Source organism: Sphaerimonospora mesophila (assembly GCF_001417795.1).
In the GTDB taxonomy this organism is placed as follows: Bacteria; Actinomycetota; Actinomycetes; order Streptosporangiales; family Streptosporangiaceae; genus Sphaerimonospora; species Sphaerimonospora mesophila.
This window is the reverse complement of the sequence record NZ_BCBX01000039.1, coordinates 171,063-228,733: the sequence shown is the minus strand read 5'-3', so window position 1 is coordinate 228,733 and position 57,671 is coordinate 171,063. Positions and strand designations below refer to the sequence as shown.

Annotated in this window: 44 protein-coding genes and 1 pseudogene (2 of these 45 cut by a window edge); 24 read left to right on the top strand and 21 right to left on the bottom strand. The window is 69.9% G+C overall.

What is annotated here, in order from left to right:
* Both AP234_RS21345 and AP234_RS21340 read right to left on the bottom strand, forming a co-directional pair.
* On the bottom strand, positions 1–347 hold the 5' portion of the coding sequence (locus AP234_RS21345) for a GNAT family N-acetyltransferase (RefSeq protein ID WP_055481445.1). It extends 217 nt beyond the left edge of the window; 347 of the gene's 564 nt are visible here — the first part of the coding sequence; it begins with the start codon at positions 345–347; the stop codon falls past the left edge of the window.
* 9 nt (positions 348–356) lie between these two features.
* Positions 357–935, bottom strand: a pseudogene (locus AP234_RS21340) (GlxA family transcriptional regulator); the annotation flags it as partial.
* Positions 936–945: 10 nt separating this feature from the next.
* On the opposite strand from AP234_RS21340, the gene AP234_RS38795 reads away from it, so the two are divergent.
* From AP234_RS38795 to AP234_RS21315, 5 genes are all read left to right on the top strand, one after another.
* Entirely contained in the window at positions 946–1,341 is a 396-nt protein-coding gene (locus AP234_RS38795; protein WP_235558297.1) for an MFS transporter, read from the top strand.
* Between the two features lie 279 nt (positions 1,342–1,620).
* Entirely contained in the window at positions 1,621–2,493 is an 873-nt protein-coding gene (locus tag AP234_RS21330) for a hypothetical protein (RefSeq protein WP_055481443.1), read from the top strand.
* A 31-nt stretch (positions 2,494–2,524) separates the two neighbouring features.
* Positions 2,525–3,112: a Maf family protein gene (locus AP234_RS21325; protein ID WP_083502297.1), complete on the top strand. Its 588-nt coding sequence runs from the start codon at positions 2,525–2,527 to the stop codon at positions 3,110–3,112.
* A 10-nt stretch (positions 3,113–3,122) separates the two neighbouring features.
* Complete coding sequence (locus AP234_RS21320; RefSeq protein ID WP_235558296.1) at positions 3,123–3,911, top strand: EI24 domain-containing protein; 789 nt, start codon at positions 3,123–3,125, stop codon at positions 3,909–3,911.
* Positions 3,912–4,070: 159 nt separating this feature from the next.
* Positions 4,071–5,135, top strand: coding sequence for a DUF4192 domain-containing protein (locus tag AP234_RS21315; RefSeq protein ID WP_055481442.1), 1,065 nt, complete (start codon positions 4,071–4,073; stop codon positions 5,133–5,135).
* An 11-nt stretch (positions 5,136–5,146) separates the two neighbouring features.
* Here AP234_RS21315 and AP234_RS21310 read toward each other — a convergent pair whose 3' ends face one another.
* Positions 5,147–5,497, bottom strand: a complete 351-nt coding sequence (locus tag AP234_RS21310; protein ID WP_055481441.1) for a hypothetical protein — start codon at positions 5,495–5,497, stop codon at positions 5,147–5,149.
* 165 nt (positions 5,498–5,662) lie between these two features.
* Between AP234_RS21310 and AP234_RS21305 the strand changes: the two genes are divergently transcribed.
* Positions 5,663–6,244, top strand: a complete 582-nt coding sequence (locus tag AP234_RS21305; RefSeq protein WP_055481440.1) for a DUF1707 and DUF4870 domain-containing protein — start codon at positions 5,663–5,665, stop codon at positions 6,242–6,244.
* A gap of 35 nt (positions 6,245–6,279) precedes the next feature.
* Here the strand turns inward: AP234_RS21305 and AP234_RS21300 are convergent, their stop codons facing one another.
* The 5 genes from AP234_RS21300 to AP234_RS21280 all read right to left on the bottom strand — a co-directional run bounded on the left by AP234_RS21300 (position 6,280) and on the right by AP234_RS21280 (position 11,973).
* Positions 6,280–7,806, bottom strand: coding sequence for an ATP-dependent DNA ligase (locus AP234_RS21300; protein WP_055481439.1), 1,527 nt, complete (start codon positions 7,804–7,806; stop codon positions 6,280–6,282).
* 49 nt (positions 7,807–7,855) lie between these two features.
* Positions 7,856–9,346, bottom strand: coding sequence for a glycosyltransferase family 39 protein (locus tag AP234_RS21295; RefSeq protein WP_055481438.1), 1,491 nt, complete (start codon positions 9,344–9,346; stop codon positions 7,856–7,858).
* A gap of 45 nt (positions 9,347–9,391) precedes the next feature.
* Complete coding sequence (locus AP234_RS21290) at positions 9,392–9,766, bottom strand: FKBP-type peptidyl-prolyl cis-trans isomerase (protein ID WP_055481437.1); 375 nt, start codon at positions 9,764–9,766, stop codon at positions 9,392–9,394.
* Positions 9,767–9,814: 48 nt separating this feature from the next.
* On the bottom strand, positions 9,815–10,447 hold the full coding sequence (locus AP234_RS21285) for a general stress protein (protein ID WP_063843021.1): 633 nt from the start codon (positions 10,445–10,447) through the stop codon (positions 9,815–9,817).
* 86 nt (positions 10,448–10,533) lie between these two features.
* Entirely contained in the window at positions 10,534–11,973 is a 1,440-nt protein-coding gene (locus tag AP234_RS21280) for a GuaB1 family IMP dehydrogenase-related protein (protein WP_055481436.1), read from the bottom strand.
* A 105-nt stretch (positions 11,974–12,078) separates the two neighbouring features.
* On the opposite strand from AP234_RS21280, the gene AP234_RS21275 reads away from it, so the two are divergent.
* Positions 12,079–12,552, top strand: a complete 474-nt coding sequence (locus tag AP234_RS21275) for an effector binding domain-containing protein (RefSeq protein WP_055481435.1) — start codon at positions 12,079–12,081, stop codon at positions 12,550–12,552.
* Here AP234_RS21275 and AP234_RS21270 read toward each other — a convergent pair whose 3' ends face one another.
* A complete protein-coding gene (locus AP234_RS21270) occupies positions 12,553–13,692 on the bottom strand; it encodes a CaiB/BaiF CoA transferase family protein (RefSeq protein WP_055481512.1) in 1,140 nt (379 codons plus the stop codon).
* A 381-nt stretch (positions 13,693–14,073) separates the two neighbouring features.
* Here AP234_RS21270 and AP234_RS21265 point away from each other — a divergent pair, with 381 nt between their 5' ends.
* Both AP234_RS21265 and AP234_RS21260 read left to right on the top strand, forming a co-directional pair.
* The gene (locus AP234_RS21265) at positions 14,074–15,444 is read left to right on the top strand and encodes an FAD-binding protein (RefSeq protein ID WP_055481434.1); all 1,371 of its coding nucleotides are present in this window, start codon (positions 14,074–14,076) and stop codon (positions 15,442–15,444) included.
* Positions 15,445–15,474: 30 nt separating this feature from the next.
* A complete protein-coding gene (locus tag AP234_RS21260) occupies positions 15,475–16,734 on the top strand; it encodes a class I SAM-dependent methyltransferase (RefSeq protein ID WP_055481433.1) in 1,260 nt (419 codons plus the stop codon).
* 62 nt (positions 16,735–16,796) lie between these two features.
* Here AP234_RS21260 and AP234_RS21255 read toward each other — a convergent pair whose 3' ends face one another.
* Positions 16,797–18,323: a long-chain-fatty-acid--CoA ligase gene (locus AP234_RS21255; RefSeq protein ID WP_055481432.1), complete on the bottom strand. Its 1,527-nt coding sequence runs from the start codon at positions 18,321–18,323 to the stop codon at positions 16,797–16,799.
* 246 nt (positions 18,324–18,569) lie between these two features.
* Positions 18,570–19,871: a hypothetical protein gene (locus AP234_RS35190; protein WP_083502296.1), complete on the bottom strand. Its 1,302-nt coding sequence runs from the start codon at positions 19,869–19,871 to the stop codon at positions 18,570–18,572.
* A gap of 418 nt (positions 19,872–20,289) precedes the next feature.
* On the opposite strand from AP234_RS35190, the gene leuS reads away from it, so the two are divergent.
* From leuS to AP234_RS38790, 3 genes are all read left to right on the top strand, one after another.
* A complete protein-coding gene (gene leuS, locus AP234_RS21245) occupies positions 20,290–22,752 on the top strand; it encodes a leucine--tRNA ligase (RefSeq protein ID WP_055481430.1) in 2,463 nt (820 codons plus the stop codon).
* Between the two features lie 192 nt (positions 22,753–22,944).
* Complete coding sequence (locus AP234_RS21240) at positions 22,945–26,061, top strand: S41 family peptidase (protein ID WP_235558293.1); 3,117 nt, start codon at positions 22,945–22,947, stop codon at positions 26,059–26,061.
* A gap of 255 nt (positions 26,062–26,316) precedes the next feature.
* Positions 26,317–28,005 carry a cellulase family glycosylhydrolase gene (locus tag AP234_RS38790; protein ID WP_055481428.1) on the top strand — a complete coding sequence of 563 codons (1,689 nt, stop codon included), beginning with the start codon at positions 26,317–26,319 and terminating at the stop codon, positions 28,003–28,005.
* 114 nt (positions 28,006–28,119) lie between these two features.
* Here the strand turns inward: AP234_RS38790 and AP234_RS21230 are convergent, their stop codons facing one another.
* Together AP234_RS21230 and lexA are read right to left on the bottom strand one after the other, a co-directional pair.
* Positions 28,120–29,223, bottom strand: a complete 1,104-nt coding sequence (locus tag AP234_RS21230; protein WP_235558292.1) for an aminotransferase class I/II-fold pyridoxal phosphate-dependent enzyme — start codon at positions 29,221–29,223, stop codon at positions 28,120–28,122.
* A 112-nt stretch (positions 29,224–29,335) separates the two neighbouring features.
* On the bottom strand, positions 29,336–30,049 hold the full coding sequence (gene lexA / locus AP234_RS21225; protein ID WP_055481510.1) for a transcriptional repressor LexA: 714 nt from the start codon (positions 30,047–30,049) through the stop codon (positions 29,336–29,338).
* Between the two features lie 787 nt (positions 30,050–30,836).
* Here lexA and nrdR point away from each other — a divergent pair.
* The gene (nrdR, locus tag AP234_RS21220; RefSeq protein WP_055481427.1) at positions 30,837–31,298 is read left to right on the top strand and encodes a transcriptional regulator NrdR; all 462 of its coding nucleotides are present in this window, start codon (positions 30,837–30,839) and stop codon (positions 31,296–31,298) included.
* A 151-nt stretch (positions 31,299–31,449) separates the two neighbouring features.
* A complete protein-coding gene (locus AP234_RS21215; RefSeq protein ID WP_055481426.1) occupies positions 31,450–34,302 on the top strand; it encodes a vitamin B12-dependent ribonucleotide reductase in 2,853 nt (950 codons plus the stop codon).
* A gap of 55 nt (positions 34,303–34,357) precedes the next feature.
* Here AP234_RS21215 and AP234_RS21210 read toward each other — a convergent pair whose 3' ends face one another.
* Complete coding sequence (locus AP234_RS21210; RefSeq protein WP_055481425.1) at positions 34,358–35,173, bottom strand: Fpg/Nei family DNA glycosylase; 816 nt, start codon at positions 35,171–35,173, stop codon at positions 34,358–34,360.
* Positions 35,174–35,366: 193 nt separating this feature from the next.
* Positions 35,367–35,801, bottom strand: coding sequence for a YbjN domain-containing protein (locus AP234_RS21205; RefSeq protein ID WP_160330479.1), 435 nt, complete (start codon positions 35,799–35,801; stop codon positions 35,367–35,369).
* Between the two features lie 1,001 nt (positions 35,802–36,802).
* On the opposite strand from AP234_RS21205, the gene AP234_RS21195 reads away from it, so the two are divergent.
* Positions 36,803–39,310 carry a DUF222 domain-containing protein gene (locus tag AP234_RS21195; protein ID WP_160330478.1) on the top strand — a complete coding sequence of 836 codons (2,508 nt, stop codon included), beginning with the start codon at positions 36,803–36,805 and terminating at the stop codon, positions 39,308–39,310.
* Positions 39,311–39,420: 110 nt separating this feature from the next.
* Here the strand turns inward: AP234_RS21195 and AP234_RS37690 are convergent, their stop codons facing one another.
* The 5 genes from AP234_RS37690 to AP234_RS21175 form a co-directional block, all read right to left on the bottom strand.
* Entirely contained in the window at positions 39,421–39,588 is a 168-nt protein-coding gene (locus tag AP234_RS37690; protein WP_162842212.1) for a hypothetical protein, read from the bottom strand.
* A 376-nt stretch (positions 39,589–39,964) separates the two neighbouring features.
* The gene (locus tag AP234_RS21190) at positions 39,965–40,414 is read right to left on the bottom strand and encodes a carboxymuconolactone decarboxylase family protein (protein ID WP_055481421.1); all 450 of its coding nucleotides are present in this window, start codon (positions 40,412–40,414) and stop codon (positions 39,965–39,967) included.
* A 14-nt stretch (positions 40,415–40,428) separates the two neighbouring features.
* The gene (gene sigJ / locus AP234_RS21185) at positions 40,429–41,520 is read right to left on the bottom strand and encodes an RNA polymerase sigma factor SigJ (RefSeq protein ID WP_235558291.1); all 1,092 of its coding nucleotides are present in this window, start codon (positions 41,518–41,520) and stop codon (positions 40,429–40,431) included.
* Positions 41,521–41,634: 114 nt separating this feature from the next.
* Complete coding sequence (locus AP234_RS21180; RefSeq protein WP_055481420.1) at positions 41,635–43,632, bottom strand: beta-galactosidase; 1,998 nt, start codon at positions 43,630–43,632, stop codon at positions 41,635–41,637.
* Between the two features lie 282 nt (positions 43,633–43,914).
* On the bottom strand, positions 43,915–44,133 hold the full coding sequence (locus tag AP234_RS21175) for a hypothetical protein (protein WP_055481419.1): 219 nt from the start codon (positions 44,131–44,133) through the stop codon (positions 43,915–43,917).
* Between the two features lie 208 nt (positions 44,134–44,341).
* Between AP234_RS21175 and AP234_RS21170 the strand changes: the two genes are divergently transcribed.
* From AP234_RS21170 to AP234_RS21135, 8 genes are all read left to right on the top strand, one after another.
* On the top strand, positions 44,342–46,624 hold the full coding sequence (locus tag AP234_RS21170) for a TIM-barrel domain-containing protein (RefSeq protein ID WP_055481418.1): 2,283 nt from the start codon (positions 44,342–44,344) through the stop codon (positions 46,622–46,624).
* 24 nt (positions 46,625–46,648) lie between these two features.
* Positions 46,649–47,968 carry an extracellular solute-binding protein gene (locus tag AP234_RS21165; RefSeq protein WP_235558290.1) on the top strand — a complete coding sequence of 440 codons (1,320 nt, stop codon included), beginning with the start codon at positions 46,649–46,651 and terminating at the stop codon, positions 47,966–47,968.
* A 2-nt stretch (positions 47,969–47,970) separates the two neighbouring features.
* Positions 47,971–48,843 (top strand): carbohydrate ABC transporter permease, encoded by an 873-nt coding sequence (locus AP234_RS21160; protein ID WP_055481417.1) that lies wholly within the window; start codon positions 47,971–47,973, stop codon positions 48,841–48,843.
* Positions 48,840–49,682, top strand: coding sequence for a carbohydrate ABC transporter permease (locus AP234_RS21155; RefSeq protein ID WP_235558289.1), 843 nt, complete (start codon positions 48,840–48,842; stop codon positions 49,680–49,682). The genes AP234_RS21160 and AP234_RS21155 overlap by 4 nt, the downstream gene beginning before the upstream one ends.
* A gap of 65 nt (positions 49,683–49,747) precedes the next feature.
* Positions 49,748–52,825 carry a glycoside hydrolase family 3 C-terminal domain-containing protein gene (locus AP234_RS21150; RefSeq protein WP_055481416.1) on the top strand — a complete coding sequence of 1,026 codons (3,078 nt, stop codon included), beginning with the start codon at positions 49,748–49,750 and terminating at the stop codon, positions 52,823–52,825.
* A 219-nt stretch (positions 52,826–53,044) separates the two neighbouring features.
* Positions 53,045–53,482, top strand: coding sequence for an ATP-binding protein (locus tag AP234_RS21145; protein ID WP_152990546.1), 438 nt, complete (start codon positions 53,045–53,047; stop codon positions 53,480–53,482).
* A 52-nt stretch (positions 53,483–53,534) separates the two neighbouring features.
* The gene (locus AP234_RS21140) at positions 53,535–55,073 is read left to right on the top strand and encodes a protein kinase domain-containing protein (RefSeq protein WP_055481414.1); all 1,539 of its coding nucleotides are present in this window, start codon (positions 53,535–53,537) and stop codon (positions 55,071–55,073) included.
* Positions 55,074–56,525, top strand: coding sequence for a serine/threonine-protein kinase (locus AP234_RS21135; protein WP_055481413.1), 1,452 nt, complete (start codon positions 55,074–55,076; stop codon positions 56,523–56,525).
* Between the two features lie 12 nt (positions 56,526–56,537).
* On the opposite strand, the gene AP234_RS21130 is transcribed toward AP234_RS21135, so the two are convergent.
* A complete protein-coding gene (locus tag AP234_RS21130) occupies positions 56,538–56,969 on the bottom strand; it encodes a hypothetical protein (RefSeq protein ID WP_055481412.1) in 432 nt (143 codons plus the stop codon).
* 159 nt (positions 56,970–57,128) lie between these two features.
* On the opposite strand from AP234_RS21130, the gene AP234_RS21125 reads away from it, so the two are divergent.
* Positions 57,129–57,671, top strand: partial view of a hypothetical protein gene (locus AP234_RS21125; RefSeq protein ID WP_055481411.1) — the 5' end (the start) only. Its footprint extends 783 nt past the window's final position; only the first 543 of its 1,326 coding nucleotides appear in the window; the start codon lies at positions 57,129–57,131; its stop codon lies off the right edge, out of view.

The following is a 57,671-nucleotide window of genomic DNA, read 5'->3' as shown; positions in this document are numbered from 1 at the left end:
GCCTCGCGGGCCAGGCCCTTGCCGTGGTAGTCGGGGTTGAAGACGAATCCCGTCTCGCCCTGGCGGTTCTCCTGGCTGAGCCACTCGAGGTTGACCTGGCCGACCACGGCCCCGGCCTCGGGCCAGTAGACCGCGAGCAGCAGGAGTTGCCCCTCCTCGGTCAGCGTGGTCTGCGTCGTCATCCTCTCCAGCGCCGTGCGGACCTGTTCCCGGTCGCGGGCCTCCCAGTAGAGATAGCGGGCCACCTCGGGCCGCGAATGGTAGGCGTACACGTCGTCGAAGTCGTCGTCGGTGAACGGGCGTAGTACGAGACGTTCGGTGATCAGGGGATAAACGGGACGCAACACGTCGTGATCCTAACCTCGCGGGCGCGCAGGTCGCCCATCGCCGCCGGGCGTGTGGAAGGTCCGGCGATAGGCCTGCGGAGAGACGCCGACGGCCGTGTGCAGGTGCTGGCGCAGTGACACCGTCGTGCCGAACCCGGATCTCCTCGCGATCTCGTCCACCGGCAGGTCCGTCGTCTCCAGCAGGTGACGGGCGTGCTCCACCCGCTGCCGGGTGAGCCACCTGGTCGGGCTCAGCCCGGTCTCCTCGCGGAACCTGCGGGTGAAGGTACGCACGCTCATGCGGGCGTGCCCGGCCAGGGCCGCGAGGTCCACCGGCTCGGCCAGGTTCTCCAGCATCCAGGCTCTCGTCCGCGTCGTGGTGGTGCCCGCCGGGTCAGGCAGCGGACGCTCGATGAACTGGGCCTGGCCGCCTTCCCGGAACGGCGGCGTGACGCAGCGCCGGGCCACCCGGTTGGCGACGTCGCTGCCGTGGTCGCGCCGGACGACATGGAGGCACAGGTCGATGCCCGCTGCGACTCCGGCGGAGGTCAGGATGTCGCCGGCGTCCACGAACAGCACGTTGGGATCGAGCCGTACGCGCGGGAACAGCGTTAGAGCGGTGCATCGGGCCTGGATCGTGGCGGCCGTCGCCTTCGTCGCCATCATCGGAGCCGCCGGCTTCCGCGCCACCCCGGGTGTTCTGATCAACCCGCTGCAGGACGAGTTCGGCTGGACCAAGGGGACGATCTCGCTCGCGGTCTCGGTGAACCTCATGCTCTACGGGTTGTGCGCTCCGTTCGCCGCGGCGCTGATGGACCGGTTCGGCATGCGCCGGGTGGTCTCGGCCGCGCTGCTGCTGGTCTCGACCGGCAGTGGCCTGACCGTGCCGATGACCGCGAGCCGGCAGCTCATCGCGCTCTGTGCCTGCTCGCGGCGCTCATGTCGGCCCGGATCGTCTCGAACGTACGGCAGGGCCGTCCGGCCGCCGTCCCGGTCCCGTGAAGCGGTCCGGTGAGCCCCGTCCCGTGAACCCGTCCGTGAACCCACGGCCCCGTGGAGCCGATCCGGTGATCCGTGCCGCTGCGGAGACGGGCGTTCCCGAAGTGTGACAGGGATCGTGCCCGGACATAGGGGCATATGCCGTACGCTCCCGAACGTGGCACCTGGGGACTATGGGAATAAGGCTGTTCCCACTTACATCGCGGCCGAGGCGGAGACGACACCTCTCCCGAAGATCACGGTCCCTGAGGCTCCACCGCCGTCGAGTTCCGGCAGGGGGCTCGGCGATCTGCCGATGCGCGTGGTCTATCGAGTGATCGCCGGTGCCGCCGCCGTCGTGGTGGTGGGCGCGGCCGCGGCCGTCGTGCTGCTCAGCGGGGACGAGCCCGCTCCCCGCGCCGAGGCGGCGGACGTCATGGACGTCCGGCGCACCCCGGCCCCGACCAGCGGGCAGACCGCGGATCCGACGGGGGAGCCGACCGTGGGGGCCCTGGCCGCGACGGCCGGCCCGGACGGCACCACCTCGCCCACGACCTCCGCTACGCCGAGCCCCACGCCCTCGGCGGCCCGGTCGCCGTCCGGGGGACGCAGCGCGATGGACGCCGCGTTATCGGACCCGAGGGTGCCGGCGCTGTCCGCGAGTACCCGTAAGCTGCGTCGGCTGCCGGGCCGCACCACCGCCACCCGAGGCCTGATCAAGGACCAGCGCTCCGGCGTGGCCTTCCCGCGGTTCGCCAAGGCGTGGAAGGCCGCCAGGGGCAAGCCGTTCGCCTCCCGCCAGATGCTGCCCGCGATCCGGGGATCGGAGTTCCGCGGGATGCTGGTCTCCTGCCCCGTCCCCATCCCCGTGCAGGAGAGCCTGCGCGACACCGCCTTCCTCGCGGCGCGCTGGACGCTCAACCATCAACCCTCCGGGGCGACGATCGCCTGGTCGGCCTCCCAGCCGCTCAAGGTCGGCAGGCGGGACGGCTGGCTGCTGGGATACCGCGTGAACTACACGATCAAGGGCAAGAAGCGGACGTCGATGGCGGCGGTCGCCCTGGTCGACATCCCCGGCAAGAAACCCGCCCTCGTGTTCGTCTCGATCCCCGACAGTCAGAAGAAGTACTGGAAGGACATCTACAAGGTGATGTCCTCCATCCACGTGCTGCAGAAGAAGAAGGACTAGCGGTCCACCCGTGGCCGGTAGGCTGCCCGGTGTGACCGAGCTCGTGCTTGCCTCCGCCTCACCCGCCCGGCTCGGCGTGCTGCGCGCCGCCGGGCTCGACCCCAAGGTGATCGTCAGCGGGGTGGACGAGGAGGCCGTCACCGCCGACACCCCGGGAGACCTCTGCCTCGCCCTGGCCGAGGCCAAGGCCGCCGCCGTGTCCCGGACCCTCGGCGACGGCCTCGTCATCGGCTGCGATTCCGTGCTCGAACTCGACGGCGTCGCGTACGGCAAGCCCGCCTCGCCGGAGGAGGCGGTGCGCCGCTGGCGGATGATGCGGGGGAGGACCGGCAGGCTGCTGACCGGGCACTGTGTCATCGATGTGGCGGGAGGCGGCATGGCCTCGGCCGTGGGCTCGACCGTCGTGCGGTTCGGCACGCCGAGTGACGACGAGATCGCCGCGTACGTCGCCAGCGGGGAGCCGCTGCGTGTCGCCGGGGCGTTCACCCTCGACGGCCTCGGTGGTTGGTTCGTCGACGGCATCGACGGCGACCACGGCAACGTGCTCGGGATCTCGCTGCCCCTGCTCCGGCGCCTGTTCGCCGATCTCGGGGTGCCCGTCACGCGCCTTTGGCGGTAGCCTGCCCCGCGTGAACGGGAATGATCGGCACGGTACCGGTGCGTCCGGGCGGCGTGGTCTGGGTGGTTTCGCCGACGGGATCGGCTACTGCTTCAAGGGACTCGGCTGGATCGTCAGGCATCCCAAATGGTGGCTGTTCGGCCTGATCCCGGCTTTGATCGCGCTCGTTCTCTACGTGGTAGCGCTGATCTGGCTCGGCACGCACGCGGGTGACATCGCCGCCTGGGCCACGCCCTTCGCCGACGACTGGGGCTGGCGCGACACGTTCCGGGTCCTCGCCGGCATCGTCGTCTTCGTGGCCGGTCTCGGCCTCGCCGTACTGACGTTCACGGCGGTGACGCTGGTCATCGGGGAACCGTTCTACGAGAAGCTCTCGGAGAAGGTGGAGGAGGACCTCGGTGGGCTGCCCGACGGGCCGGACCAGCCCTTCTGGCGGTCGTTCTTCCGGTCCATCCGAGACAGCATCATCACGCTCGGGTATGTCCTGATGTTCACGATCCCGCTGTTCGTGCTCGGATTCGTGCCGGTGATCGGTCAGACCGTCGTGCCGGTGCTCGGCGCGATGGTCTCGGGCTTCTTCCTCACCGTGGAGCTCACCGCCCTGGCGATGGAACGCCGGGGCCTCGCACGCAAGGAGCGGTTCGCCCTGCTCCGCTCGAACAAGGCGGTCTCGCTCGGCTTCGGCGTCCCCATCTTCCTGGCCTTCCTCGTGCCGCTCGTCAGCGTGGCACTCATGCCCGCCGCCGTGGCCGGCGCCGCCATGCTCGTCCGCCTGCACCTGGCGCGGCCCACGCCGTGAGCGGTGTCCGCCGCGACGGCGGGCGTCGACGGCTCGTGGGGAGGTTCTCCACAGGGCGGGTGGATTCCGACCGATCTGTGTGGGTGGGGTGGCCGGGATTTTCCACAGCGGGACGTTCGGGGGGAGAGCGGGGGAGCCCGGCGGGCAGGCTTTGGCCCCATGACCGCTACACGGAAACTCGTGCTCTCCACTCCGGCGGACATCCTCGCCGCCGTGCCGTACCTCATCGGGTTCCATCCCGCCGACAGCCTCGTCGTCACCGGCTTCGCCGGGCGGGCGCTGCGGCTGAGCACGCGATGGGACCTGCCGTCCCGTCCCGGAGATCTCGACCCGCTCGTCCCGCTGCTGCGGCGCGAGCAGGTCACGATGGCCATCGTGGTCGGGTACGGCTCGGGCCGCCTCGTGACGCCCGCCGTCGACGAGGTCATGCGGCGGCTCGCGCAGGCCGGCATCGGCGTGGCCGAGGCGCTGCGAGCGGACGAGGGCCGCTACTGGTCGTACGCGTGCGCCGACCCGGCCTGCTGTCCGGCCGATGGCACGCCGTACGACCCGGAGTTCAGCCACGTGGCCGCCGAGGCCGTCGTGCACGGGCTGGTCGCGCTGCCCGACCGCGTCAGCCTGAGGCGCTCGCTCGAACCGTCCGGCGGAGCGGCCATGCGGGAGGCCACCCGGCGCGTCGTGGCCGACCTGCGCACCAGGCTGGCCGGAGCGGGCACGCCCACCGACGGATTCGCCGCGGTGTTCGTCGCCGACGGCCTGGCCCGGGTCCGGGCCGCGATCGAGAGGTACGCCTCCGGCGGCCGGTTGGACGACGACGAGGCGGCCCGCCTCGGCTTCGATCTCGCGGTCATCCGGATACGGGACGAGGCGTGGGCGCTGTTCGACGACCGCGACGCGCATTCGATCCTGTGGCGGGACCTCACGCGCAGGCTGGAGCCGTGCTGCGTCGCTCCCGCCGCCTCACTGCTGGCCGCCGCTGCCTGGCGCGCGGGAGACTGCGCGCTGGCGAGCATGGCCCTGGACCGGGCGCTCGCCGCCGACCCCGGCTACTCCATGGCGATCCTGCTGCGGCAGGCGCTGGCGCATCTGCTGCCGCCGGACGCGTTACGCGACCGCATGCCCTCACCCGAGGACATCGACATCGAGATGGGCCCGCCCAACTCGGGATGGCTGGCGCCGCTGTGCGCTCTGCTGGGGGAGGAACCGTCCGCGCTGGCGGGCTGAGCCGGCGATGCCTAGGCGGGTTCCCCGCTCTCGGCCTGGCGACGCCGTTCGTTGTAGGCCCGCATCCGTGCAGGATAGCCGGTGAGCTGCACGTCGTAGACCGGCAGCGCGAGATCTCTGGCGACCTTGCCGATCACCGCCGGCGCTCCGACACGGCGGCGGGTCCATTCCCCGTCGTGCGCCACGGCGACGGCCGTGGTCTCGGTCGCGAAGGTCTCCGGTTCGACGTAGAACTCGACACCGCGCCGGGTCTTGGCGAACTCGATGAGCGCCTCGATGTCCTCATCGGTCGCCGAGCGGTCGAACTTGGCGACACGTGGTCCGCGCCGTCGTCTCAGGCCGTAGCGATCTCGCCATCCCATATCGTTTTTATACCTTCCCGCAATCACGAACGCGTTAAGGACTTCTCCGGGCCATGTCGGGGATTTCCCTGATGCCGGCACGCTCCGCCTCGCCGAAGATGGAGGCAGACTCGAGATAGGGCCGGTCACGACCATTGACGGCCACTGACGGAAGGCGATGCTTTGATGCCGGCGGCAGCGAAACCACGGTGGCAGGGGCACGGGCCCGTGCCGCACCCGCAGCTACGCGTGTCCGACGCGGACCGTGATCAGGTGGTCGAGCACGTGAAGGCGGCCTTCGCGGCGGGCAGGATCGACAAGATCGAGATGGACGAGCGGCTGGATCGGGCCATGACCGCGCGCACGCACGCGGACCTCATGCCGATAATGACCGACCTGTACGGCTCACGCCCCGCCTACGTGCCGCCCCCGCCGACCTATCCCGGGCCGGCCGCCGAATCCCGCGACCGCCTTCTCGGGGCCGGGGCGCACCTGCTGGCGCTGACCGGCCTGGTCGTGATCGGCCCGCTGATCATGATGCTGGTGGCGGGCAGTGGTTCGCCGTATGTCAGGAGGCAGGCGGTGGAGGCGCTGAACTTCCAGCTCACCGTGCTGGGCGCCACGATCCTGCTGCCGTTCACCGTCGTCGGCATCATCCTGATCCCGGTCATCTGGGTCCTGTGGTTCGTGCTGTCCATCGTCGCGGGGGTGTCGGCCGTCTCCGGCACCGAGTTCCGCTATCCGATGACGCTCCGCCTGGTGAAATGAAGCCGATGCGGTGAGCCCGTGAAACAGGTGGCCGCTCAGGGCAGGAGCGCGCGGACCGCCTCGACCGTGTCGGCCTCGTCGGGCCGCTTGTCCGGCCGGTAGCGCAGCACGCGGGCGAATCGCAGCGCCATCCCGCCCGGATAACGGCTCGACCGCTGGACGCCGTCGAAGGCGATCTCCACGACGAGCTCGGGTTTGACCGTGACCACCCAGTCGTCGGCCGGGCCTTCGGCCAGCCGCAGAAACTGCTGGGTCTGCCAGGTCAGCAGCTTGTCGGTCAGCCCCTTGAAGGTCTTGCCGAGCATCACGAAGCCGCCGTTCTCGGGGTCGAGGGCGCCCAGATGGAGGTTGGACAGCCACCCCTGGCGCCGGCCGCTGCCCCATTCGGCGGCCAGCACCACGAGGTCCAGGGTGTGCCGCGGCTTGACCTTGATCCAACCGGCTCCGCGCCGCCCCGCCGCGTACGGCGTGCGCGGCGACTTCACCACGACGCCCTCGTGGCCGCGCCGCAGGGCGTCGGCGAAGAACTCCTCGCCCTCCTCCGCGTCGGCCGTGACGAGGCGCGGGGTGATCAGCTCCGCCGGCACGGCCGCCTCCAGCGCGGCGTGCCGCTCCTCGTCCGGCAGATCGAGCAGGTCGGCCCCGCCGACGCGCAGCGCGTCGAAGAAGAAGACGCTGAGCGGCACCGCCGCACGCAGTTCGTCGCCCCCGGTCTTGCTCGCGACCCGGCCGGAGGTGACCTGGAAGGGCTCCGGGCGGCCGTCGGGCCGCAACGCGATCACCTCGCCGTCGAGCACCAGGTCGGTGTGGGGCAGTGCGGCGACGGCCTCGACCAGTTCGGGGACCTGAGCGGTGATCTCGTCGAGCGTCCGGGTGAACACCGTCACCTGTTCGCCTCGCCGGTGGGCCTGCACCCGCACCCCGTCGAGCTTCCACTCGATCGCGGCCGGCCCCCCGATCTTCTCCAGCGCGGCGGCGACGCTCGGCGCGCTCTGCGCGAGCATCGGCGCGACCGGGCGCCCCACCTCGAGGCGGAACGCGCGCAGCGCCGCGACGCCGCCGCGCAGCGCGGCCGCCCCCACCGCGGGCAGCCAGCCGCGCAGGGTCAGCGCGCGGCGGACCTCGGCGGCGGGGACCTGCGCGGCCTTGGCGATCGCCTCGACCATCACGCCGCCCTGCGCGCCCTGGCGGAGCTCTCCCGTCAGCAGCCGCTTCAGGAACGACTGCTCCTGCCGGGTGGCCGCGGCGAAGAGCTCGGTGAGCAGCCCCCGGCGTGCCGCCTGCGAGCCCGGGCCGGCCTGAGATCCGATCCGTTGGAGCAGCGCGTCGACCTGGTCGAGGGTCATCGTGGCGACCTGGCGCGGCTCGGGCAGGTCACGCAGGCTCCGCCAGCCCACGCCGATCTGACGCTGCCGCAGCTCACCGGCGAGGTAGGCGATCGCGATCTCCGCCTCGTCCGGTCTTACCCGGCTCAGCAGCTCGGCCAGGTGCCCGATCTTGGCCGTACGGGCCCGGTCCACGGCGACGGCCGCCGACGTGCGGGCGAGGTCGATCAGCAACACACCGTAATCCTGCCTCACGACCGCCGGGTCCGGCCACGGGAGGGTGGTGTCAGCTGTAATGGCGCATGTCCGGCCACAGCCCGGCCCAGGGCCGGAGGGGCTCGCGGCAGACGGTGAGCGGCCGGCCCTGTTCCTCGCCAGGCAGCCCGTCGAGGGTCGCGGCGAGCGAGCAGTCGGCGAACGCGCCGGCGAGGGCACGGGGCGGGACACCGACGAAGACGGCGGTCCGGGCGCTCTCCGGCGGCGGCCCCCACCACCACAGCTCGTTGTGGGGACTGTGGACGGGCGGCAGCCCGAACTCCTCCGCCCACCGGTCGAGCGCTCCCGCCTGCCCGTAGTTCGACGCCACCAGCACGGCGCCGGCCCGCTCCGCCGCCGCAAGCCCGTCCACCACCCGGCCGACCTGCCGGGCGAGATCGTGCATCCCGACGGACTCGCGGGCCACCTCGTTCATCTCGGCGACCGGGGTGCCGCCGATGGACCCGGCAGGGATGACGGGCAGCGCCGTCACGATCGCGGTCACCGCGCCGACCGCCAGCGCGGCCGCCAGCGTCCGCCGCCGAAGCGGCCGATCCCGCTGCCACCGGGCGGCGGCGACGCAGCCGGCCGCGAACAGATAGAGCAGGAACCCCACCGTGTAGTCCGGCCGGCCGCCGGACAGCAGCGTCAGCGCGCAGCCCAGCGGGTAGGCGATCGCGAACGCCCGCGTCGCCCGGCCGCGCCACAGCCCGATCCAGCCCGCGACACAGAGCACCGCCTGGGGCGGGCCGAGCAGCACGAGCTGCAGCGGCACGAAGGCGATCCGGTTGTCCGCGCCCTCGTCGATGCGGAGGGCCTCGGCCATCTGCAACTGGGGCCAGTCATGGGTCACCTGGTAGACCAGGTTGGGCGAGGCGATCACGATCGCCAGCAGCGCGCCGAGCCACAGCCGACGGTCCCGCAGCACCTCGCGCGGACCGGCCGCCAGGAGGCCCACGCCGACGCCGCCCAGCAGCATCACGATCAGGTGCCGGTTGTAGGTGGCCGCACCGGCGATCACACCCAGCGCGATCCAGTAGCGCCCGTCGCCGCGCAGGAGCACACGCGCCAGGCACAGCGCGGCGGCCGCCCACAGCGTCATGTCCGGGGTCAGCGTCAGCAGCGAGTGCCCGGCGACCAGGGGGAAGACTCCGACGGCGGTGCCGACGGCGGCCAGGAGCTGTGCCGTACGGTCCCCGCCGAACTCCCGCGCGAGGAGGGCGACGAGCACCACGAGGAGCCCGGCCAGCAGGGCGGGGACGATCCGCAGGGCGACCACCGTGTCGCCGAAGACCGCCGTGGACACCCGGGCGATCGTCGGGGTGAGCGGTGGGGTATCGAAGTAGCCCAATCGGGGGCGCTCGCCCAGCAGCCGGAAGTACAGCTCGTCGCGGTGGTAGCCGTACCAGGGGCTGACGGCGAGCAGCACCGCGACGACCGCCAGCGCGATCGCCGCGATCGGACGCCGGGCGAGCGGCGGGGGGAGCCGGGTGTCGGGGGTGGATTCGGCGACCGAGATCACCCGACCATCATCGACGCCGGCGGCCCGCCGCGCCAGACCGGTAGGTCAGCCGACGCCGAGCAGGTCGACGACGAAGATGAGCGTCTCGCCCGGCTTGATGACGTTGCCGGCGCCGCGGTCGCCGTACCCGAGGTGCGGCGGAATCGTGAGGCGGCGCCGCCCGCCGACCTTCATGCCGACCACGCCGCGGTCCCATCCGGGGATGACCCGGCCGCCGCCCAGCGGGAACTGGAACGGCTGGCCGCGGTTCCACGACGCGTCGAACTCCTCGCCGGTGGAGAAGGCGACCCCGACGTAGTGCACGGTGACGTCCTGTCCCGCCCTGGCCTCGGGCCCGTCCCCCTCGACGAGGTCGACGATCTGCAGGTCGGCGGGCGGCTCGCCCTCGGGGAAGTCGATTTCGGGCTTCTCCGCTGTCACGTGCGTCTCCTGTCCTCTCACGCCGGGGCTTCCGGCCGGTGATCGACTCTACCGGTCGGACCCGTCGTACCGTGCCGTGTCCCGGCTCGCGCCCCGATCCGTACCCATCTCCGTGCCCATCTCCGGGCCCGTCGCCGTGCCCTTCGCGCCCGCCGCCGGGCCCGCGGTCGGCGGGCGTTCGACGACGACGGTGTCCGCGGGCGCCAGCCCGCCCTGCAGCAGGGCCTGGGCCCGATCCAGTACGGAGGCACCTACCAGCACGTCGTACCGTCCCGCCACGATCGAGCTGCGGGACGAGAAGTCGCGTACGCCGCCCGTGAACGCATGGCTGACGAAACCGAAGGCGGCGCCGGCGATGGCGCCCCAGAGGATCGACCACAGCACCAGCCAGATGAAGGAGGTCGTGGTCGTGGTGAACAGCCCCAGGAAGAGACCGACGACGAAGCCGAAGACCGCCCCGGTGATCAAACCGGTCAACGCGGCCCTGCCGTTGGTGAGCCGCCCGGTGACGGTCTCCTCCAGGCGCAGGTCCGTGCCGACGATGGTGGCCGTCTCCACCGGGAAACCGGCGTCGGACAGGGTGTCGACCGTGCGCTGGGCCGCCGCGTAGTTGTCGTAGCTGACCAGCAGTCGCTGGTCGGCCGCCGAAGTGAGCCGTCCCCTGGCCGGGGAATCCAACATTTTCGCCTCCGCGGGTAGTGCGGTCGTTGCATGACCGCACTACCCGCCGGACAGTGGATATGCCTGTCCGGGCGGCGACGGCGGGCTCACCAGCTCTGGTGGAGCGGCATGCCCTCGCTGTATCCGGAGGCGCTCTGCACGCCCACGACGGCCCTCTCGTGGAACTCCTCCAGGTCGGTCGCGCCCGCATAGGTGCAGGACGACCGCAGCCCGGCGACGATGGCGTCGATCTGGTCCTCGACGCTCGGCCGCGCGGGGTCCAGATACATCCGCGACGTCGAGATGCCCTCCTCGAACAGCGCCTTGCGCGCCCGCTCGAACGGCGAGTCGTCGGCGGTGCGCAGCCGTACGGCACGGGCCGAGGCCATGCCGTAGTTCTCCTTGTACGCGCGGCCGTCGGGCGCGATCCGGGTGTCGCCCGGCGACTCGTACGTCCCCGCGAACCACGAACCGATCATCACGTTGGACGCGCCGGCCGCCAGCGCGAGCGCGACGTCGCGCGGATGGCGCACACCGCCGTCGGCCCACACGTGACGTCCCAGGGCACGGGCCTGCGCGGCGCACTCCAGCACGGCCGAGAACTGCGGCCGGCCCACGCCGGTCATCATCCGGGTCGTGCACATCGCGCCGGGCCCGACGCCGACCTTGACGATGTCGGCCCCCGCCTCGACCAGGTCGCGGACCCCCGCGGCGGTGACCACGTTGCCCGCGGCGACCGGCACGGCCGGGTCGAGCGCGCGGACCGCCCGGAGCGCGGTCATCATCTTCTCCTGGTGGCCGTGGGCGGTGTCGACCACGAGCAGGTCGGCGCCCGCTTCCACCAGTTCCTTGGCCTTGGCGGCCACGTCGCCGTTCACGCCGACGGCGGCGCCGATGCGCAGGCGGCCCTCCGCGTCGACGGCGGGCCGGTAGAGCGTGGAGCGCAGCGCTCCCGTACGGGTGAGGATGCCGACGAGGGCGCCGTCGGCGTCGACCACCGGGGCGAGCCGGTGCCGCCCCTCGTGCAGCGCGTCGAACGCGGCCTGCGGGTCGATCCCGCGCGGCAGCGTCTGCGGCGAGGCCGACATGACCTGGGAGAGCTGGGTGAACATGTCCACCCCCTGGCAGTCGGCCTCGGTGACGACCCCGACCGGGCGGTTCTGCCAGTCCACGACGATGATCGCGCCGTGCGCCCGCTTGGGCAGCAGACTCAGCGCCTCGCCGACCGTGTGGTGGGCCGTCAGCGTGATCGGGGTGTCGTGGACCAGGTCGCGGCCCTTCACCCACTGGACGACCTCGGCCACCACGTCGATCGGTATGTCCTGCGGAAGCACGGCGATGCCGCCGCGGCGGGCCACGGTCTCCGCCATGCGGCGCCCGGCCACGGCGGTCATGTTGGCGACCACGATCGGGATCGTGGTGCCGGTGCCGTCGTTCGTCGAGAGATCGACGTCCAGGCGCGACCCGATCGCCGATCGGGAGGGCACCATGAAGACATCGCTGTACGTGAGATCGTAGGGCGGCGTCACATCATTGAGGAATCGCACGTTTGTCCAGCCTATGCGGTGAGTGGTCATAGTCGGGCATTCCCGGCCCGGGACGAGGGGAGACCCGGGCACCGGATACATTGACCTCGCCTGAGAGGAGAAGCTGTGATCATCGTGGACCGGCCGGAGGTGCTCGTCGTCGGTTACGCCGTACGGACGACAAACGCGGCGGAGGCCGACCCGGCGCGTGCCCAGCTGCCGGGACTGTGGACGCGCGCCGGATCTCCCGGGGCGTTCGCCCATGTGCCGGGCCGGGTCGACGAGAACCTCTACGCGGTGCTGACGGACTACGAGAGCGACCACACCGGGGCCTACACCCAGATCGTGGGCATCGCCGTACGCACGGCGGCGCGGCTGCCCGAGGGCATGGTCGCCGTACGGGTCCCCGGTGTCCCGGCCATGCTGTTCGAGGCACGGGGCCAGATGCCGGGCGCGCTGCTCGAGACGTGGCAGCAGGTGTGGAAGCACACGGAGTCGGGCGGCACCCCGGTGCGGGCCCACACCACCGACCTCGAGGTGCATCACCCGGCCGGGGTCGACCTGTACGTGGCGGTCCTGCCGTCGTTCGGAGAATCCTGATCAGGCCAGCACACCGGCCTCGCGCAGCGCCTCGGCCTCGTCCTCCGGCAGGCCCCACTCGGTGAGGTCGTACAGGCGGGTGGCGGGCGCCAGGTCGCCGGGTCCCCGTTCGACGCCGAGCAGGCGCGGGGCGGGGGCGGGCTGCGGCACACCGCCGATCTCCAGGAACGTCTCCCGCGCCCGGTTGTGCGGATGCGCGACGGCCTCGTCCACGTCCAGCACGGGGAAGACGCAGGCGTCCGATCCCTCGAAGACCCGCTCCCACTCCGCCCGGGTCCTGGACCGGAAGATCGCGGTGAGCCGATCACGCAGCAGCGGCCAGCCGGCCGGGTCGTCCCGGCTCGGCAGGTCGGCCACGTCAGCCACCCGGCCCATCCGGTCGAGCATCTCCGTCCAGAACCGCGGCTCCAGCGGCCCGACCGCCAGGAACCCTCCGTCGGCCGTCTCGTACGTGTCGTACATCGGCGCGCCGGTGTCCAGCAGGTTGGTGCCGCGCGGACCCCAGTGGCCGTCGGCGATGCCGGTGTAGAACATCGCGAACAGCAGCGCCGCGCCGTCCACCATCGCGGCGTCGATCACCCGGCCCCGCCCGGTGCGCTCGCGTTCGAACAGGGCGAGCAGCACGCCGTAGGCCAGCATGAGGCCGCCGCCGGCGAAGTCACCGAGGAGGTTGACGGGGGGAGTGGGTTTGCCGCCCGCCCGGCCGAGCCGCGACAGCACACCGGAGATCGCGATGTAGTCGATGTCGTGCCCGGCAGCCGACGCGAGCGGCCCTTCCTGGCCCCAGCCGGTCATCCGGCCGTAGATCAGCCGTTCGTTCACCGCGTGCAGGTCGGCCGGACCGATCCCCAGCCGCTCGGCGACACCGGGCCGGAACACCTCGATCAGGACGTCGGCGCCGGCGGCCAGCCTCTTGAGCGCCGCGACGCCCTCGGGTGACTTCAGGTCGAGCCCGATCGTGCGTTTGCCGCGGTCCATGACGTCCCGCCGGGGCACGTCGGTGACCGCCTCGACCCGGTCGATCCGCAACACCCGCGCGCCGTGGTCGGCCAGCATCATGCCGGCGAACGGTCCGGGCGCCAGACCGGCGAGTTCCAGCACCTTCACCCCGGCCAGCGGGCCGTTCCGGGGCTCCTCCATGATGTCCTCCGCGATGTCCTCCGCGCTCGACCGCACCGGGTCGTGTCCGGGACGCTCCCCACGCGGAGAGTAGAACATGCTTCGGTTGCCGACGTCGTGCGAATTGCCGGAAACAGACCCCCGGCTCGGTCGAGGAATCGAAAAGAGATACGATCTACCCTTCGACGGCGTCGTTCCCCCGGCGTCGCGGACGATCCGGAGAGTTTTCACGGGCGTAACGTGTCGGCTCTGGTTTGCGACGTTCTCGGGGGATAGCGTGCAAGGGAGTGTCCGGTGGATCTTTGCCGTAGCGAGGATCGGCCAGACGAACGTGCCGCAGGTAGGCAGGGAGATCGGCCGGACACGGCCCGGAGGCGATCTCACGATCCAGGGGGTGGTTCCATGCCAGAGCGCACGGCCAGTATGACCGCCCATGCGAAGGCGGTCGAGCAGATCAGGGAATCTTATGCGGCGATCCCGGAGGGCGCCGCGCCCCGCCTCGCCAAGGCCACCACGAACCTGTTCCGCTTCCGCGCACCCGCCAAGACGGCCGCGCTGTCCGCCCGCGACCTCGACCAGGTGATCCAGGTCGATCCCTCGACGATGACGGCCGAGGTTCAGGGCATGACCACGTACGAGCACCTGGTCGACGCGACCCTGCCGCACGGGCTCATGCCGTACGTGGTGCCCCAGCTCAAGACGATCACGCTGGGCGGCGCGGTCACCGGACTCGGCATCGAGTCGACCAGCTTCTCCCGCGGCCTGCCGCACGAGTCCGTGGAGGAGATGGAGATCCTCACCGGGGACGGCCGCGTCGTCGTGGCCCGGCCCGAGGGCGAGCACGCCGACCTGTTCCGATCCTTCCCCAACTCCTACGGCACGCTCGGGTACGCCCTGCGGATCCGCATCAAGCTCGCCAAGGTCAAGCCGTTCGTGCGGCTGACCCACATCCGGTTCACCGAGGCGGACAAGTGCATGCTGGCCATGCACGAGATCTGCGAGAACCGCGCGTACGACGGCGAGCCCGTCGACTTCGTCGACGGCACCTACTTCGGGCCGAACGAGATGTACATCACGGTCGGCACGTTCTCGGACCGCGCGCCCTACACGTCCGACTACACCGGCATGCGGATCTACTACCAGTCCATCCGCAGCCGCTCCCGCGACTGGCTGACCATCCGCGACTACCTGTGGCGGTGGGACACCGACTGGTTCTGGTGCTCGCGGGCCTTCGGCGTGCAGCAGCCGCTGGTCCGCTCGCTGGTGCCGCGCCGCTGGCTCCGCTCGGACGTCTACCGCAGGCTCGTGGGGCTCGACCAGCGGTACGGCGTCACCGCACGTGTCGACCGATGGCGCGGCAACCCGGTGCAGGAGTCGGTCATCCAGGACGTGGAGGTGCCGGTCGAGCGGGGCGCCGAGTTCCTCGACTTCTTCTCCGGCGAGGTCGGGATGACGCCCGTGTGGATGTGCCCGCTCAAGTCCACGGCCGAGTGGTCGCTGTATCCGCTCGAGCCCGGCCGCCTCTACGTGAACTTCGGCTTCTGGGGCATGGTCCCGTTGCCGCGCGGCCAGTACGACGGCTACTACAACCGGCTGATCGAGCAGGCGGTTCACCGGCTCGACGGCCACAAGTCGCTGTACTCGACCTCGTTCTACGAACGGGAGGAGTTCTGGCGGCTGTACAACGGGGACGCCTACTGGCCCGTCAAACGCACGTACGACCCGGGCGGACGGCTGCTCGACCTGTACGACAAGTGCGTCCGGGGTAGATAGGCGGTACGCGACAGCCGGGAGAGGTGCAGATTGTCTCTTGCGAAGATCTTCGAGAAGATCGTTGGTACCGACACGGGCATCCGCCTGACCGCCTATGACGGCAGCGCGACGGGCCCGGAGGACGCGGACGTCTCGATCGAGGTGAAGACCCCCGCCGCGGTGGCCCATCTGGCGCAGGCGCCCGGAGAGCTCGGGCTGGCCCGGGCCTACATCTCGGGCCACATCGATGTCCACGGCGACATGTACACCCTGCTCGACCACATGTGGTCGCTCACGCTGAACGACCTGCCGCTGCGCGAGAAGATCGACGCGGTCCGGTCGCTCGGCATCAAGCCCCTGATGATGCGCGTCGACCTCCCCCCGCAGGAGATGCGCCGCAGCACGCTGGCGAAGCTGGGCAGCCGTCACGCCAAGGAGCGCGACGCCGAGGCGATCCAGCACCACTACGACGTCTCCAACCGGTTCTACGAGTGGGTGCTCGGCCCCTCGATGGCGTACACCTGCGCGGTCTTCCCCGAGCACGATTCCACGCTGGAGGAGGCGCAGTACACCAAGTTCGACCTGGTGGCCAAGAAGCTGGACCTCCGGCCGGGGATGCGGCTGCTCGACGTCGGCTGCGGCTGGGGCGGCATGGTCATGCACGCGGCCAGGGAGTACGGCGTGAAGGCCCTGGGCGTCACGCTCTCCCGGCAGCAGGCCGAGTGGGCGCAGAAGGCGATCGCCGAGGCCGGGCTGACCGACCTCGCCGAGGTCCGCCACATGGACTACCGCGACGTGACGGAGACCGGCTTCGACCGGGTCAGCTCGATCGGCCTCACCGAGCACATCGGCAAGGACAACCTGCCGGCCTACTTCTCCTTCCTGTACGGCAAGCTCAAGCCGGGCGGCCGGCTGCTCAACCACTGCATCACCCGCCCGACGGGGACCGAGAAGACGTTCAACAAGGGCGGCTTCATCAACCGTTACGTCTTCCCCGACGGGGAGCTGGAGTCGGTCGGCCACCTGATCCGCCAGATGGAGGACATCGGCTTCGAGATCCGCCACGAGGAGAACCTGCGCGAGCACTATGCCCTGACCCTGCGCGAGTGGTGCGCCAACCTCGACGCCCACTGGGACGAGGCGGTCGAGGAGGTCGGCCAGGGGACGGCCCGTGTCTGGCGGCTCTACATGGCCGGCTGCGTCGTCGGTTTCGAGCGCAACAAGGTGCAGCTCCACCAGGTGCTCGGGGTCAGGCTCGACGACCGGGGACGGTCGCAGGTCGCGCTGCGCCCGTCCCTCCACTGGCCGTAGCGGCCGCCAACGCCGAAGCAGCCGCAGAGGGCCCTTTCGGAGTCCCGGCGGCTGTGAAAGACCTACCGCAGCTCCCGCTTGAGGATCTTTCCGGTCGCGGTCATCGGCAGGGCGTCGCGGAACTCGACGATCCGCGGATATTTGTAGGCCGCCATGTTCTCCCGGCACCAGGCCACCAGCTCCTCCTCGGAGACGGTGGCCTCCGGGGTGCGGATGACGTACGCCTTGATCTCCTCGCCGTGGGAATCGTGGGGCACCCCGACGACCGCGGCGAGCGAGACGGCCGGGTGGGTCATCAGGACCTCCTCCAGCTCCCGGGGATAGACGTTGAAACCGCCGCGGATGATCATGTCCTTGGCCCGGTCGACGATGAAGTAGTAGCCGTCCTCGTCGCGGCGGGCGAGGTCGCCGGTGCGGAACCAGCCGTCCCGCATGACCTCGGCGGTCGCCTCGGGCCGGTTGTAGTAGCCCTTCATGATGTTGTGCCCGCGGATGGCGATCTCGCCGATGTCGTCGGTGGTGTTCCAGTCGGAGTCGATGAGGCGCATCTCCACGCCCCAGATCGGAGTGCCGATCGAGCCGGCCTTGGCGGGCCTGCCCGGCTGGTTGAACGAGGCCACCGGCGCGGTCTCCGAGAGACCGTAGCCCTCCAGGATGCCGACGCCGAACGTCGCGGAGAAGTCCTTGAGCACCTCGACCGGCAGCGCCGAGCCGCCGGAGACCGCGGTGGCCAGCGACGTCGGCACCTCGGCCTGCCCGGCGCGTACGGCGGTGAGCATGGCCCAGTACATGGTGGGCACGCCCGCGAACGACGTGACGTTCTCCCGATTCATGAGCTCGAGGGCCGCGACCGGCTCGAACCGCGGCATCAGGACGATGGTCGCGTGCCGCCGGAACCCGGTGTTCATGACCACGGTCTGGCCGAACGAGTGGAACAGCGGCAGCGTGGCGAGGTAGACGTTCTGTTCCTGCCGGGCGAACATCTCGTCGCTGATGATCGCGTTGAGCAGCATGTTCTGGTGGCTGAGCTCGGCGCCCTTGGGCTGCCCGGTGGTGCCGCTGGTGTAGAGGATCACCGCGGTGTCCTCGGCCGAGGTCGCCACGGTCTCGAAGGTCCCCGGCACTCCGTCGAGCGCCGCCCACAGGCTCTCGCCGTACGGAGACTCGGTCGCGAGCGGCGTCGCGGGCAGCACGAAGAAGTGCTCGGCGCCCGCGGCGCCCTCGAAGCCCTTCCGTCCGCGCTCGCCGAGCGGCAGCTCCGGCGTGCCCTCGAAGCAGAAGAACGCCTTCGCCTCGGAGTCGTCCAGGTGATAGGTGATCTCCCTGGCCTGAAGCAGCACGTTGAGCGGCACGACGACCGCCCCGGCCTTCAAGATGCCGAAGTAGACGAACGGGAAGTACGGCAGGTTGGGGCAGGCCAGCGCGACCTTGTCGCCCCGGCCGATCCCGCGCGAGACGAGCAGGTTCGCGACCTGGTTGGCCATGGAATCGACGAGGGAGTAGGGCAGACGCAGGTCTTCGTAGACGACGGCCGTATGGTCGGGGTGCTCCCTGGCGCTGTCCTCCAGCACGACGGACAGGTTCAGCATCTGCCCCTCCTCCGTTGTTCGGGGTGTGGTGACCCGTATTTCCGGTGACATGTGCCAAGGCACATACCTACCGGTAGGTATCACATTTTGTGATTCAGGTCACCTAACGATCTGGAGTAGGCGAAGCTCACGTGGCCGCGCGGACTCAGCGGGCCGGCGCGGCCGTACACGCGGGATCGCCGGGCGGTCCTTCCGGGACGTGACGTACGGCCGGACGGCCGCAGGAAGGCCCGCCTCGGCGGTCGCTCACTGCTGCTTGAGCGGGCGGATCGACCGGAAGACCGTGTTGACGTCGGGGAGCAGGTCGGCCTGGTCTCCGGGGACCGCCATGTAGACGACCGCGGGCAGGTCGCCACCGGTGTCCAGCGCCGCCACCACGATCGTCGTCTCGTCCACGCCCGAGGTGATCTTGTATGCGGACAGCAGACCGGTCTTGCCGTTGCGCGTCAGCTTCTGCTGTGCGATCTTGGTCGCCTTGTTGCCCTTGGGCAGCAGCGCCTGCCGCGCGTAGATGGCCACCGCGTTGACCACCGGGCCGAGCTTGTCCGGCGTCGTGTACTTCGCGGCCAGCGTCTGCGACAGCGGGCCCCACATGAGCTCGGCCTCCTGCGCCCCCTGGATGCCCTGGACGTGCTGCCTGCCGGCGAAGCCGTACTTCGTCTGCACGGTCTGGCCGTCCGGGTCGAGCTGCCACTTCCCGCCGAGCCTGGGCACCGTGATCCGGCCCGTCTGGTCGGCGATCGTGCCGTTGACGGGTGAGGCCGTTCCCTTGAACTTCGGCAGTGTGGGGTAGCGCGACTGCGGCTTGGCCACCACGGATTGGGACGGCTTGGCGGACGGCGTGACCGGGTCGGCGTCGGCCTCGCTGGACGAGCTGAGTGGACCGGCGACGAACGCCCACACCAGCACCCCGACCAGCGCGACGAGCACCGAGCCGCCCAGCGCGAACAGCCAGACCGGCCGGCCGCCCTCGTCGTCCTCGTACTCGTCGATGGCGTCGTAGTTCTCCCCGAAGACCGTGTTCCACAGCTCCTGCTGCCGGTGCGCCGGCGGTGTCTTCGGCCCGCTGATCTGCCCCGCCGTCACGAACGGCTTGTACGGATCATCCGGCGGTGGCGGGGGCGGTGGTGGCATCGGCGGTGCGGCCGCCGTCTGCGGATGGGCGGCGGAGGGGTGCGGACGGGGACGTGTGGCCTGGTGGTCGATGTGGGCCGTACGGTGGTCCGGGTCCGGGCCCCGTCCCGCACCGGCCTGGCCCGGGTCAGGCCCACGGTGGCTCTGGGCGCGCTGTTCTGTGCTGCCGTATCCCGTGCCGCCGAGTCCTGAGCCGCCGTATTCCCTGCCGCCGTGTCCCGGGCCGTCGTATCCTGAACCGCCGTGTCCTGAACCGCTGTGTTCCGGGCCGCCGTGCTCTGGAGCGTGGTGCGGCGAGGCCGCCATGAACGACCGGACCGTGGGCGTGAAGGGCGAGCCTCCGGACTCCGGCCGGGTGGGCGGGATCTCCGGCCAATCGGGTGCTCGCTGCGGCTCGCTGGGGTCCGGCGGCATGCTACCTCCCGCGATCATGCCCGGATTGGGGGTGCCTGGCATGGTCTCACGTGACGCGGGGGGTGTCGCAGGGAAACCGGGGAATGCCCCGCGAAACTGCTCGCCCGAGGGGTCGGTGGGCGGGTCCTGCATCGGCAGGCCCGACGGCGGGAAGGTGTCGGCCACAGCGAAGACAGTAAACTAACGGGACATAAGAGGTCACAACGGATCTGTCACCATCGGGTATCGTAGTTTGACTTGCGACGTCAGCCCGGGTTGGGCGTCGGCGATCCGGTTGCCGTCTGCGCTAACCTTTATTGGCGCTCCGCCACCCTGTTCGGGCCCGCGTTCCCGGCCGCCCATCTGATCCCGTGCGGAGCGGGGGACCCCGCGGAGCGGGGATTCTGATCATGTACCAGCCGCCGGGCGAGGAGTGGAAGTGGACGAACCGGTGTATGACCCCCAGGCACTGCAGGCCAAGTGGCTGCCGCGGTGGGAGGAGTTGGACACCTTCGCCGGCGTAGAGGACCCCGAGGACCCCAGGCCGCGCCGGTACATGCTCGACATGTTCCCCTACCCCTCCGGCGACCTCCACATGGGACACGGCGAGGTGTTCGCCATCGGCGACGTCCTGGCCCGCTACTGGTTCCAGAAGGGCTACAACGTCCTGCACCCGATCGGCTGGGACTCCTTCGGCCTGCCCGCGGAGAACGCCGCCATCCGGCGCAACCTCCACCCCGCCGAGTGGACGTACGCGAACATCGACACCCAGGCGAACTCGTTCAAGCGCTACGCGGTGTCCTTCGACTGGTCGCGCCGGCTGCACACCAGCGACCCCGAGTACTACCGCTGGAACCAGTGGCTGTTCATCCGCTTCTTCGAGCGTGGGCTGGCCTACCGCAAGGGCGGTCTGGTCAACTGGTGCCCGGTCGACCAGACCGTGCTGGCCAACGAGCAGGTCGTCGCCGGGCGCTGCGAGCGCTGCGACGCCGAGGTGGTCCGTCGCGAGCTGACCCAGTGGTACTTCAAGATCACTGACTACGCCGACCGGCTGGTCGACGACATGGCGCAGCTCGAGGGCGGCTGGCCCGAGCGCGTGCTGACCATGCAGCGCAACTGGATCGGCCGCTCCACCGGCGCCGACGTCGAGTTCCCGATCGAGGGTCGCGACGAACCGGTCACCGTCTACACCACCCGGCCCGACACGTTGTACGGCGCCACCTTCTTCGTGGTCGCCCCGGACGCCGCGCTGGCCGAAGAGATCGTCGCGCCGGAGCAGCGCGAGGCGCTGGCCGCCTACAGGGCGCAGGTCGCCAAGCTGTCGGACATCGAGCGGCTGTCCACGGAGAAGGAGAAGACCGGCGTCTTCCTGGGCACCTACGCGATCAACCCGGTCAACGGCGAGCGCATCCCGGTCTGGGCGGCCGACTACGTGCTGTCCGACTACGGCCACGGCGCGATCATGGCGGTGCCCGCGCACGACCAGCGCGACCTCGACTTCGCGCGGAAGTTCGGCCTGCCGGTCAGGGTCGTCGTGCACACCGGCCTGGCCGACCCGGGGGAGACCGGCGTCGCCACGCCCGGCGAGGGCACGCTGGTGAACTCCGGTCCGCTGGACGGCCTGGCCAAGGCCGACGCGATCAGGAAGATCATCGAGATCCTGGGCGAGCGGGGCACCGGCCGGGCCGCGGTCAACTTCCGGCTGCGCGACTGGCTGCTGTCGCGGCAGCGGTTCTGGGGCACCCCGATCCCGATCATCCACTGCCTCGACTGCGGCGAGGTCCCGGTCCCCGACGACCAGCTCCCCGTGACGCTGCCCGACATGCGCGGCGAGGCGCTGGCGCCCAAGGGGATCTCCCCGCTGGCGAGCGCCGAGGAGTGGGTCAACGTCGCCTGTCCCAAGTGCTCCGGCCCCGCCAAGCGGGACACCGACACGATGGACACCTTCGTCGACTCGTCGTGGTACTACCTGCGTTACTGCGACCCGGACTACACCGACGGCCCCTTCAACGTGGAGCGGGTACGCAAGTGGGGTCCGATCGACCAGTACGTCGGCGGCGTCGAGCACGCGGTGCTGCACCTGCTGTACTCGCGGTTCTTCATCAAGGTCCTCCACGACATGGGCATGGTCGACTTCACCGAGCCGTTCCTGCGTCTGCTCAACCAGGGCCAGGTGATCAACCAGGGCAAGGCGATGTCCAAGAATCTGGGCAACGGCGTCGACCTCGGCGAGCAGATCGACGCGTACGGCGTGGACGCGGTCAGGTTCACGATGCTGTTCGCCGGCCCGCCGGAGGACGACATCGACTGGGCCGACGTCTCCCCGGCCGCCTCGCAGAAGTTCCTGGCCCGCGCGCTGCGCGTGATGGTCGAGGCGGGCGCCGCTTCCGCCCCCGGAGCCGACTTCGCCACCGGCGACCTGGAGCTGCGCAAGGTCACCCACCGCACCATCGATGAGGTCACCCGGCTGCTCGATTCGTACCGCTACAACGTCGCGCTGGCCCGCATGATGGAGCTGACCACGGCGGCCCGCCGGGCGATCGACTCCGGCACGGGCGCCGCCGACCCGGCGGTACGCGAGGCCGCCGAGACCCTGGCCGTCATGCTGTCGCTGGTCGCGCCGTACACGGCCGAGGAGGGCTGGGAACGGCTCGGCCACACGCCTTCGGTGGCGAAGGCGGGCTGGCCGGTCGCCGACCCCGCGCTGCTGGTCCAGGAGTCGGTCACCTGCGTCGTCCAGGTGGCGGGGAAGGTGCGCGACCGGCTGGAGGTTTCACCGGACATCGCCGACGCCGAGTTGGAGTCACTCGCCCTCGCCTCCGAGAAGGTCCAGCCGTACCTCGACGGAGCGCCGCGCAAGGTGATCGTACGGGCGCCGAAGCTGGTCAACATCGTCCCGTGATCCGCTGGGCCGTGTGACCCGCTGAATCGCGTGGCCGCGCCGTACCCGGGAAGATCCGGTACGGCGCGGCCACGGACGTCACGGCAGCCGGAAAAGGGTGCTGCCGGACCCGCCCCCGCAGCGTAAGGTGCGCATGTGGGAAATGGTGCATATTTGAGATACCCCCATCTGAATGGTGACCTTCTCACCTTCGTGGCGGATGACGACGTCTGGCTGGCACCCGTGGCCGGCGGTAGGGCCTGGCGGTTCACGGCCGACCGGGTCGCGGTCTCTCACCCCCGGTTCTCTTCGGACGGCACGCGTATCGCGTGGACGAGCAGCCGCGAGGGCGAGCCCGAGGTGTTCGCCGCCGATCTGGAGGGCGCCGAGAGCGAGCGGCTCACGCACTGGGGCAACGCCATGACGGGCGTGCGCGGCTGGACCGAGGACGGGCACGTGCTGGCGGTCACCGCCGCAGGCCACGGCTCACCCTCCCAGCTGTGGGCCTACGCGGTTCCACTGGACGGCGGCCCGGCGACGGCTCTGCCGTACGGCAGGATCAGCGAGGCCGCGGTCGACGGCCCCAAGGTGGCGGCCGTCTCGGCGATGTGGCGCGAGCCGTCGCAGTGGAAGCGTTATCGCGGTGGCACCGCGGCCAAGATCTGGGTGGACGCCACCGGCGATGGCGAGTTCACCCGCCTGTTCGCCGACAACCCCGCGCAGCACTGGTCCGTCATGTGGGTGGGGGAGCGCCTGGCCTTCCTCGCCGACACCGACGGCGACGGCAACCTGTACTCCAGCCTGCCCGACGGCTCGGACCTGCGGCAGCACACCACGCACCGCGGCTTCTACGCGCGCCATGCCGCGACGGACGGCTCCCGCGTCGTCTACAGCCTCGGCGGCGATCTGTGGCTGCTGGAGAACCTGGAAGCCGAGCCGTACAAGCTGGACATCACACTGAGCGGGCCGCGCCCGGCCCGGGCCAAGCGCCCGGCGCCCAGCAAGGTCGGCTGCTTCACGCCGGACCGCACCGGGCGGGCCAGCGTGGTCGAGATCCGCGGCACCGCCCACTGGCTGCCCCACCGGGACGGCCCCGCGGGCATGCTGCGCGCCGAGCCCGGAGTCCGGGTACGGCTGCCGCAGCCGCTCGACGACGCAGGCCGGGCCGTCTGGGTGTCGGACGCATCCGGCGAGGACGCGTTGGAGATCGGCACGCCCGGCGGTGAGATCCGCACGCTGGCCGCAGGCCGGCTCGGGCGGGTGCTCGATCTGGCCGCCGCGCCGGACGGCAAGCACGCCGCGGTCGCCACTCACGACGGGCGGCTCCTGGTGGTCGACCTCGACTTCGGGAACGTCCGCGAGCTGGACCGCACGACCCACGGCAACGTGCAGCATCCGACGTTCTCGCCGGACTCGGCCTGGCTCGCGTGGGCGCACGCCTACCAGGCCTGGCGCAACCACCTCAAGCTGGCCCGTGTGGACGGCAGCACCGCGATCGAGGTGACCTCCCCGCGTTTCAACGACTACAGTCCGTCCTTCACCAAGGATGGCAAGTATCTGGCCTTCCTGTCGGACCGGACGTTCGACCCGGTCTACGACGCCCACGTCTTCGACCTGTCCTTCCCCGGCAGCTGCCGGCCGTACCTGGTGCCGCTCAAGGCCACCACGCCCTCGCCGTTCGAACCCGCACTCGCGGGTCGTGGCTTCAACCGGGAGGACGACGCCGCTTCGGATGCCGGGAACACCGCCAAGAACGCCGCCGAGAAGGACGGAAAGCCGGACCCGCCGCCTGTGACCGAGGTGGATGCCGACGGGCTGACGGCGCGCATCGTGCCCGTGCCGGTACCCGCCGGCACCTACTCCAACCTGCGTGCCGCCAGGGACGGCTTGCTGTGGCTGCGCCACCCGCTCAACGGGCAGCTCGGTGACGGCACCGAGCCAGGCGCACCGGTCCTGGAACGCTACGACCTGGTCAAGCGCAAGGTCAGCGAACTGGACGGGGAGATACGGGCCTTCGAGGTCAGCGGCGACGGCACGCGCCTGGTGGCGACCGGAGGGAACGGCCTGCGAACCCGTGCCACCGGAGAGGACGACGAGGTCGTCACCATCGACCTGGACCGGGTGGCCGTGACCATCGATCCCGTCGCGGAGTGGCGGCAGGCCTACGACGAGGCCGGGCGGCTCATGCGCGACCACTTCTGGCGTGCGGACATGAACGGTGTCGACTGGCCGGACACGCTCGCCCGGTACGCCCCGATCGTGGAACGGATCGGCGCCTACTCCGAGCTGATCGACCTGCTCTGGGAGGTCCAGGGAGAGCTGGGCACCTCTCACGCGTACGCGCGGCCCATCGGCGCCGCCTGCGACTCCAAACGTCTCCAGGGCCTGCTCGGCGCCGACCTCGCCCGGGACGAGAACGGCGTGTGGCGGATCAGCCGCATCCTGCCCGGGGAGTCCTCCGACCACGAGGCCCGCTCGCCGCTGCTCGCGCCCGGCGTCGCGGTCGGGGCGGGCGACGCGATCGTCGCGGTGGGCGGGCGTCCGGTCGATCCGATCCGCGGGCCGCTGGCACTGCTGTCCGGTACGGCGGGGCTGCCCGTGGAGCTGACCGTCCAGCCCGGCTCCGGCGGCGAGACCCGTCGGGTCGTCGTCACGCCCATCGCCGACGAGACGCGCCTGCGGTACCACGACTGGGTGGCCGGACGACGGGCGTTCACACGTGAGGCGTCGGGCGGGCGGCTCGGCTACCTGCACGTGCCGGACATGACGTCCACCGGGTGGGCGCAGTTCCACCGGGACCTGCGTGCCGAGATGGGCTTCGACGGGCTCATCGTGGACATCCGCGACAACGGCGGCGGCCACGTATCCGAGCTCGTGCTCGAGAAGCTGCAGCGGCGGGTGACCGGGTGGGTGCTGGCCCGGGGATACGAACCGAGACGGTACCCGGACGATTCGCCTCGCGGGCCCATCGTGGCCGTCACCGACGAGTTCGCCGGATCGGACGGGGACATCGTCAGCTCCGGGATCAAGAGCCGCGGCATCGGACCGCTCGTCGGCACGCGGACCTGGGGCGGTGTGATCGGCATCGACCTGCGGTACTCGCTCGTGGACGGGACCGTCGTCACCCAGCCGCGGTACTCGTTCTGGCTGGAGGGCGAGGGGTGGGGCGTGGAGAACCACGGCGTCGAACCGGACGTCGAGGTCATCGTGACGCCGCAGGACTTGGTCGCCGGGCGGGATCCGCAGCTGGCGCGGGCGGTGGAGCTGGCCTTGGCTGCGCTGGAGGAGAGACCACCGGCGACCCCGCCGCAGATGCCGCCGCTGTCGTGACGAGTGGTGGCTGGAAGTTTCACCGTCTGGCCAGGCGTCGTCCCTCTGATCAGTGCGTGATCAGCACTGATCAGATTCAGGTCGGTTGACGCTGCCGAGCCGTACGGACAAAATGGCCTGCGAGCCATAAGCGTTCATATTGTTCAGGCGTGCGGTCAGGGCATGCCGCGACCATCCACCGCACAAGCGGTGGTCCTGGGGCGTGCGCCTGACCGGTCGGCTCACGTCGGCGTGCCCCCGGGCGGGAGGCACGTCTTGTCTCGACGGATTCTCGGCGGGCTGGCCTCGGTGGCGGTGACGGCGGCCACCGTGCTCGTCGTCACCGGAGTCACCGGGTCGCCGGCCTACGCGGCCGGCACCGGCACCGGGTACCTGCACACCAATGGCAACAAGATCGTTGACAGCACGGGCGCGACCGTACGGTTGACCGGCATCAACTGGTTCGGCATGGAGACCGACAACAAGACCTTCCACGGGCTGTGGTCCGGCAATCCGTGGAAGGGCCAGATCGACCTGATGGCGAGCCTGGGCTACAACACCCTCCGGGTGCCGTTCTCCGACGACGCGCTGAAGCCCGGCGCCACCGCGACCAGCGTCAACACCTACACCAACCCCGACCTGGTCGGCCTGTCTCCGCTGGAGATCCTCGACAAGGTGGTGGACTACGCGGGCCAGAAGGGGATGCGCATCATCCTCGACCGGCACCGGCCGACCAGCGCCGGGCAGACCGCGCTGTGGTACACCTCCGGAGTCCCCGAGAGCACCTGGATCGACAACTGGAAGTCGCTCGCCAGGCGGTACGCGGGCAACTCGACGGTCATCGGCGCCGACCTGCACAACGAGCCGCACGCCGAGGGCACCAACCCGAACGCGAAGGGCTCCTGCTGGGGCTGCGGCGACGAGTCGCGTGACTGGCGGCTGGCGGCCGAGCGAGCGGGCAACGCGATCCTGTCGGTGCAGCCCAACTGGCTGATCTTCGTCGAGGGCGTGAGCTGCCCCAGCGGCGGAGAGTCCAACATCTGGGACAACGACCCCAGCAACGACGAGGACTGCGGCTGGTGGGGCGGCAACCTGACCAAGGCCAAGGACTTCCCGGTGCGGCTCAACGTGGCCAACCGGCTGGTCTACTCGCCGCACGAATACGCCACCTCGGTCTATCACCAGAAGTGGTTCGACGACCCGGCCTACCCGGCCAACATGCCGGCGATCTGGGACAAGTACTGGGGTTACCTGTACAAGCAGAACATCGCGCCGATCATGGTGGGCGAGTTCGGCACGACGCTGGCCAACAACATCGACAAGATCTGGCTGCAGGAGCTCATGAAGTACCTGGGCACCGGCGTCAACGGGATGTCGTTCACCTACTGGTCGTGGAACCCCAACTCGGGTGACACGGGCGGCATCGTGAAGGACGACTGGACGACGGTCGACCAGGCCAAGCAGAGCATCCTCCAGCCGTACCTGATCCCGCCGGTGGGCGACGGCTCGACTCCGTCCCCGACGCCGACGCCGACCCCGTCGCCCTCCCCGACCCCGTCGCCGTCGCCGACCCCGACCCCGTCGCCGTCGCCGACCCCGTCTCCGACCCCGTCTCCGTCGCCGAGCCCGTCGCCCAGCCCCTCGCCGAGCGGATCGGACAAGGCCTGTACGGCCACGTACAAGGTGGTCAACGAATATCCCGGTGGTTTCCAGGGTGAGGTGACGGTGAAGAACAGCGGGACGGCCGCCATCAGCGGCTGGACCGTGCGCTGGAACTTCCCGAACGGCCAGACCATCGGCCAGCTCTGGAACGGCACCGTCTCCAACAGCGGCGCCGGAGTCACCGTGACGAACCTCGGCTACAACGGCGCGCTCGCGCCGAACGCCTCGACCGCGTTCGGCTTCAACGGCACCTGGAGCGGCACGAACGGCGTGCCGTCCCCGGTGAGCTGCACCGCGTCCTGAGTCCGGAGAAGGTCGCAGAGCCGCGTGTCGGCTCTGCGACCTCGACTCTGTGACCTCGACTCTGCGGCCCGGCCCTGTCACCCCGACCCTGTGACCCCGGCCCGGGCGCTCGGCTCAGCGCTGTGCGCCGAGCGCGGAGGAGATCCTGGCCAGGATCTCCTCCAGGATCTCCTCCGACGTCGCGAAGTTGAGACGGACGAAGGCGCCGCCGCCGCCGTAGAGGGGGCCCGGGCCGAGCTTGACCCGGGCCTCCCGCTCAAGGAAACCGGCGGTGTCCGCCGCCACCGGCGGCCCGTAAGCGGACAGGTCCAGCCACGCGAGGTAGGTCCCCTCCGGCATCCGGTAGCCGACCTCGGCGGGAAGCCGTTTTGCGATCAACCGGCGATTGCGGTCGAGGATCAGCAGGATCTCCTCCAGCCAGGGGTCGCCGTGCCGCCAGGCGGCGACCGACGCCTCGACGTCCAGCACGCCCGGCGCGCCGTAGATGTGCGGAGGCTGGCCGTCCAGGGCCGCCCGTACGGCTCGCGCCCCGATATGCGCGACCGCGCAGCGTATCCCCCCCATGTTGAAGGCCTTCGACGCCGACGCGAGCGTGACCGTGCGATCGGGCAGGATCGTGGCGAAGGGGATGTGGCGCCCGGGGGAGTAGACGAGATCGGCGTGGATCTCGTCCGAGATCACGAGTGCGTCGTGGCGCTCCGCGTACTCGGCCAGCGCGTCCAGTTCCGAGCGGGTGAAGACGCGCCCCGCGGGATTCTGCGGATTGATCAGGAGCAGTACGGGCGCGGGCTCGGCCGGCACCTCGAACCGCCCGTCCGGCCCGATCGGGATCGGCAGCATCCGCCTGTCCATGTCCCGGAGCGTGTCGAGGAACGAGTTGTAGGCCGGCGTGTGCAGCGCGATCGGGTCGCCGGGCCGGGTCGTCAACTGCAGCAGCACCTGCAGTGCCTGATTGAGGTCCGTGTACGTCCGCACCTGACCGGGATCGGGGTGCCAGTCGTACCGGTTCGCCATGCGTTCGGCGAACGCCTCCGCCAGCGGACCGCAGCCGGGCTGCTCCAGCCAGGTGGGGTAGCCGAGGTCGGCGGCGGCGCGGCGCGCGATGGTCTCCCTGATCACGGGGGCGATCGGAAAGTCCATGTCGGCGACCCAGGAGGGGATCACATCCGGGGGGACGGCCGCCCACTTGATCCCGTCACGGGCTCGGCAGGCGGTCAACGTGAGCGAATTCAGTTCATTCCGAACATCACTCTCATAAGTCACCGAACCACCTTAATCTGTGGCTCCGCGGTACAGCCGACCGCGGAGCCGCCAGACTTGAATGTGCGTGTCAGAGCTTGCGCAGGACCGCGGTGACCTTGCCGAGGACGGTCGCCTCGTCGCCGGGGATCGGCTCGTAGTTGGGGTTGTGCGGCATCAGCCACACATGCCCGTCCTTGCGCTTGAACGTCTTGACCGTGGCCTCACCGTCGATCATCGCGGCCACGATGTCGCCGTTGTCCGCGACCGGCTGCTGCCGTACGACGACCCAGTCGCCGTCGGCGATCGCCGCCTCGATCATCGAGTCACCCGAGACCTGGAGCAGGAACAGCGTGCCCTCGCCGACGAGCTGCTTGGGCAGCGCGAACACGTCTTCGATGCTCTGTTCGGCCAGGATCGGTCCACCCGCGGCGATCCGGCCGACGAGCGGCACGAAGGCGGCGGTGGGACGGCTGTAGCCGCCCTCCTCCTGCTGAGCGTCCGGGTCGACCCACAGGACCGGCTCGCCGGGCAGCCGGACCTCCAGGGCCCTGGGGCGGTGCGGGTCACGGCGCAGGTACCCCTTACGCTGAAGCGCCGTGAGCTGGTGTGACACGCTGGAGGTGCTGGTGAGGTGGACCGCTTCTCCGATCTCCCGCATCGACGGCGGATAGCCGCGCTGTTGGACCGAATCCCGGATCACCTCAAGGATCTTGCGCTGCCTCGGGGTGAGGCCAAGCGCGTCACGCCTGCGAACCGCGAGGTCGCCGGCGTCATCCGCCTTGGCGCTTCGGTCACTCACGATGCCACCTCTCAATCCCTGTTTCCTGTATCACTTGTCTTGGACGCCAGGCCACCGGCGCCGCGTCGCTTCGTGTCGTTACGTGTCGCTCCGTGTTCCCCGCGTCGCGCAGGGTTTCCGCACTCCTCAGGGTGACCGTACCGCGATTCAAGATCATCTTCAAACAATTGTTCGATTTTCCGTTAAATCGCAGATCCTGGCGTTCCATCACATCGTACGGGAGTTCGATCGACATCGTGTTCGACTTTCCAGATTTTTCTCCTTATGGGGATTCGGTGGAGTGTGCACGTGATGTCGCCGATCGAGAAAAGGGCGCCGTGATTTCCGGCATGAACCCAGAGCCTTCACGCTCTGGAACACCGGACCGTACATATCGCCGGCCGCATCCTGGTCCGTGCTCCCGCCTGTGCCTCCGTCCGTGCCCCCGCCCGGGTCCCCGTTCAGGCCGCCGCCTGTGTCGCTGCCTGTGTCGCGGCTCGTGTCGCGGCTCGTGTCGTGGTTCGTGTCGCGCGGACCGCGGCATCTGTCGGGGTTCGGTGGTGAGGTCCGATGAGGGTCCCGTCGAGCGCCCTGCCGGGAGGCCGGTCGCGACACGCCGGGTGAACAGGGAACTTCTCTCCCGCTGCGGCTCCCAACTTGCGTTCAAGGTCGGGCGCTCCTACGGTTGGACCACAACATCTAGTAGTCACATCGGTGTAAGTTCCCTAGACCTTGTGGTCAAACCCATGGTTTCAGACCTGTGGTTTTCGTGCTTCGCCGTGTCAAGAGACGCGTTGAGGGAGGCGATGGCGTGTACTGCCCGTTCTGTCGTCATCCGGACACGCGGGTCATCGACAGCCGGTCGACCGAGGACGGAGCGGCCATCCGACGGAGGCGCTCCTGCCCCCAATGCGGGCGCAGGTTCACCACTCAGGAGACCGTGCTGTTGATGGTGAGCAAGCGTAGCGGGGTCACCGAACCGTTCTCACGCGACAAGGTGATCGCGGGGGTACGGCGGGCCTGCCAGGGGCGGCCGGTCGGCGAGGATTCCCTCGCCAAGCTCGGGCAGCGGGTGGAGGAGACGATCCGGGCCACGGGAGCGGCCGAGATCCCCTCGCACGAGGTGGGACTGGCCATCCTGGGCCCGCTGCGGGACCTCGACGAGGTCGCCTACCTGCGCTTCGCCTCCGTCTATCGGGGATTCGAGACGCTCGCCGACTTCGAGACGGAGATCGAGCAGCTCAGGGCGGCGCGAACCGGCGCCGAAGGGTGACGGGGGCCGAACCGGTCCCCGCTCTGCGGCGCGACGATGTGGTTATGCAGCGTGGTCGAGTAGTCCGAACAGGTCAGGCACGTGGTTCGGCACATGGTCCGACACCTGGTCCGACACGAAGGGGCTTCACGGTCCCTAGAAGGGGGAAGTCATGACGGAGATCGCGAACGGCACCGCGACAGGCGCGGGGGATCGCGGAAGCAGACGTTCGCGGAAGGGTCTGAAGGTCAAGCGCGTCTTCACGACTCCCGGAGTGCATCCGTACGACCAGGTCCGCTGGGAGCGCCGTGACGTCGTGATGACGAACTGGCGCGACGGCTCGGTCAACTTCGAGCAGCGCGGCGTGGAGTTCCCCGACTACTGGTCGGTCAACGCGGCCAACATCGTGACCACCAAGTACTTCCGCGGCGCGGTCGGCACCCCCCAGCGCGAGTGGAGCCTGAAGCAGCTCGTCGACCGAGTGGTGGGGGTCTACACCAGGACCGGCGTCGAGCACGGCTACTTCGCGACCGACGAGGACGCGGAGATCTTCGATCACGAGCTCAAACACGCCCTGATCCATCAGATCTTCAGCTTCAACTCCCCGGTGTGGTTCAACGTCGGCACCGCCTCCCCTCAGCAGGTCAGCGCGTGCTTCATCCTCGCCGTCGACGACACGATGGAGTCGATCCTCGACTGGTACAAGGAAGAAGGAGTGATCTTCAAGGGCGGCTCGGGCTCGGGGGTCAACCTCTCCCGGATCCGGTCGTCCAAGGAGCTGCTGTCCAGCGGTGGCACGGCCAGCGGCCCGGTCTCCTTCATGCGCGGCGCCGACGCCTCGGCCGGCACCATCAAGTCGGGCGGCGCGACCCGCAGGGCCGCCAAGATGGTCGTCCTCGACGTCGACCACCCGGACATCGAGGAGTTCATCGAGACCAAGGCGCGGGAGGAGGACAAGATCCGCGCCCTGCGCGACGCCGGTTTCGACATGGACCTCGGCGGCAAGGACATCGTGTCCGTGCAGTACCAGAACGCCAACAACTCGGTACGCGTCTCGGACGAGTTCATGCGGGCGGTCGAGTCCGGTGACAAGTTCGGCCTGCGGGCCCGCCTGACCGGCGAGGTCATCGAGCAGGTCGACGCGAAGGACCTCTTCCGCAAGATGGCCCAGGCCGCGTGGGAGTGCGCCGACCCGGGCCTGCAGTACGACGACACGATCAACGACTGGCACACCTGCCCGGAGACCGGGCGCATCACGGCCAGCAACCCCTGCTCGGAGTACGTCCACCTGGACAACTCCTCGTGCAACCTCGCCTCGATCAACCTGCTGAAGTTCCTGCGCGACGACGACACCTTCGACATCGCCACGTTCGTGAAGGTCACCGAGCTGATCATCACGGCCATGGACATCTCGATCACCTTCGCCGACTTCCCGACCGAGAAGATCACCGAGACGACCCGGGCGTACCGGCAGCTCGGCATCGGCTACGCCAACCTCGGCGCGCTGCTCATGGCGACCGGCCACGCCTACGATTCCGACGGCGGCCGGGCCATCGCCGGGGCGATCACCTCGCTGATGACGGCCGTCTCCTACCGCCGCTCGGCCGAGATCGCCGGGATCGTGGGACCGTACGACGGCTACCGGCGCAACGCCGAGGCGCACAAGCGCGTCATGCGCAAGCACGCGGCGGCCAACGACGACCTGCGCACGATCGAGGACATGGACGAGGCCATTCACGCCGAGGCCACCCGTCAGTGGCAGGACTGCCTCCGCACCGGGGAGAAGAACGGATACAGGAACGCGCAGGCCTCATTGTTGGCGCCCACCGGAACCATCGGGCTGATGATGGATTGCGACACCACGGGCATCGAGCCCGATCTGGCGCTGGTCAAGTTCAAGAAGCTCGTCGGTGGCGGGTCCATGCAGATCGTCAACCAGACGATCCCGCGGGCGCTGCGGAAGCTGGGTTACCAGAAGGAGCAGATCGAGGCGATCGTCGAGTACATCGCCGAGCACGGCCACGTCGTCGAGGCCCCCGGCCTGAAGCGGGAGCACTACCAGGTGTTCGACTGCGCGATGGGCGAGCGGGCCATCGCCCCGATGGGTCACGTCCGGATGATGGCGGCCACCCAGCCGTTCCTGTCCGGCGCGATCTCCAAGACGGTCAACCTTCCCGAATCGGCCACCGTGGACGACATCGAGCAGGTCTACCTGGAGGGCTGGAAGCTCGGGCTGAAGGCGCTGGCCGTCTACCGGGACAACTGCAAGGTCGGACAGCCGCTGTCGGTCGCCAAGAAGACCGCTGAGGAAGTGGACGAGAAGGACGAGAAGCAGGTCGTCCAGGTCGTCGAGGTGCCGCGTCCGCGCCGCCGTCGGCTGCCGAACCAGCGGCCGAGCATCACCACGCGCTTCACGGTGGGTGGCGCCAAGGGGTACATGACCGCCTCCTCCTACCCCGACGACGGCCTCGGCGAGGTCTTCCTCAAGATGTCCAAGCAGGGCTCCACCCTGGCGGGCGTCATGGACGCGTTCTCCGTGGCCATCTCGATCGGCCTGCAGTACGGCGTGCCGTTGGAGAGCTACGTCCAGAAGTTCGTCAACATGCGGTTCGAGCCGGCCGGCATGACCGACGACCCGGACATCCGCATGGCGCAGTCGGTCATGGACTACATCTTCCGCAGGCTGGCCCTCGACTACCTGTCGTACGAGGACCGCGCAGCGCTCGGCGTCCTGTCGGCGGCCGAGCGTACGGCACAGCAGCGCGGGGAGGACCCGGCCGCACTCCACGAGGTCGTGGACACCGCGGCGCTCGCGCAGTCGGCCCCGATCGAGGAGAAGAAGCCGACGCAGGAGGTGGCGGCTGACGAGACGTCCCGGTCCGCCGAGATGTCCCTGACGCCTCTGGAGAGCCATCAGGGTCGTACGGCCGACGCCCCGCTGTGCATGACCTGTGGGACGAAGATGCGTCCGGCCGGAAGCTGCTACGTCTGCGAAGGCTGCGGCAGCACCAGCGGCTGCAGCTGAGCGAGATGACGGCGGGGGAGTCGGCGATGGCCGGTTCCCCCGCCCTTCCGCGGGGTCAGCGCGGCTGGCAGCCGGGACACCAGAAAAGGTTGCGCGACTCCAGGTCGGCGGTGTGGATCTCGCCTCCGCAGACATGGCACGGCCGCCCGGCCCGGCGATAGACGTAGACTTCGCCACCATGGTCGTCGACCCTGGGCGGCCGGCCCATGGCCTCGGGCATGTGCTCGGGCCGTACCGTGTCGATCCTGCCGAGCCGTACGCCCTCGCGCATCAACACGACCAGGTCCGCCCAGATCGCGTCCCATTCGGCGCGGCCCAGGTCGCGTCCGGGGCGATAGGGGTCGATACCGTGCCGGAAGAGCACCTCGGCCCGGTATACGTTGCCCACTCCCGCGATCACCTTCTGGTCCATGAGCAACGCCGCGATCGGGCCCCTGGACCGGGAGATCCGTACCCACGCCCGTTCCGGGTCGTCGTGTCCGCGTAGCGGGTCAGGGCCGAGCCGGTCGTGCACCGCCTGCTTCTCCTCGTTGGTGATCAGCTCGCAGGCGGTGGGGCCGCGCAGGTCGGCATAGCTCGTGTCGTTCGTCAGGCGGAGCCGTACGGCACCGACGGGCGCCGGAGCGGGAGCGGGGCCGAAGGCGACCCTCCCGTACAGGCCGAGGTGGATCCTTACCCAGCCCAACGGGCCGAAACCGAGGAAGAGATGCTTGCCATGGGCGTCCGTGTCGTCCATGTGCTGTCCGTCGAGTAGCGCGGCGCCATCCGAGAACTTGCCCTGGGGACTGCTCGCGCCGACAGGTGTTCCGGCTCCCGAGAAATGGCTGCCGTATTCGGCGGCGAGCCGGTGAATGATGTGTCCTTCAGGCAACCGTGTCGCTCCGGGCGGGTCGTGTGGGGGATCACGTGGAGCACCACACTATCGATGCGGTGGGTCGGTCGGGATTTCGGGCGCTGAGGGGGACCCGGTGATGCGGGACGGTGATGCGGGGATGGCGACGGGACGGTGATGCGGAAGAGCGCTATCGGAGGGGCGATATAGGAAGCTGAGTCCGCGCGGGGCCTCAGTCGAGCTGGTACGCGAGGCGATCGGTCAGCCAGCGATGGAACTTGATCGCGAACCTCACCCAATGTGTGATCACCGTGGTCAGGTGCTCCCTGGTCACCCCGGCCCCGATGTAAAGGTCGCAGTCGCCGACGACCCGGGTAATGCCGTTGTCGCGGGTGAACGTGTAGACCTTCGGCCACATGTTGTCCGCGTTCCACTCGTTCAGGGCGGCGAGCAGGATCCGCTTGTCGTCCACCGAGTAACGCCGGGTGTAGAACGTGCGGACCGTGAACATGTCACCCGCGGATCCGAAGAGGAAGTAGATCGTAAGCGGGGGAGTGGTTATCGCAAGATCACCCTCGGAGTCGAAGGCGGGATCGAGTTCCAGCTCATCGAGGATCTCCTTGACGAGATGCTGATCCGGCTGCAGGACCGAGGTGAAAGGCGCCACGTGTACATCCTGCACCATCACACCGGGTATGGGGTGGCAGACGCCGAAGAGGAAGCCCCGAACCCATCGTTTCCGGCCGTCCACCCCAACACGCCCTTACCTCTCCTCATCCCTCCCCCTCCAGCCCGTGATCTTGCAGTTTCTCGCCCGCTTCTCTCGTGAGCTGGGCGAACACATCCCGTGGTCTTGCGGTTTCTCGCATCGATTGCCGTTCGCCTCGACGGATGGGATTCTCGATCTTGCATGACTGCTCATTGCAATCTTTCATTCCATTTCCGGCATCACGGGCATTAGGGGTGAGCGTCATTTAATTCTCATATTTACTTTGGAATTCTTTCGAGAGGGTGTTGTCATTTCCGGAGGTCACGTGAGAGAATTCAGACAGACTTTCGAAATGAAGGGCGCGGGAAGGGGGACGTGTGGAGTCGGCAGAGTTGACCCAGCCGCTCGGATTGTTCGATCCGGGTCCTGCGCGTTCCCGGGAGCGGTCGTTGCTGGGTCCTGAGTGGTGGGCTGCGGTGCGGGCCGAGGCGTCGGCGCGTGCTGCTGCTCGTTCCTCCGCTGGTCGGGAAGGTGCCGCGTCGTGGTCCGGCTGGCCTGACTGGCTTGCCGCCGCTCCCGCCGTTCCCGCCGTTTCCCTCGACCGCGCGCTCCTGGATGGTGTGTCTCTGGGCCGAGTGGTGGATGGTGGCTCCGGTGATGCCGGCTCTGTCGATGCCGCCTTTGCCGGTACGGCTCCTACGGCGGATGCTCCTCCAGCGCGCATCGACGACCGCGACGATGACGCCTGTCTGCGGCGTATCCCGGAGACTGCGGATGTCTCTTCCGGTGGCTCCTCAGATGGTGTCGCGGGTGATGCTCCGGATGTTTCCGAGGGCGGCGCCTCGGGTGTCCCTGCAGAGGGGTCCCCGGGTGGTTTTCCGGGTGGTTCTTCGGGTGGTCTGAGCGGTGCGTGCGCGGCGGATTCCGCAGACGCGGACGGGGTGTTGTCGTGGCCGTTGGTGAGCCAGGTGCGGGAGGCCGCGCTGGCGTTGGCGGTGACGGCGCTCCCAGGCTCGCCGGAGGTGTGTCTGGCGCAGGTGGAGGAGTTGGCGTTCGCGCGGGATCGGCTGGAGGCGGCGATCGCCCTACGGGCCGCGCGGGTGCACGCGGCCGGAGCGGCCCGCCAGACCGGGCACGCCTCGACGCGGACGTGGTTGCGGTCGGTGTGCGGGATGAGCCGCCGGACGGCCTACCGCACCGTCGCCCTGGGCATCGAACTGGCACGCCTGCCCGACGTACAAGCACGGTACGCCGCCGGGAACCTGACCGAGGCGATGGTGGCGGCGATCTGCGCGGCCACCACCGGACTCAGCGATGAGGACGCGGCCAAGGCCGAGACGATCCTTGTGGAACTGGCCGATTCCGCCGGGCCGCAGGAGATCACCAAAGCGGGACGGTATCTGCGGGCGGTCCTGAACCCCGATGGGGAGGTCAAGGACGCCGCCGCCGACTACGACGCCCGCTTCCTGCTGTTGCGGGAGACCGAAAGCGGTGGGGTGGAGGGGGAGTTCCGTCTGCCGCGGGAGGCCGCCGCCCGGCTACGGGCCCTTTTGGACGCCTACGCCAAACCCAGGGCCCAGGGAGATGACCGGCCGCTTCGAGTCCGTAACGCCGACACGCTGATCGCACTTTTGGAGCAGCAGATCACCACCGAACTCCTGGTGTTGATCAACGCCGAATCCCTCCCCGACGACCCCACCCCCCACGATTCCGAACACGGCACCGCCCCCGGGCAATCCACCCACCACAGCACCACTCCCCGCGACGCCACTCCCGGCGATATCGCGCCCGAAGACAGCGCATCCGAAGACAGCGCATCCGAGGGCACCACGTCCAGTGACACCGAGCCTGAGGACGCCACGCCCGGCAGCACCGCATCTGACGACGTCACTCCCGGCAAGACCGCGCCCGACGACACCGCGCCTGAGGACACCATGCCCGGCGACGCAGTACCAGGTGACATCGCGCCCAGCGGCACCATGCCTGATGACACCATGCTCGACAGCACTGTGCCCGGTGACATCACGCCCGGTGATGCCACGCCCGACGGCACCATGGCTGGTGACACCGTGCCCGACAGCACCGTGCCTGATGTCACCATGCCCGAGGGCACCATTCCCGACGGCACCGTGCCCGAGGGCACCGCGCCTGGTGACGCCGGCCGGAGCGACGGCCCGGCGCGTGCGACCGGCAAAGGAACCGGCCCAGCAACCCGCGATGACGCCGGTGACGACCTCGATCCTGATCACACTCCCGGCGCCGCTTCTGCGCCCGCGCCCGCCCCCGAATCCACTCCCGTTCCCGACGCCGCTTCCGATCCTGTTCCCGGGTTCCTTCCCGGAGCTTTTCCGGGGGCCGGCCGCAGAGACGACCGAGGGGACGACCGGGGGGACGCGGCGCCAGGCGGTGATCCCAGCGGCGGCCGGGGTCCTGAGTGGCCCACCGAGAACTCACGCGAAGACCGCACCCCCATCCGCCCGGCCACCACCGGTGACGACGAGCCCAGCCCCGCGGCCGAGGCCAGCCCAGCGATCGAGCTCAACGCTGCGGCCGGGACCGGAGGCACTGACGAGCCCGGAAGCGCTGAGGAGCCGGAGACCGAGAGCGGCTCGGGGACCCGCACCGGCATCCACAACCGGGCCGGTGAAGACGACCACACCGCGGACACCACTCCCACCGGTGCCGACCTCGGCACGCACCGATCCATCCCCGCCGGTGCCGACCTCGGCACGCACCCAGCAGCCCCCTCCACCGGCGACCCCAGCAGGGACGACCCCGGCAGGAGCGACCCCGGCGACCCCAGCGGAGGCGATCCCGGCAGGAGCGATCCCCGTGGGGGCGTGGACCCCGGGGGTGCGACTTCCAGGAGCACGAGCTTCTGGAGCGTCGACGGTGGGTTCGGGGACAGCGGCCTCGGGGCCGGGGACTGGCGGTGGCAGTCGGTGCTGCGCACCCTGCCCGGGCTGCTGCTGTCCACCGGACACCTGCTGCCCATCACCGACATCCACCGCCTGGCCCGCACCTCCACCCTCGTCCGCCTGGTGATGAACACCGAGGGGCAGGTCCTGGACATGGGCCGCAAGACCCGCCTGGCCACCCCCGCCCAACGCCGCGCCGTCGCCGCCCGCTACGACACCTGCTGGGTGAAAGGCTGCCCCCTCCCGGCGAGCATGTGCCAGATCGACCACCTCGACAACTGGAGCGAAGGCGGCCGCACCGACCTGGCCAGACTCGGCCCCGCCTGCCAATTCCACAACCGCGACCGCTACCTGCACCCCGACCGCTACCAACGCCGTAAGACCGGCCCCGACCGCTGGGAGTTCATCTACATCGGCCCCTCACCCACCAGAAAACACCGACGTGACATGCCGACAGCCGGTGGGTCTCGAGACGAAACCGAGCAGGAGCCCGTAGTGGAGCGTGCGGAACGAACCAGCCGGGCACCCGGGAAGGTTCCGCGCCCGTGAGGAGCTACGGCAGGCCGAACGCTTCGCGGGTGGGCCGACAAGACAGACGGCAGGCCGGCCTACGCCGAGGCCGGCCTGCCGAGATAGATCAGACCAAAAGATGGAAGAGTTCAGGCGGTCGAGGCGGGACCGGAGGGCCGGGGGAACCGGATCACATTGGCACCCCGGTAGGCCCGCAAATCGACGACCTTCTTGTCGCGGATCCGGTCGGGCCTGCGGCGGAGCGCGGACCTGATGTCCCTGACCTGGCCAGTCGGCGGTACCTTGAGCATTCTCATCCCCCGAGCGTGATGGTTTCGTTATCTAGGTGAAGATAACTATCGAGGTTCGGGTAAAACCAGCGTAAAAAAGCGATCAGTAGGGGAGAGGGCGGCCAGAAGGGGAGCGTAGATCGAGGTCGCCGGGCAGTGTCGGACTGTCTGCCTCGTGGGGACCGGAGGCCTTCTTCCGATGGGGGAAGGGGCCGACGGGGTCTGTGGTGTCCTTGGTGCGGCGCGTGCTGCGGGTCCTGGTGATCCTTATGTGTCTCATGTTGCTCCTCCTTTCCGTGACGTCAGCAGATTATGCGCCGCACCGCCTGCTGTCTCCTGGTTTTCCCTTTACAACTGCTTGACTTCCTCGCTTCCGCCCCCGGTTCTGCCGGTCGGGTCGAGATCAGCGGAGGGAGCCGGGGACCACCCGGGTGGTCACGGCGATCCTGTTCCAGGCGTTGATCGTCGCGATGGCCACCACGAGTGCGGCGAGTGTTTCGTCGTCGTAGTGTTTGGCGGCCTCCGCCCACACATCGTCGGGCACCGCGTCCGGACGGTCGCTCAGCCGGGTCGCCTCCTCGGCGAGCGCCAGCGCGGCCCGCTCCGCCTCCGTGTAGAAGGGCGCCTCGCGCCACGTGGCCACGGACCACAGGCGCTCGTCGGTCTCCCCGGCCTTCTTGGCGTCATGGTTGTGCATGTCCACACAGAACGCGCAACCGTTGATCTGGCTGACCCGGATCTTGATGAGTTCGAGGGTGGGGTGCGGAACCCCGCTCTCACGCTGGAATCTCTCCAGCGCGTGCATCGCGCGGTACGCCTCGGGGGCGAGTCGGCTGACGTCGATTCTCTGCATGTTCGATCTCCTTTTCAGATGGTTCGTTCCGTGAGGCTCACACGTGCGAGCTTGTCCGGGTTCAAGACCATGTCGATGGTGGTGATCCGGCCGTCGACCGATTCGAGCCCCAGGACGGCGTTGAGCCGCCCATCGCGGAAGCGCAGCAGGCCGGGCCGTCCGTTGACCGGAGCGGGGGTCATGGTGAACTCCCCGAAGCGGCGTACCCCGAAGAGCAGCCTGGCGACCTTAATGGCACCGAGGACCGGACGCCTGGCCGCGGTCACCACGCCGCCGCCGTCACTGCGGAAGACGACGTCCGGGTCGAGCAGCGTGAGCAGCGCCTGGATGTCGTCGCCCACGCATGCCCGGGCGAACGCGTTCACCACGCGTCGATGCTCGGACGGATCGACGTCGAAACGGGGAGCCCTGGCCGCGAGGTGCGCCCGCGCCCGGGCGGCCAGTTGCCGACAGGCGGCCGGACTGCGCCCGACGACCTCTCCCACCTCGGTGAACGGCAGGCCGAACACGTCGTGGAGGACGAAGGCCGTACGTTCTGCCGGGCTGAGCGATTCCAGCACGACCAGCATGGCCATGCTCATCGACTCGTCGAGTGTCACCCGCTCCAGGGGATCTCCAGACCAGAACGACCCGGACCAAAGCGATCCGGACCCGAGTGACCCTGACCGCGATGATCCGGAAGGAACAGACCCGAACCGCACCGATTCGGACACAACTGGCTCGGGTAGCCACGGTCCGACGTACTCCTCCCGCCGGTGACGGGCGGATCGGAGTACGTCGAGCGCGAGCCGGGAGACGGTGACGACGAGCCAGCCGGTCACGTCGAGGATCTCGCCTCCGCCCGGAGCCGCCACGGCCGTGCGCAGCCGAAGCCAGGCGTCTTGGACGACGTCCTCCGCCTCGTCGAGCGTGCCGAGCAGGCCGTAGGCCACGCCGAGCAGTCGCGGACGCAGCAGGTGGAACTCCGCCGCGATCGCGTCTTCGGTCCCGGTGCCGCCCGTTCCGGCCCTGTCCGTCCCGGCGTTGCCCGTCCCGGCCTCGGTCAGTACGACGTCGTCCGGTACGGATTCGTCCAGCATGGCGTCGTCAACGTCATGGTCGTTCACATCTTGAGGACGAGACACCCGTCCAGTGTGTGACAAGCCGGGTGATCCCCGATGTGAAATCTCGCGTGACCCGCCCCGTCCCGGCTCCGGTCCCGTCCCTCGTCCCGGCTCCGATCACCGGTCCTCTCGGAGCACGGCGAAGCCTCCGGGCGGCAGGTCGACGCCGTCCAGGCGGGCACCGGTGAGGAGATCGACCCCCTGGATCGGGACGAGGTGGCGTTCGGAGGTGTGGTTGATGGCGAACAGCATCCCCGAGTCGCGCCGGACGATCTCCACCCCGGGCGCAACGGCGGGGGCGGGTCGGCCGGAGGCGGAGGGCCGCCGACTCCCCGCGGTCAGCACTCGTCTCTCCGTCAGCACTTGGGCGTCCGCCAGCACCCGGGCGTAGCCTTCGTCGCCGAGCCGGGTCGAGACGTACCATGCGCTGCCGGCGCCGAAGGAGTTGCGGGTGATGGCCGGACGGCCGTCCGGGTAGGCGGAGACCGCCTCGGCTCCCTCCAGATGGACGTGCTCGCTCCAGATCGTGGCGTGCCGCCCGTCGGACAGCCGTACGGCTTCCGCCAGCGGGAGGAACTCCTCGACCCGGATGCCGAGGAAGTCGCGGAAGGCGGCCGGATGACCGCCGAGCCGCACCCGCGCGTGCTCGTCGGCGACACCGCTGAAGAACGAGACGACGACCGTGCCGCCCCGCTCGACGAAGCCGCGCAGGTTCGCGGCGGCGGCGTCGGAGACGAGGTAGAGGCTCGGGACGAGTACGGCCCGATAGCGGGAGAGATCGTGTGAGGGGTGGGCGAAGTCAACGGTCAGGCCCCGGAGCCACGCCACCCGGTGTGCCTGCCGTACCGCGTCGAGGTAGTCGAGCTCGGCGGACGGCAGGCCGCGTGACTGGAGGGCCCACCAGGCGTCGTAGTCCCAGAGCACGGCGACGTCGGCCTCGACGGCGCCGGAGACCCCCGTGCCGCCGAGCCGGTCCAGCACCTCGCCCAGCTCGGCGATCTCACGGAAGATCCGGGAGTCGGGTCCGGCGTGCGGGACCATCCCGGCATGCCACAGCTCGGCGCCGCCGCGTGAGGCCCGCCACTGGAAGAACATCACGCCCCTGGAGCCTCGGGCGATGTGGGACAGGCTGTGCCGGGCCGTCTCGCCCGGTTCCTTGGCCGTCATCCGCCCGTTCGTGTAGATCACCCCCGGGGCCTGCTCCATCAGCAACCAGGGGGCGCCGCCCGCCCAGGAGCGGGCGAGGTCGGCGGCGAACGCGGTGTGCTCGGCCGCGGCCAGGCCCGGCTCCGCCGGGTAGTCGTCGATCGCGACCAGGTCCACCTCGCGCGCCCACTTCCAGTGGTCCACCGGGACCCATCCACCGAAGACGAAGTTCGTCGTGATCGGCACGTCCGGGGTCAGTTCGCGCAGCACGTCGCGCTGCCGCCGGAAGTGCGCCAGCATCTCGTCGGACACGAACCGCCGGAAGTCGAGGACGTGGGTGGGATTCGGCAGGTACTGCGTGGCCCGGGGCGGCGTGATCTGCTCCCAGGCCGAGTAGCGCTGGCTCCAGAACGAGGTCGTCCAGGCGTCGCCCAGCGCGTCGAGCGTGCCGTACTTCTCCCGCAGCCAGGCCCGGAACGCGTGGGCGGCATGGTCACAGTGGCAGGCGGTGCCGTACTCGTTGTGCACATGCCACATCGCCAGGGCGGGATGGTCGCGGTAGCGCTCGGCGAGCGTGGCGGCGATCCGCCGGGAGGCCTCTTGGTACGGCGGGGCGCTGACGCAGTAGGTGTCTCTGCTGCCGTGGGTCAGCCGGACACCCTCCGCCGTCATGTTGAGCGCGTCCGGATGCGCCAGGCCGAACCAGGGGGGAGGGGAGGCCGTGGGGGTGGCCAGGTTCGCCTTGACGCCGTTCGCTTCGAGCAGGTCGAGGACGCGGTCCAGCCAGCCGAAGTCGTGGCGGCCCTCCTCCGGCTCGATCCTCGACCAGGAGAACACCCCGACGGTCACCAGGTTGACGCCGGCCCGCCGCATCAACGCGACGTCCTCTTTCCAGACGTCCTCCGGCCACTGCTCCGGGTTGTAGTCCCCGCCGTAGCAGAGCCCCTCGACACCCCTGGGCCACCGCATCCCGCGCTCCCATCGTCCCGGCCGCACCGCAATTAGTCTGGGGGCCAAACTAAGTGGACCGGATCGCCGAGTCAACGGGGATCACATCCCAGGGATCGCGACCGGAGGGAGTGTGGCCGGAGGGAGTGCGGCGCGCCGGAGGGAACCCGGTCGGCGGCCCCGGCCACGAGAGCGCTTCACACGCCGGCGGCCACCAGGCGCCGAGTCCGCCTGATCAGAGTCCGCCTGATCAGAGTCGGTCTGATCAGATTCTGTCTGATCAGGCCGACCCGATGGCTCCCATCAGGCCTCGGGGACCGCCTCCCACTGGCGGCAGGGCGTGAGCGCGTAGTGGCGGTAGATCACCCCGATGGCCGGGGTGGACCACCCCGGGCCCAGGCCGTCGGGCTCGTCGAGATCGGTGGCGGTGACCGGCTCGCCGCCGGGGCCGCAGACGCAGTGCGGCGTACCCTCGTGGCTGATCACGTCATCCAGTGGGATCACGTGCACGAACCGGTCCATGCGACCTCCAGTTGCGCCGGGGCATGCCAGGGGTGTCGGGGATATTGCCGCCACATTACCTGAATAAGGTACAAACGGGAATATATCGCCCCAAATTGCCTCATGGCGGAGTTTTGCGGAACCTTCCATCGATCTTCGGAACCGTTGACCTTTGTTGGGATACTCGGCAAACTAATTCCATACCTCTAGAGCCGGATGGAGTCTCCCGATGCCGTACCGTCCCCCTCTGATCGCGCGCGAGTACTTCGTGGCGGACCCTCCCGAGCTTCCCGTGCGCGAGCGCGGCGAGGAGGGGCTGTCGGCGCTGACCCGAGCGGAGGTGGTGGCCTCCGACGGGCAGGGGGTGACGCTCAAGGGCGACACCTCGGCCGACGAGACGCTCATCGTCCAGCTGACGGTCGCCGGCGAGGGCGTGATCAGGGTACGGCTCGGCCAGGATCCCGACGCGCGCACCCGTTCTGCTCGGGCGATCACGCTTGTCACCCCCGGCCGGTACGGCGGTGCGTCCGTGGAGGCCGGACACAGCCGGGTGGTGATCGATGCCGGGTCGCTGCGTGCCGAGGTCCGGCTCGATCCGTGGAACCTGAGGTTCACCGACCGGGCCGGACGGACGCTGGTGGAGCAGGCCCCGGCCCGCCCCGACATCAGCGGCCGGGTGCGCACGCTGCCGTTCGGCCGGTCGACGGCCGACGGAGTTCCGGTGGCGTACCATGACACGTTCGTCGCCCCGGCCGACGAGGCGTTCGGCGGGTTCGGGGAGTCGTTCACGCCGCTGGACAAGCGCGGTCAGCGGCCGCTGATGTGGAACTTCGACGCGTTCGGCGCCGAGTCGCAGCGGGCGTACAAGAACGTGCCCTTCTACCTGTCGAACCGGGGATACGGCATCCTCGTCGACAGCGGCGCACCGGTGGAGTTCGACATGTGCCAGTCGACCCACAGCGCCGTGCAGATCGTGGTCCCGGACGACCTGATCGACTACTACGTGATCGCCGGGCCGGCCCCGGCCGAGGTGCTGAGCAGGTTCTGCGCCCTCACCGGCAAGCCGGTGCTGCCGCCGAAGTGGGCGTTCGGCACGTGGATCTCCTCGGGTTTCTTCCGCGACAGCCAGGAACGCGTGCTGGAGCGTGCCAGGAAGATCAGGGAGCGGGGCATCCCCTGTGACGTGCTCCATCTCGACTGCTACTGGCAGGCCGACGGGCACTGGTCCGACCTGAGCTGGGACCCCGAGGCGTTCCCCGACCCGGCGGGCATGCTGGCCGTGCTGCGCGAACAGGGATTCCGGGTCTGTCTGTGGATCAATCCGTACGTCTCGCATCTCAGCCCGGCCTTCGCCGACGCGGCGCGGCAGGGCTTCTTCCTGAGACGGCAGGACGGCGAGCCGTACGTCGCGGACGTCTGGCACGGCTCGCACGAGCCCTCCGGCATCGTCGACTTCACCAATCCCGCCGCCGTCGAGTGGTTCCGGGGATTGCTGCTCGATCGCCTGCGCGAGGGCGTCGCGGTGTTCAAGACCGACTTCGCCGAGGGGGTGCCCGCCGACGCCGTGGCGTTCAACGGCATGTCGGGCACCGACCTGCACAACGTCTACACGCTGCTCTTCAACGACACGGTCGCGGAGGCCACGCGGGAGGTCGCCGGACACGGGATGGTCTGGGCGCGTTCGTCCTATCTGGGTGGTCAGCGGCATCCCGCCCAGTGGAGCGGCGACGTGGACGCCGTCTATCCCGCGATGGGCAGCACGATCCGCGGCGGCCTGTCGCACGGGCTGTCGGGCGTCCCGTTCTGGAGCCACGACGCGGGCGGCTTCACCGGCACGCCGACGCCGGACCTCTACATCCGCTGGTCGCAGTTCGGCGCGCTGTCCCCGCTCGTCCGGTTCCACGGCACCACCAGCCGGGAGCCGTGGGAGTTCCCGCCGCACGCGGAGATGGGCGCGGTCGAGGCGATCCGGCTGCGCTATCGGCTGATGCCGTACATCTATTCGGCGGCGGTCACCGCGGCCGAGACCGGCGCCCCGATGATGCGGGCGCTGTGCGTGGACCATCCGGACGACCCGGTGGCCTGGCAGGCGGACCTGGAGTATCTGCTCGGGACCGACCTGCTCGTCGCCCCCATGATCTCGGCCGACGGAACCAGGAAGGTCTACCTGCCCTCGGGGGTGTGGGTGGACTACTGGACCGGTGAGCCGACCGACGGCGGCCGTTATGTGACGGTCTCGCCGCCGCTCGACCAGATCCCCCTGTTCGTACGGCACGGCGCGCTGATCCCGGTGACCGAGCCGAGGGACACGGTGACCGAGGACCCGCTGATCACGCTCGTCGTGTACGGCGTGCCCGAGCGCGAGAGCCGTACGACGATCCGCGACCTGGACGGCGACACGATCGTCACCGCGGTCAGGGACGGCGACCGGCTGGTAGTCGGCGCCGACGGCCCCAAGCGGATCGCCGGCGTCGAGTTCGCCGGCCCCGGGATCCCGGTCGTCATCGAGTAATACGAAACCCCCCGGGAGAAGACCATGAAGATGGGCAGGAGCACGGCGGTGGCGGTGCTCGCCGCTGCCGCGCTGGCACTCGCCGCGTGCGGTGGCGGACGGTCCGGTTCCGGTGACGGTTCCGGCGACGGCTCATCCGGCCAGGCCAGGACCCTGACGCTGTGGCACTACGAGGGCGCCGACAGCGCGATGGGCAAGGCCTGGGCGGAGGCCGTCAAGCAGTTCGAGGCGAGTCACCCCGGCGTGCAGGTGAAGTTCGAGGAGAAGGGCTTCGAGCAGATCCAGAAGACGGCGGGGATGGTGCTCAACTCCGACGAGGCGCCCGACCTGATGGAGTACAACAAGGGCAACGCGACCGCCGGTCTGCTGTCCAAGCAGGGCCTGCTCACCGACCTGTCCGACGAGGCCGCCAAGCGCGGCTGGGACAAGCTGCTCAGCCCGTCCCTGCAGACCACGGCCAGATACGACGATCGCGGCATCATGGGCTCGGGCAGGTGGTTCGGTGTGCCGAACTACGGCGAGTACGTGATGGTCTACTACAACAAGGACCTGTTCGAGAAGCAGGGCGTCGAGGTCCCGACCACGTTCGACGAGCTCACCGCCGTGCTCGACGCGTTCGCCAAGGCGGGGACGACGCCGATCGCGATGGCGGGCGCCGAATATCCGGCGCAGCAACTCTTCTACCTGCTCGCGTTGAACCAGGCCGACCGCGCCTGGGTGAACTCCTTCCAGCTCTACCAGGGCAAGGTCGACTTCCATGGGCCGCAGCTCACCTACGCCGCGCGGACGTTCGCCGACTGGGTGGGCAAGGGCTACATCGGCAAGGACTCGGCGGGCATGAAGGCCGAGGACATGGGCGTGGCGTTCATCTCCGGCAAGTTCCCGATGATGGTGTCGGGAAGCTGGTGGTACGGCCGGCTCCAGTCCGAGATCAAGGACTTCGAGTGGGGCTCGTTCCTGTGGCCCGGCAACCTCGCGCCCGGCTCCAGCGGCAACCTCTGGGTGGTCCCGGAGAAGGCCGAGAACAAGGACCTGGCCTACGACTTCATCGACATCACGATGAAGAAGGAGATCCAGAACCTGCTCGGCAACTCGGGCGGCATCCCGGTCGCGGCCGACCCGTCGGCGATCACCGACGAGAAGAGCAAGGAGTTGATCGAGAACTTCAACGAGCTCTCCTCGCGGGACGGTCTGGCCTTCTATCCCGACTGGCCGGCGCCCGGCTACTACGACGTGCTCGTCGCCGGGCTGCAGGAGCTCATCAACGGCGGCAAGAAGCCGGAAGCGGTGCTGGACGAGATCGCCCAGCCGTACGAAGACAACCTCGCCGACATCGGGAACTGATCATGGCACGCCCGGCGAGGCGGGGCGGCGGCTACTGGGTCTACCTGATCCCGAGCCTGGTGCTGTTCCTCGTGGTGATCGTGGTGCCGTTCGCGATGAACGTCGCGACCAGCTTCACCCGCTGGTCGGGGGTCGGCACCCCCACCTGGGTCGGCCTCGGCAACTACGCGAAGCTCCTGCGGGACGAGCGGTTCTGGGCGTCGTTCCAGCACAACGTCGGCCTGATCGTCGCGATGGCCGTGGTGCCCACGATCATCGGGCTCGTGCTCGCCGCCGCGCTGTTCGACTACATCGGCAGGCGGTTCGGGACGCGTACGGCGTCCGCGCTGCGCGCGGCGTACTACCTGCCGCAGGTGCTGCCGGTCGCCGTGGCCGGCGTGGTGTGGGGCTGGATGCTGCACCCGTCGTACGGCGCGGTGAACCAGATCTTCGGGCTGAAGGTCAACTGGCTGGGCGACTCCGACATCGCGCTGGCCACGGTCATGGCGGTCATGGTGTGGTTCCAGCTCGGCTATCCGGTCGTCATCTTCATGGCCGGGCTGCAGCGGGCCGATCCCGCGCTGCACGAGGCAGCGGAGATCGACGGGGCGTCGTGGTGGCGCAGGTTCTGGCACATCACGATCCCGCAGATCCGGCCGGAGATCTTCGTCGTGTTGCTGACCTGCACGATCGCCGCACTGAAGGTGTTCGGCCCGATCTTCGTGCTGACCAGGGGAGGGCCGGGCTCGGCCACGATGGTGCCGTCGTACTTCTCCTACCTGAACTTCTTCCAGAAGGCCGACGTCGGGTACGGCTCGGCCATCGCGACCGTGCTCGCATTGATCATCGTGGTGGTCACCTTCCTCTTCCTCCGCCTTCAGGAGCGTGACTCTTGAGAACCCTCCGCGCTCCGGGCGGGCCTCCCGGAAGATGGGCCGTGCTCGCCGCGCTGGTCGTGCTCGCGGTCGTGATGCTGTTCCCCTTCGTGATCGTCACGTTGAACGCGATCAAGTCGCCGGCCGAGTATTCCTCCGGCGGCCCGCTGAGCCTGCCGCAGGGCGTCTATCTCGACGGGATCGTCGAGTTCTGGCAGCGGGTGGACTTCGGCCGCAAGCTCTGGAACAGCTTCCTGATCAGCGGCACGGTCGCGCTGGCCGCCGTCGTGCTGTCCGTGCTGAACGCCTACGCGATCGGGATCGGCCGCGTCAGGGGCAGGCTGTGGATCCTCGTGTTCTTCCTGGTGGCCAACACGCTGCCGCAGGAGGCCCTGGTGTATCCGCTGTACTACCTGGCCAAGCAGGCCGGGCTGTACGATTCCACGCTCGCCGTGATCGTGATCTTCACGGTGATCCAGGCGGCCTTCGGCACCTATCTCCTGTCGGCCGTCCTCGGGCAGTTCCCCCGGGAGATCCTGGAGGCCGCGGCGCTGGACGGCGCCGGCAGGTGGCGGACGCTGTGGCGGATCGTCGTGCCGATCAGTCGCCCGACCCTGTCCGTGCTCGTCATCTTCTTCTTCATCTGGACCTGGAACGAGTTCTTCCTGCCGCTGATCTTCCTGATCTCCAACGACAACCAGACCGTGCCGGTCGCCCTCGGCGTGCTGCAGGGGGACAAGATGATGGACGCCACCATGTCCAGCGCGTCGGCGCTGCTGGGCATCGTGCCGGCCGTCGCCTTCTTCCTGATCTTCCAGCGCACGCTGACCCGGGGCATCACGGTCGGCGCCGTCAAGTGACCCCGCAGCGCTTCGAAGTATCCGAAGTCCCTGCATCTGAGCCATCCACCTGACCTGGAGGCGACATGTCCCTTCGACGACCCCTTGGGGCGGCGGCCGCGCTCGTCCTGGCCGTCGGATTATGCACCACCCCGGCGCGGGCGGCCGAGGATCTCCCGTTCCGCGACCCGGGGCTGCCGCTCGCCCAGCGGATCGACGACCTCCTCGGCCGTCTCACGCTCGACGAGAAGATCTCGCTGCTGCACCAGTCGCAGGCCGCGATCCCGCGCTTGGGCGTGCCGTACCACAAGAACGGCACCGAGGCCCTGCACGGCGTGGCCTGGTCCAACGACGACAAGAACGGCTGGGCGCAGACGTTCGCGAGCGGCACGGTCTTCCCGCAGGCGGTCGGCCTCGCCAGCACCTGGGACCCCGAGCTGATCGAGCGGGTCGGCTCCGCCGTGGGCGACGAGGTACGCGGGTACAACTCCGCCGACCCGGTCGCGTGGGGCACCCAGGTCTGGGCCCCGGTGGTGAACCTGCTGCGCGATCCCCGATGGGGCCGCAACGAGGAGGGCTACTCCGAGGATCCGCTGCTCACCGGCGCGATCTCCACGGCGTACGGCAGGGGCCTGCGGGGCGACGACCCCTTCTATCTGAAGACGGCCCCGGTGCTCAAGCACTACCTGGCCAACAACAACGAGTATCGGCGCAGCCTCACCTCCTCGAACCTGCCGCCACGGGTCAAGCACGAGTACGACGAGGCCGCGTTCAAGCCCGCGATCTCGGCCGACGCCGCCACCGGTGTGATGGGGGCCTACAACCTGGTCAACGGCCGGCCCAACACCGTCAACCCCGACCTGAACGACGTCGTGCGGTCCTGGACGTCGAAGGATCTCTACAACGTCAGCGACGCCTGGGCCCCGCACGCGCTCACCGACCCCGAGCACTACTTTGACAACGAGACCGAGGCGTTCGCCGCCACGCTGAAGGCGGGCATCGACAGCTTCACCGTCGACGACAATAAGCCCGAAACGATGGCCGGGCTGATCAAGGACGCGCTCGGCAGGGGGCTGCTCGCCGAGGCCGACGTCGACCGGTCGGTGCGGCACGCGCTGTCGATCCGGTTCCGGCTCGGCCAGTTCGACCCGGACGGCGGGCCGTACGCGAAGATCACCAAGGATGTGATCAACAGCGTGGCCCATCAGCGGCTCAACCGCGAGACCGCGGGCAAGGCCATGGTGCTGCTGAAGAACTCGGCGCCGAAGAAACAGCCTGCGGCGAAGGACTCGGCGAAGGACTCGGCGAAGGGCTCAGCGAAGGGCTCAGCGAAGGACTCAGCGAAGGACTCGGTGAAGGGTTCGGTGAAGGGTTCGGCGGAGAAGAAGCCGGCGCCGATCCTTCCGCTCGACCCGGCCACGATCAAGAAGGTCGCCGTCGTCGGCCCGCTGCAGGACACGCTGTTCACCGACTGGTACAGCGGCAGGATGCCGTACCAGGTGACGCCCCTCGACGGGATCAGGGAGCGGCTCGGCGGCGGGGCGACCGTGACCGGCGCCGACGCGCTCGACCGGGTCGCGCTCAGGGACGTGGCCAGCGGGAAGTACGTCACGGTGACCGGCGCCGCCGACGCGGTCGTCGTGTCCGACGCCGCTCCCACCGAGTCGTCGCAGTTCGACGTCGCCGACTGGACCGACGGCGTGTCCACGCTGCGCAACGTGGGCAACGGCAAGCTGCTCACCGGCAACTGGGGCACGTTCCTCGCCAACTCCGACAATCCGGACGGGTGGTACGTGCAGCAGCAGTTCCGGCTGGAGCGGCAGAACGACGGGACCTACCTGATCCGGTACGCCGGATACGAGGTCGACGAGTCGTGGTGGTGGATCCCCGAGCACTACGTGACCGTCGGCGCCGACGGCACGCTGGGCATGGGGTCCAAGGCCGAGGCGGCCCACTTCGCCAAGGAGATCGTCACCAGCGGCGCCGACACGGCGGCGGCCGCCGCGAGGGACGCGGACGCGGCCGTCGTGGTGGTCGGCAGCCACCCGTTCGTCGCGGGCCGGGAGAACCACGACCGCGACGGCCTCGAGCTCGGCGAGGCCCAGCAGGATCTGATCGCCGCCGTCGTCGAGGCGAACCCGAACACGGTGGTGGTCCTCGAGGACAGCTACCCGACGACCATGCGGAAGGTGGAGGACGAGGTCGCCTCGCTGCTGTGGACCACCCACGCGGGCGCCGAGACCGGCCGTGCCCTCGCCGACGTGCTCTTCGGCGGCGTCAACCCGTCCGGGCGGCTCACCCAGACCTGGTATCGGTCCGACGCCGACCTGCCGGACATCCTCGACTACGACATCACCAGGACCGGCCACACGTACCTCTACTACCGCGGCACGCCGCTCTACCCGTTCGGCCACGGACTGTCGTACACCACGTTCGGCTACCAGGGGCTGCGGGCGACGCCCAGCGGCGACGGCTGGGAGGTCAGTGTGATGGTGACCAACACCGGCGACCGGGCCGGTGACGAGGTCGTCCAGCTCTACACGCATCAGCGGACCTCCCGGGTGACGCAACCGGTCAAGCGGCTCGGCGGCTTCCAGCGGCTGACGCTGGCCCCCGGCGAGACGAAGACGGTCACCTTCCGGCTCGACCGGGCCGACCTGGCGCTGTGGGACGTCACGCGGAACAAGTGGACGGTCGAGACCTCCCCGCACGATGTGATGGTCGGCTCGTCGTCGGCGCGCATCCGGCAGCGGACGACGATCGCCGTCAAGGGCGAGCGGATCCCGCCGCGCGACCTGTCGAAGACCACCAGGGCGATCGACTTCGACGACTACTCGGGCGTCGACCTGGTCGACGAGACCAAGACGCGCGGTGACGCCGTCGGCGGGGCCGCGGGCGACTGGATCGTCTTCCGGGACGCCGACCTGAGAAGCCGCCCGGCCCGGGTGACGATGGGTGTGGCCGCGGCAGCCGGCGGCGGGTCCGTCGAACTGCGCGCCGGCTCGCCGACCGGCAGGCTGATCGCCACGGTCCCGGTCGCCGCGACCGGCGGCGTCTACGGCTGGGGTACGGCGACCGCTCCGGTGTCCGGCGCCTCCGGCGTCAAGGATCTCTACGTCGTGTTCCGGGGCGACCTGAGGATCAAGGACCTCACCCTCCACTGAACGTCCGCCGCTTCCCGCGGCCCGATCCCGACGGCAGTGCCGCCAGAACTCGCTCTTCCCGGCAGGCACTGCCGCCCTCTGTCAACCCCGATGTAAGGGGCGTGACTCAAACGATATGAGAGCGGTCCAATGGGGGGGCGATTCGATCGGCTAGCTTCGTGGGTGTTCGTCGAAATCACACATCTGCGAGGCTTCGTGATCCCGCGTGGCCAGGGCCCCTTGAGGAAGCTCTCTCTCGTCAGACAGGAGTCGCGGTCGAAGGCCGCCGGCTTCGGTCTGCGGGCGGCGGTCGAGTCCGTCATCGCCGGCTGGGGCGAGGCCGCCGCCGTCCCCGTCGAGATCTGGGCGCTGCCCGACCCGTCGAGTGTGGTCACCGACGAGGTCGCCCAGCTCGTCTGCGAAACCCTGGTGCTGGCGCTGTCCGCGGCGCGGGATCCCGGCCACGTGTCGATCGCGCTGACCGTCGGCGGCACGGTCCGGCTGACGGTCAGCGACGACGGGCGCGGCTACAGCCCGCACGAACTGCCGAAGGCCGACGGCCTGCGCCGGCGGGTGGGGAGCCTGGGCGGCGTCCTCACCTTCGCGTCGGAGCCGGGCAACGGGAGCACGGTCTCGCTGGAGCTTCCGACGGACAAGGGTCGGGCAAAGGGGAGGTAACGGAAAACCCCTCCGAGAGCGAGTCGATTAAAGGTTCGCTATTCTCCCCGATATGGCCGAATCGCTGGGGGAGACGCCGGCCTCGCGATATCACCTGCTGCGGCCCCTCGGCTCCGGTGGCATGGGCACGGTCTGGCTGGCAAGGGATGTTCTGCTCGATCGCGAGGTCGCGGTCAAGGAGCTTCGGGTGCCCGACGGGCTGCCCGAGCGGGAGCGCGCGGAACGGGTGGCGCGGGTCATGCGGGAGGCCGAGGTCACCGCGCGTATCCGCCATCCCGGGATCGTCGCCGTGCACGACGTGCTCGTACACGACGGCAAGCCGTGGATCGTCATGGAACTGCTGTACGGTCACGACCTGTCCGAGGAGATCTCGACCTACGGGCCGATGGCGCCCCCGCTGGTGGCGGACATCGGCGCACGCGTGCTGGAGGCGCTGTCGGAGGCGCACTCCCGTGGCGTACAGCACCGGGACGTCAAGCCGGGGAACGTGTTCCTCGCCGACGGGGGCCGCGTCGTGCTCACCGACTTCGGCATCGCCCGACCTGCGGACCAGACCGCGCTGACCGAGGCCGGACTGCTCGTCGGCTCCCCGGGCTTCATCGCCCCGGAACGGCTGTCGGGCGAACCGGGCGGGCCGGCCGCCGACCTGTGGTCGCTCGCCGCCACGCTCTACGCCGCTGTCGAGGGCGGCTCGCCGTACCGCTCCTCCTCGCAGGAGTCGCCCGCGGAGGTGATCGCGGCGACGCTGACGCGCGATCCCCGGCCGCCGCGGCTGGCCGGCCCGCTCGGGCCGCTGCTGATGTGGATGCTGGCCCGGGACCCGGCCGCCCGGCCGGACGCCGCCACGGCTCTGGACCTCCTCCGGCGGATCGCGGCCGGCGGCGCCCCGGAGATCCGGCCGGTGCCGATGCGGCGGCCCGGCGGGAAGCGCGCCCGACGCTGGATCGGCGTGGCCGCGGCGGCGACGGCCGTGGCGGTGACCGCGACCGCCGCCGTCCTCGTCCTCGACGACGGCGGAAACGACGGCGGGGCCGAGGCGGCTGCCCGGCCGCGCCCGGTGTCGCCGACCTTCTCCCGGAAGGTCGACCTGTGCCGAGCGCTGACTCCGGAGCAGGTCGGGCGGGTGCTCGGCACCGACACACCGCCGAAGGGCCGGGCGTCGGGCGACGAGTGCCAGTGGACCGTCACCGGCGCCGGGATCTCCCTGAGCGCCCAGACCGACTCCGACACCCCCGAGCCCTGGGCGCTCACGCTCGACTCCGCCCGAACCCTCCTGGCCGGTCTGCGCCGGCAGTACGGCTCGGCCCCCCGCGACGGCAACTGGATCTGGTACGAGGTCGGCGTCGACCGCAGGACCGCCGTCATCGTGTCCGCCGCCCGGCCGGCCGCCGGCGTGGGCGACGAGGCGTTCACCGCCGACATCACCAGACCGGAGGGAGCGGCCCAGGCGTCCGAGGTGTACTTCCGCCTCGGTGATCTCGTGGCCCGCTTCCAGTACGCCGACCTCGACGCCGGATCGGTCGAGGACCTGCGGCAGCGCGCGATGGAGGCGGCCGGAATGGCCGTCGAAGGCCTTCGAGGGCTGGCCTGAATGGACCTGCTGGCCGGCCGTTACCGCCTCGTCGAAGCACTCGGCGAGGGCGGCGGCGGCACCGTCTGGCGGGCCACCGACGAACTGCTCCGCCGTGAGGTCGCGATGAAGCAGGTCCGCATCCCGTCGGGGCTCGGCGGGGCGGAGCTGGCCGAGTTCACCGACCGGGCGATCTACGAGGCTCGGGCGGCGGGCCGGCTCAACCACCCGTCGATCGTGATGATCCACGACGTGGTCCGGCACGAGGGGCGGCCGTGGATCGTGATGGACCTGGTGCCCGGCCGATCGCTCGACAGGGTGATCCACGAGGACGGGCCGCTCCCGGTGCGGCGGGTGGCCGAGATCGGGCTTTCCGTCCTCGACGCGCTGGAGGCCGCGCACGCCCGCGGGATCCTGCACCGTGATGTGAAGCCCGCCAACGTGCTGATCGCACCGGACGGTCGCGCGCTGCTCACCGACTTCGGGATCGCCGCCCGGCTCGGCACGGCCGGAGCGGTCTCGTCCAGTTCCGCGGGATCGCCCGCCTACATGGCGCCCGAGCGTTTCCGCGGCGAGCCCGACGGGCCGCCCTCCGACCTGTGGTCGCTGGGCGCGACGCTGTACGCGGCGGTCGAGGGCCGGCCGCCGTTCGAGCGGGATCTCGCCGCCGCGCTCGTCGCCGCCGTGCTCCTGCACCAGCCGCGGCCGATGGCCCTGGCCTCGCCCGAGCTGGCCTGGCTCGTGCACGGCCTGCTCGACAAGGACCCCGCCCGCCGCCTGCCGCCACAGGTCGTACGGCAGGCCCTGCACGCGCTGGCCGCCGCGCCGGGGCCCGCCGACGTACGGCGGGGCCGTACGACACGGCTCGTGCTCGGCATCGCGCTGGTGCTGGTGGTGGGTGTGACGGCGGGGCTGGGGGCCTGGTGGCTGGCCGGTGGGCCGGGGGCGGGTTCCGGCTCGGACGGGGGACGGTTCACGGCCGCCCCCGACCCGTGCCGTAGCCTTACCACCGCCGCGGTCCGCGAGCTGTTCGGCGCCCAGGCCGCGCCGGATCAGATCACGGATCACTCGTCGGCGGAGTCCGCCGGAGGGCCGGGACGGCTCGCCCCGAGCTGCCAGTGGCGGGAGCGCACGAGCGGCCGGGATCGGACGATAACCGTGACCTACCGGCTCGCCGACTCCGGCCGGGGGGAGGCGGCGGCCGATGCCGCGGCCCTGGAGCTCGCCGGGCAGCGTGCCGCCCAGGCCGAGGCGGGCGCCGCGCTCTACGACCAGCCGGGCATAGCGGACGAGGCGTTCTCGCGCGACGAGTCGGATCCGAGCGCCGGGACCGCCGGGGCATCGGTCTGGTTCCGGCTCAGCAACCTCGTCGTCGAGGTCGCCTACCGCCGGGCGGGCGACGCGACGGTCACTCCGGACGACCGGCGAACCGCCGTACGCGCGGCGGAGCTCGTCGATGTCGGGCTCGGATAACCTTTCGAACGTTCAGGAGGCGATATGTCCAGCGGTGACGACGGATACCCCGGGCCCGGCGGCCCGGCGCCCCTGCCCTGGCAGTCGTCCGGTCCGGTCCCTCCTGAGGCGTCGCCCGACGGCCGGCCCGCCCCGCCGCCCGCCGGCCCGAATGCTCCGCAACCCCCGCACCAACACCCCCGGCGGTATCCACAGCAAGATCATTGGGGACAGGGACAGCCCCAGGGGCAACCCCAGGGACAGCCCCAGGGACAGCCCCAGGGACAGCCGTATCCCCAGCAGTACGGCCCGCCGCCGCACGGACAGCCGCCCCATGGACAACCACCGCAGGGGCCGTCGCCCCATGGACAACCGCCGCTTGGACAACCCCTGATCCAGCCGCCGCCCGCTCAGCCGTACGGCCAGGGCCCGTACGGTCAGAGTCCGTACGGTCAGGGCCCGCATGGCCAGGATCCGTACGGCCCGCCGGGCGGACCTGCGCCGGGCGGGGCGTGGCAGGGCTCCGGCGGCGGCTGGCAGGGGCCGACCCCGCCGGCTCCCGCCCTGTGGCAGACGCCGACGCAGCCGTCCCCGTCCCGGCGCCGGGGCTGGGTGATCCCGAGCGTGGCGATCACGGCCGTGCTGGCGGTGGCGGGCGGGACGTTCGCGGTGATGAAGGTGCGCGACGTCGGCGCGAGCCCCGTGCCGACCGCGACCGCGGCCGCGGCCTCTCCGGCGGCCACGTCATCGGCCGCCGCCGACGCGTCGAAGACCGACGCGTGCGCGATGCTCGACCCGGCGGAGACCGAGCGGCTGGTGCCCGCCGCGAAGATCGACTCGTCGATGCGCGACAACCGCGACGACGCCATCGTCAGCTACGTCAAGTGGACCTGCAGCTGGGTCAACCGCGACATCTCCTACAAGGACAAACGGCGCAGCCGTGAGATCACCGTGAACGTGTCCCGATATGAGGGGGTCGGCAACACCACGGCGGAGAAGGCCGCGCGCATCCAGTTCGACGGTGAGCTGAAGCAGTACAAGTACCAGGAGAAGGTGTCCACCAACGAGCGCTACTACTCGAAGGCGAAGGAGTTCGCCGGGATCGGCGAGCAGGCCGCCGCCCAGTATCAGTGGACGCGGGAGAAGGACTACTGGTACTCCTTCGGG

Excerpts from the sequence above, each read along its gene's own strand:
- AP234_RS21330 (WP_055481443.1), top strand. The coding sequence starts at position 1,621 with ATGCGCGTGGTCTATCGAGTGATCGCCGGTGCCGCCGCCGTCGTGGTG.
- AP234_RS21315 (WP_055481442.1), top strand. The coding sequence starts at position 4,071 with ATGACCGCTACACGGAAACTCGTGCTCTCCACTCCGGCGGACATCCTC.
- AP234_RS21310 (WP_055481441.1), bottom strand. The coding sequence starts at position 5,497 with ATGGGATGGCGAGATCGCTACGGCCTGAGACGACGGCGCGGACCACGT.
- AP234_RS21305 (WP_055481440.1), top strand. The coding sequence starts at position 5,663 with ATGCCGGCGGCAGCGAAACCACGGTGGCAGGGGCACGGGCCCGTGCCG.
- AP234_RS21285 (WP_063843021.1), bottom strand. The coding sequence starts at position 10,447 with ATGTTGGATTCCCCGGCCAGGGGACGGCTCACTTCGGCGGCCGACCAG.
- AP234_RS21270 (WP_055481512.1), bottom strand. The coding sequence starts at position 13,692 with ATGGAGGAGCCCCGGAACGGCCCGCTGGCCGGGGTGAAGGTGCTGGAA.
- AP234_RS21265 (WP_055481434.1), top strand. The coding sequence starts at position 14,074 with ATGCCAGAGCGCACGGCCAGTATGACCGCCCATGCGAAGGCGGTCGAG.
- AP234_RS21255 (WP_055481432.1), bottom strand. The coding sequence starts at position 18,323 with ATGCTGAACCTGTCCGTCGTGCTGGAGGACAGCGCCAGGGAGCACCCC.
- AP234_RS35190 (WP_083502296.1), bottom strand. The coding sequence starts at position 19,871 with ATGCCGCCGGACCCCAGCGAGCCGCAGCGAGCACCCGATTGGCCGGAG.
- AP234_RS21215 (WP_055481426.1), top strand. The coding sequence starts at position 31,450 with ATGACGGAGATCGCGAACGGCACCGCGACAGGCGCGGGGGATCGCGGA.
- AP234_RS37690 (WP_162842212.1), bottom strand. The coding sequence starts at position 39,588 with ATGAGAATGCTCAAGGTACCGCCGACTGGCCAGGTCAGGGACATCAGG.
- AP234_RS21190 (WP_055481421.1), bottom strand. The coding sequence starts at position 40,414 with ATGCAGAGAATCGACGTCAGCCGACTCGCCCCCGAGGCGTACCGCGCG.
- AP234_RS21180 (WP_055481420.1), bottom strand. The coding sequence starts at position 43,632 with ATGCGGTGGCCCAGGGGTGTCGAGGGGCTCTGCTACGGCGGGGACTAC.
- AP234_RS21175 (WP_055481419.1), bottom strand. The coding sequence starts at position 44,133 with ATGGACCGGTTCGTGCACGTGATCCCACTGGATGACGTGATCAGCCAC.
- AP234_RS21170 (WP_055481418.1), top strand. The coding sequence starts at position 44,342 with ATGCCGTACCGTCCCCCTCTGATCGCGCGCGAGTACTTCGTGGCGGAC.
- AP234_RS21165 (WP_235558290.1), top strand. The coding sequence starts at position 46,649 with ATGAAGATGGGCAGGAGCACGGCGGTGGCGGTGCTCGCCGCTGCCGCG.
- AP234_RS21160 (WP_055481417.1), top strand. The coding sequence starts at position 47,971 with ATGGCACGCCCGGCGAGGCGGGGCGGCGGCTACTGGGTCTACCTGATC.
- AP234_RS21150 (WP_055481416.1), top strand. The coding sequence starts at position 49,748 with ATGTCCCTTCGACGACCCCTTGGGGCGGCGGCCGCGCTCGTCCTGGCC.
- AP234_RS21140 (WP_055481414.1), top strand. The coding sequence starts at position 53,535 with ATGGCCGAATCGCTGGGGGAGACGCCGGCCTCGCGATATCACCTGCTG.
- AP234_RS21135 (WP_055481413.1), top strand. The coding sequence starts at position 55,074 with ATGGACCTGCTGGCCGGCCGTTACCGCCTCGTCGAAGCACTCGGCGAG.
- AP234_RS21130 (WP_055481412.1), bottom strand. The coding sequence starts at position 56,969 with ATGCGGGCCCTGACCGTACGGACTCTGACCGTACGGGCCCTGGCCGTA.